We start from the raw sequence: 56,250 nt of genomic DNA on the forward strand, positions 1-56,250 counted from the left end.
CGCTTCGCTTCACCCTTGACGGGCTCCCCTCCAGCGCAGGTTTCGTTTTGCGGAGGACGGCCGAAAAATGGCCCCGGGGAAGGTCCGGGGAGTGGTCGCTCGCCGTTGCCGGGCGGCGGGTGTGTGGGTGGAGGCTCCGGGAAACGGCCGATGTTGTTCGTTGTCGTGTCTGCCGGTGGGTGGGGTGTCGGCTATGGGTGGCGGGAGCGTGCGTCTGATGGCTGCCGGTGGGGGTGCGCCGACCTCAATGGGGCTGCTGGCCTGGGCTTGGCGGGTGCGGGCCGCCGTTGGGCTGGTGCTCAAGCTGGTGGCTGGTCTTCGTCTGGGGTGGGGGCACGGCGGAGCGTGCCCCGCGCCTCGGGGTTCAGGGGGTGGGGTCGGAAAGTGGGACGTTTTCGCGGGAAAGTGTCCTACTTCTGGGATAGCTCTCGGCGTCGCTGGCGCCTCATCCGCCGCTTGTCGGTGCCGACTTCGATGAATGTCCCGACCCGGACGGACATCCGGCGCGACGGGCGGCGGGAAGTAGGAAGTGGGTTGCCAGGGAAGGGGGCGGTAGGGACATATACGTTGGGCGCACATGTCCGCGCGAGAGGTGAGGATATGTGCGCCCAACGTATATGTCCCTGCGCGGGTATCTCGCTCCGCACGGGTATCTCGGGAGAGGGCGTCTCGCATTGGCCATGAGCCCAGCACCCCTCCACCCACTCACGCCAGCCACCAGCTTGAACGTTGGCCAGGATGACGGCCCGCACCCGCGAGTCAACGCCAGCAGCCCCATTCAAGTCGGCGCACCCCCACCGGCCGTCACAGGCGGACGCTCCCGCCACCCATAGCCGACACCCCACCCACCGGCATGCACGACGACATTCCACCCGGGCCGCTTCCCGGCGCCCCCACCCACCAGCCCGCCACCCGGCAACGGCGCGCGGCCACTCCCCGGACCTTCCCCGGGGTCCGTTTTTCCGGGTCGCCCCCCTCAAAACCCAGCGCTGGAGGGGAGCCTGTCAAGGGTGGAGCGCATGCGACATCGGCGAAGCCGACGCGACGCAGGAGCGCCCTTGACGGGCTCCCCGGAAGCGCGACCATGAAAAGAGGGGCGGCCCGTGCCTGCACGTTGTGGTTGGGGTCCGCCCCGGTGGCGGCCCGTGCCTGCACGTTGTGGTTGGGGTCCGCCCCGGTGGCGGCCCGTGCCTGCACGTTGTGGTTGGGGCCCATCCCGGCACCGGCTCGTGCCGCTCGCGCCCCCGGTACGGGGCCCCGATACCGCCGAGCCCCGGGGCGAGCAGGCTGTATCCGTACAGGCACGTGGCCAGAGGACCCGCTCCCTGAGACGGTTCGCGCCCTCCGGCAGGAGCTCTAAAGCGCTCGCTGCGGAGTCCGGGGGAGGGCGAGGAAGGCGGCCCAGGCAGTGGGGGAGGTGGTGAGCGCGGGGCGGGTCACGTCCTTGGAGTCCCGGACGTGGATGGCGGTGGGGCAGGCCGCGACCTCGACGCACTCGCCCTGGCTGCCGCTGTAGCTGGACTTGATCCACTCGATGGCGACCTCGACGCACTCGCTTCCCTGATCGCCGCTATAGCTGCTCTTCCGCCAGTTCAGGGCCGTGATCATAGCTCCTGTGCCACCTTCGCGATCAGTTCTCTGGACTCGTCGGGAGTGAATGCTAGTGATTGGAGTACGCCGTACGTTCCGCTCAGGTTGCTCACATCAATTGCCGCCGTGATGAGGCGACTTGTTCGATGCCCTTCAACGTAGGCGATGTGCCGGTGGTCACCCGTCTCCAGAAGGGTCATGTACCCCAGAATCCCTGGGTGGGACTGCACGCTGTGAGGCAGCACCTGGACCCGGACATGGCGGAGCGTGCTGAGTTCGAGGATGTGTCCAAGCGCACCCTTGAGGGTTGAGCGACCTCCCAGCGGGCGCGTAAGGGAGCTCTCTTCAAGCACAAAGGTGAGATCGGGGGCGTGCTTGCGGTGGAACAGGGCTTGGCGCTTCATTCGCATCGCCACTCGCTGTTCGACCTGTTCGTCGTCGGCAGTTGGGTGGGACCCGGACCTGTTGACTGCTCGCGCATACTCCTCCGTCTGGAGCAAGCCAGGGAAGGCCATGCTCTGGTAGGAGCGGATGGAAGCAGCGGTCTCTTCCTCTTGGAGGTACTCATCGAAGTCCGCGTTGGTGTACGGGGTTTCCTCCTCCTCTTCGTCCCCGAACTCCGACTTCGCCACCCTGATGAGTGCCTCTTGCGCACCCAGCGCGGCGTCCGCTGCGAGCACGAAGGTCCACTTGGGGCGGCGCTGCCCTCTCTCCACCATGGCGATTTGCGACTTGGAGAACCTGAGGCGCTTGCCCAACCCCTCCTGGGAGAGTCCTGCCCGCTCGCGGAAGAAGGCGAGCAGGGAGCCGAACGTCCGAGAGCCTCGACCACTGGAGTGCACAACCCCCACCTTCCCGTGCACTTCTCGGCACACAGTCACTGTGTCCCTGGTCACGGTAACGTCGGCGCATCAGTCTTTGCCGTATGGAACGGAAAAGTTCACCGGCACTGATGCCGGACTGGGTCCCCGCCACCGGACACGCCCTGCGCCACGCAGGCATCCACTTCGATGCGATCCGCATCGGCGGCTTCCTCGGGGAGCATGTCGCCTACCTCCTCATGGAGTTCACCGATTTCCGGGCGGGCCCGATCGTGCGCGAATACACCGGCGACGAGTACCACTACTTCCTGTTGCCACCGCAAACGGCGGCCGGTCACGTATGGCCGGCGGGGGCCAGAGCGCTGACCCGGGAAGCGGGCGCGCTCGCCTTCGTCGGCGTACCGGCAATGGCGGGGGAGACGTACCCACTGGGCTGGCGATCGCTGCCGACGCGCGAAGTGCCGTTCGTTGAGGTGGAGTTGTTGCAAGAAATGGTCACGCGGGCGGCAAGTGCGCTACGGTGACCGCGTCATGACGTTCTGTCACTGCCCTGAGGGTGGTGATGGGGCGGTCCCCGGAGGTGTGCAACCACCGTCCGGGAACCTTCACCACGAGGATCGAGAAAGGATCCCCGGGATGCTTCGGCATGTTATCGCGCCCTCGCGCGCCTTCATCAAGGTCCCGCACACCTTCGTGCGCTCCGTCGCGCTCGGCAGCGACGCCAAGGTTCTGCTGATTCACGTGTGCGGCCTGCACGAGGACCAGCTCCGCAAGCCCCTCAGCGAGCACGCCGCCGATCTCGGCTTCAAGAGCAGTGCGTACAAGAGGGCGAAGAAGGAGCTTGTCCAGCACGGGTACGTACGGGACGTCCGGTACCAGGCGCAGGGCGGGCTGTGGGTGACCTCGCAGCAGGTGACGAACGTACCGTGGGAGTTTCCGGGTGATACGGATCGGGCGGTCGGTGGTCGAGGCGGCCCGGCGGTCGGCGCCTCCCAACCCCTAGATGACAACGATGAGACGCAACAGACCTACCCCCCTGCCCCCACCGAGCCGGAGGCCGAGGTCGACCCGGACGTCGAGTCGTTCGCCGAGGCGGCGGTGCAGCGGTGGGAGGAGCGGGACGACGGCAAGCCGCCGACCGGTGAACTCGCCCTCGCCGAAGAGGTGTTGCTGTCGCTGCGGCACGCCGACAAGACCCTCTATCTCGGGGTTCGGGAGGCCCGGAAGCTGGCCGTGGTCGCGGCGGAGTGGCTGCGGCGCGGGATCTCGCCGAAGGAGCTGCGGCGGGTGCTGGGGACGCAGTTGCCGCCCGGTGGGGCCCGGTCGGCGGTGGGGCTGCTGGGGCACCGGCTGCGGGCCAAGATGCCGCCGGTTCCGACGCCGGAGCAGGCGAAGCGGTTGATGCCGTTGCCGGAGGAACGGGCGGCGCGGCGGGCGCGGCCTGCGGCGATGGTGGAGTGCGCGGGGGGCGGGGACCGGGCGGCGCACATGTTCCGGCCCGTGGCGGACGAGGACACGTGCGGGCCGTGCCGGGTGGTGATCGCCCGGAAGGTACGGGAGGGGCTCGGGCTGCCCCCGGAGCCTGCGCCGCAGGCCCCTGAGCTGCCGGGATGGCGGGAACGGCTGGGCGCGGCGGGGGTTGCCCTGCCGGGGCTCAGGGGCGGCTAGCCGGGCCCGCCCGGCAAATGTCGCGTGCGGTCCATCGCCGCAATGGTGTTGGGTACGGGCCCATGACGATCGTTGTGAGCGAGCCCGGCGTCGACGGACTGACCGGGGCCGTGGACGCGCTCCGTGCGTGGCAGGACGACCGGACGCCGTTGCAGCTTCACCCGGGGGACCTCGGCTGGGCCTGGGCGCTGGGCGCGGAGAGGCTGGCCGCTGCTGTCCGTACGTGGAGTGCGGGCGGGCGGATCGTCGCCGTCGGCTACCTGGACGGCCCCGATGTGCTGCGGCTGACCACCGCGCCGGACCTGCGCCAGGACGAGGCCCTGGCGCGGCAGTTGCGGGCGGATCTCGACGATCCGGAGCGGGGGGTTCTGCCGTCGGGGCCGGTCGGCCTTGAGGTGCCCAGCGGTGCCCTGCTCCGTGAGGTTCTGCTGGAGGCGGGGTGGAAGGTGGACGAGCCGTGGACGCCGTTGCGCCGCGACCTCGCCGGGCCGGTGGAGGACTCCGGGCTCCGGATCGAGGTGGCCGGTCCGCGGACGGCGGGGGTGCGGACCGCCGTGCACCGCTCGGCGTTCGGCAGCCCGATGTTCACCGAGGCGGTCTGGCACGTGCTGGCGGCCGGGCCGGTGTACGCCGACGCCCGCTGCCTGATCGGTTACGACGACCGGGACAACGCGGTGGCCGCGGTGACCGTCTGGTCGGCCGGGCCCGGCAGGCCCGGTCTGCTGGAGCCGCTGGGCGTCCACGCCGACCATCGCGGGCGCGGACACGGCACGGCGATCAGCGTCGCCGCCGTGAACTCGAACGCCGGCGCCGTCGCCACGTACAAGGCGGCGGGATACGAGGCATCGCCCGAGCGGCTGGACGTCGTCCGGGCCGACTGAACGTCCGAAGATCCGGCGGCGGACCGTCCCCTACGAGGCGGGCGAGTTCCCCGCCGGAGGCCCCACCGCCGTGTACTCCACCGCGACGCTCAGCACCGCCAGCACCGCGAAGACCACCGCGAGCGTGCCGTGCCCGAAGCCGTGGAGGGCCAGCGCGCCCACCGCGAAGACCGCCAGCTTGAGGGCGATCTCCGCGCCGACCGGCAGCGGGAACCTCGGCCCGCCCGCCGCGAGGAACGCTCCCCACACCGCCGCCGCCAGTGCCGCGCTCCCGACGCCGAGCACGACCCCGGTGAAGGTGTTCGTACCGGTGGCCAGGCCCCAGAAGAACAGGGCCGCCAGGAGCCCGGCCTCCAGGGCGAGCGCCAGCGCCGCGTTGGTGACGGTGACCGGCGTCCAGGTGCGGGCCGACACGGGCCCGGGTTTCGCGACTCTCACGGGGTGACGATACGGCCGGAACAATCAAATCCGGCGGGAAAGGCGGGAGTTGCTGCCGCAGGGCGAGAGAGCAGGTTGTCCCGAAGTGCCTCCCGTACGGCTCTGCGGGATGATCACGGCATGGGACATGCACACGGGCACCTGCCGTCCACCGAGGCCGCCGTCGTCGCGATCCGTGAGGTCGCGAAGGAGTACGGGCGCGAGGTGACCGTCACCGACGACATCGGGACCGACCAGGTCACCCGGCGCACCGACGCCGGGGTCTTCGCGACGACGGACGGGGGCGGGGCGCTGCCGCACGACGCGTTCGTGGAGATCGGGGGCGGGGCGCCCACCGTCTCCGTACAGCTCTATGCGGACGGGGACGCGCGCTTCGTGGTGGACGGGGTCGACGTTCCGGACGTACCGCGTGATGCCGTGCCCGTGTTCCTGCGGTCGGTGTACGGCGGGCTGGCGTACGTGAAGGGGCGCTTCTTCCCGCCGGGGTACTTCCTGGTCGTACCGCTGCCCGGCGACGAGACGTTCAAGGAGCTGGTCCCCTCCTCCCTGCTGTCGCCGTGGCTGGCGGGGCGGGTGCGGTAGCTGCTCGCGCTCATGCGGCGGCGGAGGCGGGGTAGCGGGCTGCCATGAGAAGACAGACGGCACTCGATGTGACGCTCGCGGCGGCCAAGGACGGGCCGCCGACCGCCATGACCTGGGTGATCATGGCGTTTCTGCTGGTCATGGGCCTCGTGCAGGTGATCAGGCCGCAACTGCTCTGGCGGATGAACCGCGGCCTCCAGCGCGGGTACGTCAAGGACGTGGACGCCACCGAGCCGACTCGCAAGGGGTACGCGCTCCAGCGGGTCGTCGGGGTGATCTTCCTGGGCGTGCTCGGGTGGATGTTCGTCAGTGCCCTGACCTGAAGTCCTGCCCGCTCAGCGGCAGTTGGGGCCCGTCCAGTCCGGGTCGTCCTGGGCGGTGGGCAGGGCGCGGTAGCCCTCCGAGTAGTGGTTCGTCCAGCCGCAGACCCCGCACGCGTACCGGCCGTCCAGGCCCGCTATCTCCGTGCCGCAACGGCGGCAGTTGGTGTACGTGATCTCGGGCGGGGCGGGGGACGGCCGCTGGGGCTTACGCGAATTCATGATTCACGGAGTATGCGGCACCGACGCCCCACGCCTGGTGCATCGCGTCGGCGAAGGCCGCGGCGAGTTTGTGTTCGCCGGTGGGGCCCGGGTGCGTGCCGTCGTAGGTGTCCGTGTGGATGTCGTACGTCGGGTGGGGCGTGGCCAGCAGGAGGGGCGAGCCGGGGCGGTCCTGGTCGGCGACCGTCTTGGCGAGGAGTTCGTTGAAGCGCGCGCACTGGGCGGCGAAGGGTGCGTCGCGTTCGGCGCGGACGTTGGGGATGACGGGGTGGATCGCGATGCTGACGTGCGGGTCGGCGGCGCGGGCCTCGGCGAGGAAGAGGGCGAGGTTCGCGGCGGTCTGCTCGGCGTTCGTGTAGAAGCCGAGGTCGATCAGGCCGAGGGAGACCAGGAGGGTGTCGGCGCCGGTCGATTCGATTGTCGAGCGGATCGCGGGGGCCATGTGCAGCCAGCCCTCGCCCCAGCCGGCCAGGTGGCGGCGGGCGGTGAACTCCGGGTCGGCGTAGGCGTCGGAGGTCGGGGCCGCGGTGGCGGGGTCGTAGAGCGTGGTGCGGGGGCCCACGATGTCGTACTCCCCGGGCAGGGTCGCTTCCAGGTGCTGCCACATGCGGTAGCGCCAGGTGTAGTCGCCGGGACAGCCGATGGTCATGGAGTCACCGACGAAGAGGAAGCTGCGCATCCGGTCATCATCGGGGATGCGGGGCGGCGCTTGCATCGTGATGCTGAACACTTGGGCGTATGCGCATCTCTCGTGGTCGTCGTACGTGTGTGGTGGTGGCCGCCGTGGCCGGCCTGGTCGTCGGGTCCCCGGCGGTGGCCGTCGCGGACGACGGGGGGTTCACCATCAAGGACCCGCGGATCACCGAGTCCAGCGGGCTCGCGGCCAGCCGGGCGCACCCGGGCGTGTACTGGACGCACAACGACCAGGACGGGCCGTACGTGTACGCCGTGGACTCGACGTCCGGCGAGACCGTCGCGCGGATCACCATGAAGGGCGTCGGGAAGCCGCGCGACATGGAGGCGATCTCGGTCGGCCCGGACGGCGACGTGTACGTCGGCGACATCGGGGACAACCTGGGCGGGAGCTGGGACCACGTGTGGATCTACCGCTTCCCCGAGCCCAAGGAGCTGAAGGACCAGACCGTACGGACCACCCAGTACGACGTGAAGTACGCCGACGGGGCGCGCAACGCGGAGGCGCTGATGGTCCACCCGAAGACGGGGCGCGTCTACATCGGCTCCAAGGAGGAGGACGGGGCGGGGCTCTACGAGGGCCCGGAGAAGCTGACCACCGGGCGGACGAACGTCTTCCGCAAGGTGCACGACATCCCGTGGGTGACCGACGGGGCCTTCTCGCCCGACGGCAAGCGACTCGTGCTCCGCTCGTACCTGTCGGCGCAGAGCTACCGGTGGCCCGAGATGGGCGAGGGCGAGGCGCTCGGCATCGGGTACCGGGGGCAGTCGGAGTCGGTGACGTTCACCCCGGACGGGCGGACGATGCTGTTCGGGGCGGAGGGGGAGCAGAGCGAGGTCTATGCGTTGAAGGTGGAGGGTGACGCGGACGCGCCCTCGGGGGGCGCCTCCGAGGGGTCCGCCTCCGAGTCGCCCTCGGGTGAGCCCCCGCGGGCGGAGGACACGGGCCTGTCCGGCAAGGGCGTCCTGGTGCTGGGGCTGGCGGGGGTGGCGGTGCTGGCGTGGGTGAGGTTCCGGCGTAAGCGGTGAGGGGGGTACCGAGCCTCGGCCCGGTACCCCCGTGCCGGGGCTAGCGGCTCAGGCGGCGGAACCTTCGGACCGCCAGCGGCAGGAAGATCGCCGTGACGATCAGGGGCCAGACCACCGCCATCAGGATCGCGTTCTCCTCGACCCAACTGCCGCCGCTCGCCACCGGATTGCCGAAGAGCTCCCGGGCTGCCGTCACCGTTGAGGACACCGGGTTCCACGCGGCGATCGTGCCCAGCCAGTCCGCCATCAGGGACGGGGCCACGAAGACCGAGGAGATCATCGTCAGCGGGAACGCCACCGCGAACAGCCCGCCCGCCCCCTCCGGCGTCGGGATCAGCAGGCCCAGCCACACGCCCACCCAGATCAGGCTGAAGCGCAGCAGCAGGAGCAGGGCGAAGGCGGTCAGGGTCTCCGCCGGGCTTCCGTCGGCCCGCCAGCCGATCGCCAGTGCTGTCGCCACCAGGATCGTCAGCTCCGCCGCCGCGATGACCAGGTCGGCGAGGCCGCGGCCCGTCGCGACCGCGGAGGTCGACATCGGCATCGAGCGGAAGCGGTCGATGACCCCCTTCGAGGCGTCGTTGACCATCGCCACGGTCGTGTTCATGAACCCGAACGCCATCGTCGAGGCGAACATCCCCGGCATCAGGAAGTCCTTGTAGTCGCCCCCGCCCGGCACCATCATCGCCGCCCCGAAGACAAATCCGTAGAGCAGGACGGTGACGATGGGGAAGCCCAACTGCCAGACGATCAGGGTGGGTTGGCGCTGGTAGTGGGTGAGGCTGCGGCGGGCGAGGTTCCAGCCGTCGGTGATGGCCCAGGACAGGCGGTGGCCGGTCGGGGGTGCGTCGAGTGTGTTCGGCTGCGTGAGGGTCATGCCGCGACCTCCTCGGTGCGGGTGGTGCGGTCGGGCTGCTCGGTGAGGTCCGTGCGGTGGCCGGTCAGGGTCAGGAAGACGTCGTCCAGGCTCGGCCTGCGCAGACTGATGTCCTCCACCGCGATCCCCCGGTCCTGGAGGGTGCGCGCCACCTCGGTCAGGGCCGTCACCCGGTCCCGTACCTGCGCGTGCACCTTCCGTTCCACCTCCTCGTGCTCCGGGGCGACTTCGGCCACCGCGGCGACCACCCTCAGGACCTCCGGGAGGTCCGCCGCCTGCTCCGCGACGACCTCGATGCGGTCCCCGCCGACCGTGCGCTTCAGCCCGTCCGGGGTGTCGTCGGCGATGGCCCGGCCCTGGTCGATGACCGTGATGTGCGAGGCCAGCCTGTCGGCCTCCTCCAGGTACTGGGTGGTGAGCAGGACCGTCGTGCCGCGCGCCACCAAGTTCCTTACGGAGTCCCAGACTTCGATACGGGCCCGGGGGTCGAGCCCCGTCGTCGGCTCGTCCAGGAAGAGGACGTCCGGGGCCAGGATCATCGACGCGGCGAGGTCCAGACGGCGACGCATGCCGCCGCTGTAGGAGCCCGCGTTCTTCGCCGCGGCCTCGGTGAGGTCGAACTGCTCCAGGAGTTCCGCGGCCCGCGCCCGGGCCCGCCGCGCCCCGAGGTGGAAGAGGCGGCCGAACATCTCCAGGTTCTGACGGCCGCTCAGGATCTCGTCCACCGCCGCGTACTGGCCGGTGAGGCCGATCCGCGTCCGTACCGTACGGGCCTGGCGTACGACGTCCAGGCCCGCCACCTCGGCCTGCCCGCCGTCCAGTGACAGCAGGGTGGCCAGGGCCCGCACCGCCGTGGTCTTCCCCGCCCCGTTCGGGCCGAGCAGGCCGTGCACCGTGCCGCGCCGGACGTTCATGTCGAAGCCGTCGAGGGCCTTCTTCTCGCCGTAGGTCTTGCGCAGGCCCCGTGCCCGGACCGCGTGGTCGTGTGTGCCGGTGTGGTTCGTGCCGATGTCGTTCATGGAGGTCCCCTTCCCGTTGAACTGAGTACACCGTACCCTAAAGCGAGTACAGCGTACCCAGTTCTAGGGAAATAGGGTGGCGGCATGAGCGGAACCAAGGACACAGAGGGCACCGAAGAGGTGGCAGAGGTGGCAGAGGCCGAAGAGGTGACCGAGGCCCGGGTCGGCGCGCTGCGGCCCAGCCTCGAACTCCTCTGGGGAACCGGCGAGCGCCCCGCCCGCGGCCCCAAGCGCGGCCTCTCGCTGGCGGCGGTCGTCGAGGCGGGGGTCCGCATCGCCGACGCGGAGGGCATCGACGCCCTCTCCATGCGGCGGCTCGCGAACGAACTCGGCACCGGCACGATGTCGCTCTACCGGTACGTCCCGGGCAAGACGGAGCTGCTCGACCTGATGCTCGACACGGTCCAGGGCGAACAGGTCGCGATGCACGACCCGACCCGGGCCGAGGACTGGCGCGGGGCGGTCACGGCCATCGCGTACGGGACGCTCGAACTGCACCGCAGGCACCCGTGGCTGCTCAAGGTCAACGAGAGCCGGACCCTGCTGGGCCCCGGCTCCCTGCGCGGCCTGGAGGTGTCGCTGACGGGTCTGCGCGGCCTGACGGGCTTCTCGGACCCGGAGCTGATCTCGGTGCTGATGGCGGTGCAGAGCTTCGCCACGGGCACCGCGCGCAGGGAGACCGAGACGACGGAGGCGGCGGAGGAGACGGGCCTGAGCTACGAGTCGTTCTGGGAGGGGCAGCGGCCGTATCTGGAGCGGGCGATGACGAGCGGCGACTACCCCGTGATGGCCGCCCTCTCCGAGGACGCCTTCACCCCGTCCTTCGACCACTTCGCCTTCGGCCTGGAACGCCTGCTCGACGGCTTCGCGGTGCTGGTCGCGGAACGAGCGCGCCGCTAGGGGCGCGGGGAACTGCGCGAGCAACCCCCGGAAGAGCGACGAAGGGCCCGGCGCTCAACGCACCGGGCCCCTCGTCACGTACACCGGGCAAGCGTCAGAGCTGCTCGATCACGTAGTCGATGCACGCCGTCAGCGCCTGCACGTCCGCCGGGTCGATCGCCGGGAACATCGCCACCCGCAGCTGGTTGCGACCCAGCTTGCGGTACGGCTCCGTGTCGACGATGCCGTTGGCGCGCAGGGCCTTGGCGATGGCGGCGGCGTCGATGTCGTCGGAGAAGTCGATCGTGCCGATGACCTGCGAGCGCTGCGCCGGGTTCGAGACGAACGGCGACGCGTGCTTCGAGGTCTCCGCCCAGGAGTACAGGGCGTTCGAGGAGGCCGCCGTGCGCTTGACCGCCCAGTCCAGGCCGCCCTGCTTGTTCAGCCACGTCAGCTGCTCGTTGAGCAGGAAGAGCGTGGAGAGCGCCGGGGTGTTGTACGTCTGGTTCTTCAGCGAGTTGTCGATCGCCGTCGGCAGCGAGAAGAACTCCGGGACGTGACGGCCCGAGCCGTGGATGCGCGCCGCGCGCTCCAGGGCGGCGGGCGAGAAGGCCGCCAGCCACAGGCCGCCGTCCGCCGCGAAGGACTTCTGCGGGGCGAAGTAGTAGACGTCCGTCTCGGTGATGTCGACGGGCAGACCGCCGGCGCCGGACGTGGCGTCCACCAGGACGAGGGAGCCCTCGTCGGCGCCCGCGACCCGCTTCAGCGGGGCCGCGACACCGGTGGAGGTCTCGTTGTGCGTGTACGCGTACACGTCCACGCCCGCCTCGGCCTGCGGCTCCGGGTGCGTGCCCGGGTCCGAGGAGATGACCGTCGGGTCGGCCAGCCACGGGGCGAGCTTGGCCGCCTTCGCGAACTTCGAGGAGAACTCGCCGAAGGACAGGTGCTGGGACTTGTTCTCGATCAGGCCGTGCGTCGCGACGTCCCAGAAGGCGGTGGAACCGCCGTTGCCCAGGATCACCTCATAGCCCTCGGGGAGGGAGAAGAGGTCGCGTACGCCGTCCCGAACCGAGCCGACCAGGTTCTTTACCGGAGCCTGGCGGTGGGACGTGCCCATGAGGGAAGTGCCGGTGGCGGCAAGCGCGTCGAGCGCCTCCGTCCGTACCTTGGAGGGGCCCGCGCCGAAACGGCCGTCGGCGGGCTTGATGTCAGCGGGAATCTGGATCTCAGCCACGAGCCGGAGCGTAGCCGCTTGTGGGGGCCGGTCGTTACATCCGTCCGGCGGATGAGACGACTGCCACTCCGGCTCGTGTCGTACGTTCGTACATCGATGCGTACGGAGAACTGGCTGGTCAGGCCTGCCTGCCCAGGTGGAGCAGGCCTGCCCGCCCTGGTGGATCAGGCCTGCCCGCCCTGGTGGATCAGGCCTGCTTGCCCAGGCGCACCGGGACCTCGACGAGGTCGTTCTGCGTCACGACCGCCTTGTTGCGCAGCTCGGACGCGGGCACCGCGAGGGTGAGGTCGGGGAAGCGCGCGTACAGCGCCGGGAGGGCGACGGCCGCCTCCAGGCGGGCCAGCGCGGCACCGGGGCAGACGTGCGGACCGTACCCGAAGGAGATGTGCTTCGTACCGCTCTGACGGGTGACGTCGAAGTCCTCCGCCGTCTCGCCGTGCACGAGTTCGTCGCGGCCGAGCGCGCCGAAGGAGACGACCAGGCCCTCGCCCTTGGGCAGGACGGTGTCGCCGACCTGGATGTCCTCGGTGGCGTACCGGAGCAGGACGTGCGAGGTCGGGGTGGACCAGCGCAGGGTCTCCTCGATGACGGCCTCCCACGACACCTCGCCCGCGAGGACCTTCGTGCGCTGCTCGGGGTGGGTCTCCAGGCCGATGACGGCCTGCAGGATCAGGCTGATGGTCGTCTCGTGACCGGCGACGATCATCACCTTGATGGTGTTGAGGATCTCCTCCTCGGTGAGCTGGTCACCGGCCTCGGAGGCGTCGAGGAGGGCCGAGGTCAGGTCGTCGCCGGGGTGCGCGCGCTTCTCGGTGAGCACGGCGGAGAAGATGTCGTCGATCTCGGCCAGCACGCGCGGCATCTCGCCCGGCTCGGTCTCGCTGGAGAAGAACCGGTCGAAGACCTCCTTCAGGCGCGGGCGGTCGACCTGCTCGACGCCCATGAGGGCGGTCACGACCCGCATCGGGAGAGGCTGGGCGAACTCGGCCTTGAGGTCCACGACTTCGGTGGCCGTGCGGTCGCCCAGCGCTTCGAGGAGGGTGTTGGTGATCGCCTCGATGTTGCCGCGCAGCCGCTCCACCCGTCGTACGGTCAGGGCCTGGGCGACCAGGGTGCGCAGGCGGCGGTGCTCCGGGCCGTCGACGGTGAGCATCGAGCGGCCGGGGGCGACGAAGCCGATCAGCGGCCAGTCCATGGCGATCTCGCCGCGCTGCCAGGCGTTCCAGTGGCTGATGTCCTTCACCAGGCGCGGGTCGGTGAGGAGCTGGCGGGCCTCGGTGTGGCGGGTGACCGCGTAGCAGGGGACGTCGCCGGGGAGCGTGATGCGGGCCAGCGGACCGGCGGCGCGCAGGGCGGCGCCCTCGCCGACGAGGTCGCGGACGAGGGGGTCCAGGGCTATGGGGTCGGGGTTCTTCCCGGAGTACGGGCAGGTCTGCGCGGTGGTCATCGGTGGCCTCCGAGGGCGGGAGTGGGCGTGAACGTCACCGGCAGCGCGGTCATCCCGCGCAGCCAGGGGGACGGACGGCGGGTGAGGTCTGCGGCGGGGACGGCCAGGTCCAGGTCCGGCAGCCGGTCGAGCAGCACCTCGACGGCGGTGCGGGCGATGACCTCGGCGGTCTCCTGCGCGGTGAACGGGCAGCGGTGCTCGCCGTGCCCGAAGGAGAAGAAGGCGTTGTTGCCGCCGGTCAGGACGGATGCGTCGGTACGGACCTGGGGGTCGCCGTTCGCCGCCGCGAGCCCGAGCAGGACCAGGTCACCGGCGGCGATGGCGCGGCCGCCGAGCCGGGTGTCGCGGGCGGCCCAGCGGCCCGCGACGTTCTGGGTGGGGGTGTCCTCCCAGAGGACCTCGTTCATCGCCTCGGCGACGCTGTGCCGGCCGCCCGAGAGGGACGCGGTGAAGCGGTCGTCGGTGAGCATCAGGCGCAGGGTGTTGCCGATCCAGTCGGCGGTCGGCTGGTGGCCCGCCGCCGCCATCACCATCAGGTCGAACGCCACGTCGGCGGGCGTGAACCCGCTCTTCTCCGCGAGCGCCAGCATCCGGGAGGCGACGTCGGGGCCCGGGTGCTGCGCCTTCTCCGCGACCAGGGCCAGGATCGTCTGCTGGACGTGGCTCTGCCCCGCGAGGGCGCGCTCCCGGCCGTCGACCATGTCGACCAGGGCGGACACCAGGTCCGGGCCGTGCTCGTCCGGTACGCCGTACACCTTCGCCAGGACGCGGACCGGGAGCAGCATGGCGTACCGGCTGATGATGTCGGTCTCGCCGGTCGTGCAGAACTGGTCGATGAGCCCGTCCGCGAACTCCTCGGCGTACCGCCGCAGTTCGAAGGGGTCGATCGCCTCCAGCGCATCGCTGATGACGGCGGCGCGGGCCTGGTGGCGGGGGCCGACGGTGTAGAGGATCGACGGCTGCTCGCGGCTGATCATGGGGGCGAGCGGCCAGCCCTCGGGGAGCTTGTCCCACTGGTTCCACCGGGTGGAGTCGCGGGTGAAGAGGGCGGCGTCGGTGGTGACCTGGTGCAGTTCGCGGTAGCCGACGACGAGCCAGGCGGGGACGTCGCCGGGGAGGGTGACCGGGACGACGGGGCCGTGCTCGCGGCGCAGGTCGCGGTAGAGGGTGGTGGGGTCGGTCTGGAAGCGGGGCCCGGAGAGGGGGACCGCCGGCGCGTGCGCCGGGCAGCCGGGGGGTGGTGTGGTCACTTCTCGGTGCTCCCTCGGGCCGCGGTGGACAGGGCGTACAGGTGCTGTACGAGCGTGATCAGGACGTTCTTGGACGACTCCCGGTCGCGGGCGTCGCACGTGATCATCGGTACGTGTTCGGGGAGGTCCAGCGCCTCGCGCACCTGGGCGTCGGTGTGCCGGGAGGCGTCGCCGAAGTCGTTGCGGGCCACGACGAAGGGCGTGCCGTGGTGCTCCAGGCGGTCGATGGCGTACCAGGAGTCGGCGAGGCGGCGGGTGTCGACCAGGACGACCGCGCCGAGGGTGCCGGAGAACAGGCGGTCCCACAGGAACCAGAAGCGTTCCTGGCCGGGGGCGCCGAAGAGGTAGAGGACGGTGCGGGGGTCGATGGATATCCGGCCGAAGTCGAAGGCGACCGTGGTGGAGGTCTTGGTGCTCGCCTTGTCGAGGTCGTCCACGCCCTCGCCCGCGCGGGTCATCGTCTCCTCGGTGTTGAGGGGACGGATCTCGCTGACGGAGCGCACGAGGGTGGTCTTGCCCACGCCGAAGCCGCCGACGACGACGATTTTGAGGCCGTTGTCGGCGGTGCGGGGCAGGGTTCTTCTGTCCGCCCGGGGGGTGTGCAGCACGGGTTCAGAGGTTGCGGAGGCCAACGAGCACCTGCTCCAGGAGTTCGGGTTCGGGGAGTGCGGCGGATTCGGGGGCGGGGCGCGGGTGGCGGGCGCTGATCCGGCCGGTGTCGAGGAGGTCGGCGAGCAGGATGCGGGTGATGCTCACCGGCAGGCCGAGCTCGGCGGCGATCTCGACGACGGCGACCGGGTAGTCGCACATGCGCAGGATCGCCACGTGCTCGGACTGCATGCCGGGCGTCGGGGCGCTCTCCGCGACGACCAGGGTGACCAGGTCGAACGCGTCCGAATGGGTCCGGCTGCGGCCGCCGGTGACGGTGTAGAGCCGGTCGGGGGAGTCGTCACGGCCGGGGCGGGCCTTGGCGTGCGCCGGGACGGATGCGCTGTCCCCGGTGCTCATGCGGTGAGGGTGCTGTCGGCGTCCTTGGTGGTGCGGGGTTCGGCGCTGAGGTAGTCGCCGAGCTGCTCGATGAGTTCGCTCATGTTGTGGCCGATGAGGCCGACGTCGGAGTCCTCGCCCGCGACGACCGCGAGGTGGGCGCCCGCACCGGCCTCGACGATGAACAGGATGCCGCCGTAGAACTCGGCCATCGCCTGCCGCACGCCGCCGCTGCCGTCGCCGAACTCGATCGAGGCGCCGTGCGTCAGGCTCTGGATGCCGGCGGCGATGGCGGCCAGTTGGTCGGCCTGGTCGACGGAGAGCTCGGGAGTACGGCAGAGCTTGAGCCCGTCCCGGGACAGAACGAGGGCGTGACGGGCGCCGGGGGTGCGCTCCAGGAGGCTCTCCAGCAGCCAGTTGAGCTTTTCGTCGGTGGTGGCGGTCATGAGCTTTCTTGGCCTTCCGGGAGGGGGCGTTGCGTTCGGGTGGGGTATGGGGTGAGTTGGTGGGGACGGGGACGGGGACGGGGACGGGGACGGGCGCGGGGCGGGGACGGGATGGCTGCCCGGAGGGCATGCCATCAGGGGCGCGGGGCTGTGTCCATGTGCGGCTCCGCCGCGTGGGCGCGACCAGACGGGCTCGCTGCCGCTGGGGAGCGCACCCTAGGGGCGCGGGGAACTGCGCGACCAGCCACCCACCCACCCGCACGGAACCGTGCAACAGCCCCGCGGGTTTAGGTGAAGGGGCGGGGCTGGGGACCCCCTTGCCCAGGCAGGGCAGGGCCGCACCCTCTCAAGGCCCGGACACCTCGTCCACACCCCCCTCCCCCGACGCGGCAGCCCGCCCCTGCACAGCCTGCCGAAACGTGCTGAACCGATTCACCGCACTCCTCCGAGCCGCCGCCTCGGGAGCCGGCCTGGCCGGCGCCTCCGCCCCGTCCGGATGCGCGGCCGCCAACGTCCGCCCCCGCTTGCGCTTGGGCAGCCCGCTCTCCCCGAACTGGGGCAGCCCACCGGTGGTGTCGGACCCCTGCACGGGCGCCGCGGCGACCTCGGCGGGCAGGACGTGCTCGCCGGGCCGGACAGCCTCCACGGCCTCCGGGGCCTCCGGGGCCTCCGGGGCCTCCGGTGCCTCCACCCGGGCATGCTCCCGACGCCGTACGGGAAGCGTCGTGGGCTCCTCCCGTACGCCATGACCAGCAACCGGCGCTGCCACGGGAACCGGACCCGACGCACGCACCGCCCCCTGCGCAGCCGGCACCGGCACCGGCACCGGCGGCACCACCTGCGTCACCAACTCCTGCGGCAGCAGCATGAGCGCCCCCGTCCCACCCCGCGCCGACGGCCTGAACGACACCGTCAGGTTGTGCTTGCGCGCCAGACACCCCACCACCGCGAGCCCGAGCCGCGTCCCCGACAGCCCCGTCAGATCCAGCGGCGTCTGCGCGCACACCGCCCTCTCCGCACGCCGCAGCTGGACGTCGCTCATGACCAGCCCGCTGTCCTCGACGGTGATGATGACCCCGGCCGGGACCTCCTCCACGTACACGTGCACCTCGGCCGTGGGCGGCGAGAAGTTCGCCGCGTTGTCGAGGAGTTCGGCCAGCGCGTGCATGACGCCCTCGGCCGCGTGCCCGGCGACGGCGACCTCGCTCGTGGAGTGCAGCCGGACCCGCTGATAGCCGTTGATCCGGCCCATCGCGCCCCGCAGTACGGACTCCATCACGATCGGCTTCGCCCACCTGCGGCCGGACCGCGCACCCGTGAGGACGGCGATGCTGTCCGCGAGCCGGCCCGCCTGGGCGGTGCGGTGGTCCAGGTGCAGGAGGTCGCCCAGCACGTCCTCGTCGGTGTGCCGGTGCTCCATCTCGCGCAGGTCCGCGAGCATGCCCGTCGCCAGGGCCTGCATACGGCCCGCCGCGTTCGCGCACGCCGACATGGCCGCCGCGCGGGCGGCCTCGCCGCGGCCGACCTCGGTGGCGAGGAGGTCGAGCAGGGCCCGCGCGTTGGGGTTGTCCAGGTCGCCGAGTCCCCGCGTCGCGGTGTTCAGCGCGGTGGACGCGGAGTCGCCCGCGCGCAGCCGTGTGACGAGCTGCGGGAGGGTGTCCCCGATGAACCGGTCGGCGTCCTCCTGCCCGCGCGCGAGGACGCCCGCGAGGGTGCGTGCGCGCAGCGTGGCGTGCACGGCGGCGGTGACCGCGACGGCCAGCAGCAGGGCCGCGGCCCCGCCGCCCCAGGCCACCGGGGCCTTCACTTCGGCGGGAGCGAGCAGTACCGCTCCCAGGACCAGCAGGCCGCCGACGACCGCAGAGGTCGACAGGGCCAGTGCGGACGCGCGGCGCAACGACATGGGAAGGGGGCCTCTTGGGGTGGCGAGCCGGTGGGGTGCTCGGGGCGGCGATCCGGAAGCGGAATGTCCGCCTAAAGCGTGCTCACTATAGGAGAGTTGATGATCAGTTGGGAAAGTTCTTGTTCGTATTTCCCAAGGATGAGAAGGACAAGACAGTCGACTCCGCCCGATTCCGTGCACCCTGCATCCTGGAGGCATGGCTGAACGACAGGGTGAGACGACCGAGTTGGCAGCAGACCTGAGGGCGGCCGTGCGCGGAGAGGTGTCCTTCGACGCCGCCGCCCGCGCCCTCATGACCATGGACGCCTCGAACTACCGGCGGGTCCCGCTGGGCGTCGTCGCCCCGCGCGACGGCGACGACATCGCCGCCGCCCTCGCCGTCTGCCGGGCGCACGGCGTGCCGGTCGTCCCGCGCGGCGGCGGCACCTCCATCGCGGGCCAGGCCACCGGCACCGGTGTCGTCCTGGACACCACCCGGCACCTGAACGCCCTCCTGGACCTCGACCCCGCCTCCCGTACGGCACGCGTCCAGCCCGGACTCGTACTCGACGACCTGCGGTCGGCCGCGGCCCCGCACGGGCTGACCTTCGGGCCCGACCCGTCCACGCACAGCCGCTGCACCCTCGGCGGCATGATCGGCAACAACTCCTGCGGCTCGCACTCGGTGGCCTGGGGCACCACCGCCGACCAGGTCCGCGCGCTGGACGTCCTCACGTACGGCGGCGACGCACTGCGCCTGGCGCGCGGCGGCTGGGAGGCGGCACCGGAAGCACTCCTGCGCACAGGACTGCGCACCCTGGTGGACAAAAACCTCGCACTGTTGCGCACGGGTTTCCCCGAACTCCCGCGCCGGATCTCCGGTTACGCCCTGGACGCCCTGCTGCCCGAGCACGGCGTCGACCTCGCGCGCGCCTTCTGCGGCAGCGAGGGCACCCTCGGCGTGGTCACCGAGGCCGTCGTCTCCCTGGTCGAAGCGCCCCGCGCGCGGGCGCTCGCCGTCCTCGGGTACGCCGACGAGAGCGCGGCGGCCGAGGCCGCGCCCGGCATCCTTCCCTTCGGGCCGCTGACCGTGGAGGGCATGGCCGCCGACCTCGTACCGGAACGGGAGCGGGGGCTGCTGCCGCGCGGGGCGGCCTGGCTGTTCGTCGAGACCGGCGGCGAGAGCCCCGAGGAGGCCCGTGCGCGGGCGCAGGAGATCGTCCGGGGCGCGGACGCCGTCGACGGCACGGTGGTGGCCGACGCCGCCGGGCAGCGGGCCCTGTGGCGCATCCGCGAGGACGCCAGCGGCACCGCCACCCGGATGCCCGACGGCTCCGAGGCCTGGCCCGGCTGGGAGGACTGCGCGGTGCCGGTGGCCCGCCTGGGCGCCTACCTGCGCGACTTCCGGGCCCTGCTGACCGCGCACGGGCTGCGCGGGACCCCGTACGGGCACTTCGGCGACGGCTGCATCCACGTCCGCATCGACTTCGACCTCCTGCGGCGCGAGGGCGTCGCCCGCTTCCGCGCCTTCTCCGAGGAACTCGCCGACCTGGTCGCCGCCCACGGCGGTTCCCTCTCCGGCGAGCACGGCGACGGCCAGGCCCGGGCCGAACTCCTCCCGCGCATGTACGGCCACGAACTCGTGCACCTCTTTGAGGACTTCAAGGACGCCTGGGACCCGGCGGGCGGCATGAACCCCGGAATGCTCGCCCGCCCCGCCCGCCTGGACGAGAACCTGCGCTTCGCCGTCCTGCCGCCGCAGCCGGTGCCGGGCGTCGCCTTCGCCTACCCCCACGACGGCGGCGACTTCTCCGCCGCCGTGCGCCGCTGCGTGGGCGTCGCCAAATGCCGTACGACGACCACCACGACCGGCGTCATGTGCCCCTCCTTCCGCGCCACCGGCGAGGAACAGCACTCCACGCGCGGGCGTGCGCGCCTGCTGCACGAAATGCTCGCCGGTGAGGTGGTGGAGGACGGCTGGCGCTCGAAGGAGGTGCGCGACGCCCTCGACCTGTGCCTGTCCTGCAAGGGGTGCCGGAGCGACTGCCCGGTGGGCGTCGACATGGCCACGTACAAGGCGGAGTTCCTGCACCACCACTACGCGGGCCGCATCCGTCCCGCCGCGCACTACGCGCTGGGACGGCTGCCGCAGTGGCTGCGGATCGCGTCACCGGTGTCGGTGCTCGTCAACACCGCCGCATCGGTGCGCCCGTTGGCGTCGCTCGCCAAGTGGGCGGCCGGGATCGCCCCGGAGCGGCCGATCCCGCAGATCGCCTCGCGGACCTTCCGGCAGTGGGCGCGCACCCGGCCCCGTACACCCGCCCCCGCGTCCGCCCCCGTCGTCACCCTGTGGCCGGACACCTTCACCAACCACCTGTCGCCGGGCGTGGGCATCGCGGCCGTACGGGTGCTGGAGGCGGCGGGGCTGCGGGTGCGGCTGCCGCGCGCCGGGCTGTGCTGCGGGCTGACGTACGTCTCCACGGGACAGCTCGACCGGGCCAGGGAGGTCATGCGCCGAACCCTGGCGGCGGTGCCCGCGGACGCACCGCTGGTGGTGTTGGAGCCGAGCTGCGCGGCCGCCCTCAAGAGCGACCTGCCGGAACTGCTGGGCGACGACCCGCGCGCCGCCGAACTGGCGGCGAACGTCCGGACCTTCGCGCAGGCCCTGGAGGAGTACGCGCCGCACTGGACGCCGCCGCGCCTGGACCGCGCCGTGGCGGGCCAGACGCACTGCCACCAGCACGCCGTGCTCGGCGACGGCGCGGAACGCCGGCTGCGCGAGAAGGCGGGCCTGACGGGAGACCTGGCCCAGGGCTGCTGCGGGCTCGCCGGGAACTTCGGCTACGAGCGCGGGCACTACGGGGTCTCGGTGGCCTGCGCGGAGGAACACCTCCTGCCCGCGGTCCGGGGCGCCGACGGGGCGGTGGAACTGCTCGCCGACGGCTTCTCGTGCCGTACGCAGGCCGAACAGCTCTCCGGACGGCGACCCCGGCACCTGGCGGAAGTGCTCGCCGAGGGGCTGGAGGGGCCCGTGGACGCCGTGCCGGACGGCGCGGGGGCTCCCGGCGGTCCTGGTGTCGGCGAGGTTCCCGGGGGCGACGCGGCGGGCTGAGCGGTGGCGGAGGGTCCGGCCCCGGGGTGCGTCGCCGTCGCCGTCCCAGGGGCCGGAGCGGTGGGCCGCGCCGTCCCGGCCGGGTGCGGCGACGCGGTGGCGGAACTGCCGGACGAGCCCCACGGAGGCTTCGGCAGCGGCTTGAGGTGGATGCGGTAGTGCGGTGCGCGGGAGGCGGACGCCCCGGAGTGCGGGGGCTTCGACGCCTTGGGCGCGGTCGGGCTGAACGGCAGCGCACTGCGGCGGACGGGCACCGGCTCCGGTGTCAGGCCCGTCGACCATCCGGTGGCGGTGGCCACCACGCCGGTCAGCGCGACGGTGGCCAGGACCGCCCGCGACAGCGGCCGTTTCGCCGTCGCCACGGCTGCGGCCCGCAGCAGCCGTCGCAGGAAGCGCCCCAGCAGGCACACGATGCCGATCAACGGCAGCAGGAGCAGTACCAGACCGAGCACCGCCACCGCCCCGGCCGCCGCATCCCCCTGCGACAGGGTGTCGAAGGCCGCCGTCACCTGTGCGGACAGCGACCGCAGCGCCGTCGTGGCGATCCGGGGCAGGTTCCACAGGCTGTAGCCGAGGTCGGCCAGCATCAGGGGGATGACCGCGAGCACCCACACGGTGACCGTGACACGAGCCCGGCGGGTGAGCCGCACGGACTCCGCCGCGCCCTCCTTGGGCCTGAGGCGCAGGGCGCTGCGCAGGATCGGCACCACCTGTCCGTACAGGTCGGGCACTCCCGCCACGTCCGCCAGGATGTAGTAGCCGTCCAGGCGCACCACGGGCACCAGTTGCTCGAACACCTCGAAGTGCCCGAGGTAGACGGCCGCCAGCAGCACGTCCCAGTGGGTCCGGCCGTAGAGGGCGGTCAGCGCCACCATGAACAGGACGTTGAAGTACACCCCGCCGAGGTCGGTGCGCAGCCGCCCCGCCCGGCTGATCCGGTAGACGTCCGTGACGTCCGTGTACAGCGAGGGCCACAGCAGGTAGATCCCGCAGCCGATGCGTCCGGGCCTGGCGCCCCCGTAGTGACAGGCGGAGGCGTGCCCGAACTCGTGGAACACCAGGGAGGCGACGACGAGCCCGAACACGGCCAGTAGCAACAGGGGTTGGTCCAGCACCGTCAGCAGCGACGACACCGCCCCGTGCACCAGGAACAGCCAGCAGTCCATCGCCACGGCGGCGGCGAGTACAAAAACGACCGCCCAGGGCCGGTGCAGCCACGCGAGAGTGCGCGCGATCACCGCGACGGCGCCCGGCGGGAACAGCGTGCCGCGCCCCATCAGCCCCAGCAGCAGTGAGGAACGCGGAACATCGGGCGCCAGGGCGGCGTCCTCCTGCCCCGGCGGTGCGGTCACGCCCAGCGGCTCCAGCTTGCGCTCCACCAGGAAGGCGATGTTGTCCGCGCTCACCTCCCTGCCGTACGCGGCGGAGACCCGCTCGGCGACGGCGGCCACGTCGCGCACGCCGTCGATCGACGACGCGGTGAGATGCAGGAGGTACGAGAGGTGCACGGTCTGGCCGTCCGCGCGGCGCGCGATGTAGACGGGCTCGGCATAACCGGAGCCTTTGTACAGGCCGTGCAATTGGAGGCCTTCGGTCAGGCGCGGCGGGGGGACGGGGAACGGGATTTCGTTCTCTGTCGGGACGGCGGAAACAGGAATCATGAAAGGCCGGTCGCAGGATCGGAAAATGGCGGAATGCGGGCAGCGTGAAGGGTGCGGTGATCCGGTGCGGTGATTCGATGCGGTGATCCGGCGCGGTGATCCGGTGCGGCGTCGGTACCGGGGTCCGCCGCCGCACCGGTGTTCAGGAACCGCTCAGAGTGCTGTCCAGGCGCTGCTCAGCAGTGGTGCGTCGGCTCGCAGTGCGCGGGGCCGTGGTGGGCCGGGCCGTGATGTACGGGCGCGTGGTGGGCCGGGCTGTGGTGGTGCGTGGGCGTGTGGTGCGCCGGAGGCTGGTGGTGTGCGGGCGTGTGGTGCGCGGGCGCGTGGTGCGCCGGCTGGTGGTGGACCGGCGCGTGGTGCACCGGGGTGTGGTGGACCGGCGCGTGGTGGGCCGGGGGCGGGCACGGCGTCGGGTGGTGGCCGGGCGTCGTGCAGTTGAACTTCAGTACGCCCAGGGCCTCCCGGTTGGGCAGCAGGCCCGCGTCCTGCGCTTCGAGTTCTTCGATGCTGAGCATGTGGCTCTCTCTCGCTCAAGGGCTCGGCAGGCCGGGCGCGGGGAATTCCCGTGCCGTCGTGCCGACTTGACGAGAGAAACGCTAGGGGTGGCGCAAGTAATGCGACAAGCGCTAATGGGAATTGCCTGGCCTAAAAGAAGGCAAAGCGATTTCGAATTCGAGAACGATAAATGTTTTGTGAGGCCGGGGCGGGGCCGTCCACGGGGTGCGGGGCGGGGCCGTCCACGGGGTGCGGGGCGGGGCCGTCCACGGGGTGCCGGACGGTGCGCCCGCAGGGCGTCGGCCGGTCGCGGAAGCACGTCCCCGCCCCTCAACCCCCCGTGCCATCATGGGAGTACATCCCATTGAACGCGAGGTGCACCACAGTGAACGCCGCTGAGCCGCAAGGCACCCAGGGTGCCCCGGCCCCCCTCCTGGACGCGGAAGCCGCCGCCGCAGCAGCCACCACTCCCGCCACCCAGCGACGGCGTGCCACCGGCCTGGGCCCCGTGGCCCTCGTCGTGGCGGGCGGGCTGAGCGTCCAGTTCGGCTCGGCGCTCGCCGTGCTGATCATGCCCAGGACCGGCGCCCTCGGCGTCGTCACCCTGCGGCTGGCCGTCGCCGCCGTCGTGATGCTCCTCGTCTGTCGCCCCAGTGTGCGCGGCTACAAGCGCCGGGACTGGGGCACGATTCTTGTCTTCGGTGTCGCCATGGCCGGTATGAACGGCCTCTTCTACCAGGCCAGCGACCGCATCCCGCTCGGCGCCGCCGTCACCCTGGAGGTGCTCGGCCCGCTCGCGCTCTCCGTCTTCGGCTCCCGGCAGTGGTCGAGCGCCCTGTGGGCGGCGTTGGCGCTCGCGGGAGTCGCCCTGCTGGGCTCGTCCGGCTTCGGTGGCCTCGACCTCGTCGGTGCGGCCTTCGCGCTCTCGGCGGGCGCGTGCTGGGCCGCGTACATCGTCTTCAGCGCCAAGACCGGACGCCGCTTCCCGCAGGCCGACGGGCTCGCCCTCGCGATGGCCTTCGCGGCCCTCCTCACCCTCCCGCTCGGCGTTCTGGAGGCGGGCGGCAAGCTGCTGGACCCGGTGACGCTCGGCCTCGGTGCGGCCGTCGCGGTGATGTCCTCGGTCCTGCCGTACACCCTCGAACTGATCGCCCTGCGCCGGATGCCCGCCCCGACTTTCGCGGTCCTCATGAGCCTGGAGCCCGCGATCGCCGCCGGGGCCGGATTCCTCATCCTGCACCAGGCGTTGTCGCTGGTCGACGCGCTGGCGATCGCCCTGGTGATCGGTGCGAGCGTCGGTGCGGTGCGCAGTCAGACGGGGCGCAAGGTGCCCCAGAGCTAGGCAATTCGGCCCCACGGAACAGCCCCTGCGGGATTCAAGCACGCTTGCTTGTTTCTCCGGGGGCTGTCATGCTCCCGGGCACGCAGCCACGCCTGAACGGGAGTGCCACGTGTCCGAACTCGATGCCGTCATCCGCGACTTGCGGGACGAGAGCGCCGAACTCGATCAGTACGTACAGGGCTTGCCCGAGGAGCAGTGGCGTCGCGCGACCCCCGCCGCCGGATGGACCGTCGCCCACCAGATCGCCCACCTCGCCTGGACCGACAGCGTCGCGCTGCTCTCCGCGTCCGACCCCGATGCCTTCGCGGCGGAGGTGGCCAAGGCGGCCGCGGACCCCGAGGGCTTCGTCGACGTGGGCGCGGCACAGGGCGCGGCCCTGCCGCCCGCCGAGCTGCTCGCCCGCTGGCGCGCGGGCCGCGAGCGCCTGCACGACGTCCTGGTCAACGCCCCGGCGGGCACCCGTTTCCCCTGGTACGGGCCGCCGATGAGCGTCGCCTCGATGGCCACCGGGCGCCTCATGGAGACCTGGGCGCACGGGCAGGACGTCGCGGACGCACTGGGGATCACCCGCACGCCCACCGCCCGGCTGCGGCAGGTGGTCAGGATCGGGGTGCGGGCGCGCGACTACGCCTTTTTCGTACGGGGCCTGAAGCCGCCGCAGGAGGAGTTCCGGGTGGAACTGGTCGGCCCCGGCGGCGAGTTCTGGGCGTACGGGCCCGAGGACGCGGCCCAGCGGGTCACCGGCCCCGCGCTGGACTTCTGCCTGCTGGCCACGCAGCGCGCGCACCGGGCGGACCTGGCGCTGCGCGCGGAGGGCCCGGACGCGGACGCCTGGCTGGACATCGCGCAGGCCTTCGCCGGACCGGCGGGGGAGGGGAGGGCCCCCAAGGGGGCCACCGGATCCGGTGGTGCGGCAGGGGCCACCGGGCCCGGTGATGCGGCGGGCTCCGCCGGACCGGACGCCGGGCGGGGAGGCGCGGCAGGCCCCACCGGGCAGGGAGCGCCCGCGTGACCCGGCGGGAGACCTTGCGCATCGGCAACGCGTCCGGCTTCTACGGCGACCGCTTCGACGCCGTCCGCGAGATGCTCACCGGCGGCGAACTGGACGTCCTCACCGGCGACTACCTCGCCGAGCTGACCATGCTCATCCTCGGCCGCGACCGGCTGAAGGACCCCACCACCGGATACGCCAAGACCTTCCTGCGGCAACTGGAGACCGGCCTCGGACTCGCCCACGACAAGGGCGTCAGGATCGTCACCAACGCGGGAGGGCTCAACCCCGCCGGGCTCGCCACAGCGATACGGGAGCTGGCGCAACGGCTGGGCGTTCCGGTCAAGGTCGGTCACGTACAGGGGGACGACCTGATCGGAAGCGGTCAGTGGCCGGAGGGGACGCTCACCGCCAACGCCTACCTCGGCGGTGCCGGAATCACCGCCTGCCTCGACGCCGGGGCGGACGTCGTCGTCACCGGGCGCGTCACGGACGCCGCCCTGGTGACGGGCCCGGCCGCGCACTGGTTCGGGTGGGGCCCGGAAGCGTACGACCGGTTGGCGGGCGCGGTCGTGGCCGGTCACGTACTGGAATGCGGCACCCAGGCGACAGGCGGCAACTACTCCTTCTTCGGCGCGCACGACGTGCGCCGCCCCGGCTTCCCCCTCGCGGAGATCCACGAGGACGGCTCCTGCGTCATCACCAAGCACCCGGGCACGGGCGGCGTCGTCGACACCGGCACGGTGACCGCGCAGCTCCTCTATGAGACCGGCGACGCACGCTACGCCGGTCCCGACGTCACCGCCCGCCTGGACACCGTCACGCTGGCCCAGGAGGGCCCCGACCGGGTGCGCATCACCGGCGTACGGGGCGAGGAACCGCCGCCCACCCTCAAGACGGGCCTCACCCGCATCGGGGGCTGGCGCAACGAGGTCGTCTTCGTCCTCACCGGACTGGACGTCGAGGAGAAGGCGGAGCTGGTGCGCGGGCAGGTCGAGGACGCCCTCGACACCGCCAAGGCGCGCCCGGCACAGGTGCGTTGGGAGCTGGCGCGCACCGACCGGGAGGACGCCGACACCGAGGAGTGCGCGAGCGCCCTGCTGCGGCTCGTCGTACGGGACCCGGACGCGGACAAGGTCGGGCGGGCGGTCAGCGGGGCGGCGGTGGAGCTGGCGCTCGGCAGCTACCCGGGCTTCCACGTGACGGCGCCGCCCGGCAGGGGAGCGCCGTACGGGGTGTTCTCGGCGCGGTACGTGGAGGGGGCCCAGGTGCCGCACACGGCGGTGCTGCCGGACGGGCGCACCCAGGCCGTGCCCGCGCCCGTACGGACCCGTCCGCTCGCCCCCGTGCCGCCGCCGGAGCTGCCGCGCCCGCTGCCCGCCGGGGCGACGCGGCGGGCCCCGCTCGGCCTCGTCGCCGGGGCCCGCAGCGGCGACAAGGGCGGCGACGCGAACGTCGGGCTCTGGGTCCGCACGGACGCGGCGTGGCGCTGGCTGGCCCACCACCTCACGGAGGCCCGCCTGCGCGAACTCCTCCCGGAGACCGCCGACCTGCCGATCACCCGGACCGTCCTGCCCCGCCTGCGCGCCCTGAACTTCACCGTCACGGGCCTCCTGGGCGCGGGCGTGGCCTCCCAGTCCCGCTTCGACCCCCAGGCCAAGGCCCTCGCCGAATGGCTCCGCTCCCGCCACACGGACATCCCGGAGAGCCTGCTGTGACCCCGGGGCCGCTCGACCGGGTGGCCCGCACCAGCCCCCGCACCTCTGACCCCGGAGAGGCCCATGCCCACCCTCCCCACCGCCCTCGACCCCGCCGCCCCCGCCTACACCGACCACCGCACCGCCACCCTCACCAAGCTCGACGCCCTCGAAGAGGCACACCGGCAGGCCCTCGCGGGCGGCGGTGAGAAGTACCTCGCCCGCCACCACCAACGCGGCAAGCTCCTCGCCAGGGAGCGCATCGAGCTGCTCCTCGACCCCGACACCCCCTTCCTGGAGCTGTCCCCCCTGGCGGCCTGGGGCAGTGACTACCCGGTCGGCGCCTCGATGGTCACCGGCATCGGTGTCGTGGCGGGCGTGGAGTGCCTCATCACCGCCAACGACCCCACCGTCCGTGGTGGCGCCTCCAACCCCTGGACCCTCAAAAAGGCCCTCCGGGCCAACCAGATCGCGTACGAAAACCGCCTCCCCTGCATCAGCCTGGTCGAGTCCGGCGGCGCCGATCTCCCCTCCCAGAAGGAGATCTTCATCCCCGGCGGCGCCCTCTTCCGCGACATCACCCGCCTGTCCGCCGCCGGCATCCCCACCATCGCCGTCGTCTTCGGCAACTCCACCGCCGGCGGTGCGTACGTCCCCGGCATGTCCGACCACACGGTGATGATCAAAGACCGGTCCAAGGTGTTCCTCGGCGGCCCGCCCCTCGTCAAGATGGCCACCGGTGAGGAGAGCGACGACGAGTCCCTCGGCGGCGCCGACATGCACGCCCGCACCTCCGGCCTCGCCGACCACTACGCCGTCGACGAGCACGACGCCCTGCGCCAGGCCCGGCGCATCGTCGCGCGCCTCAACTGGCGCAAGGCGCACCCCGATCCGGACCCGGCGACCGTGGCCGAACCCCTTTACGACCCGGAGGAACTGGCAGGCATCGTCCCCGGCGACCTCAAGACCCCCTTCGACCCGCGCGAGGTGATCGCCCGCCTCGTCGACGCCTCCGACTTCGACGAGTTCAAGCCCCTGTACGGCACCAGCCTGGTGACCGGGTGGGCGACCCTGCACGGCTATCCGGTCGGCATCCTCGCCAACGCCCAAGGGGTGCTCTTCAGCGCCGAGTCGCAGAAGGCCGCCCAGTTCATCCAGCTCGCCAACCAGCGCGACATCCCCCTGCTCTTCCTCCACAACACCACCGGCTACATGGTCGGCAAGGAGTACGAGCAGGGCGGCATCATCAAACACGGCGCGATGATGATCAACGCGGTGGCCAACTCCAAGGTGCCGCACCTGTCCGTCCTGATGGGCGCCTCGTACGGAGCCGGGCACTACGGCATGTGCGGGCGCGCCTACGACCCTCGCTTCCTCTTCGCCTGGCCCACCGCCAAGTCCGCCGTGATGGGCCCGCAGCAGCTCGCCGGGGTGCTCTCGATCGTCGCCCGCGCCTCCGCCGCCGCCAAGGGGCAGCCGTACGACGACGAGGCCGACGCCGGACTGCGCGCCATGGTCGAGCAGCAGATCGAGTCCGAGTCCCTGCCGATGTTCCTGTCCGGGCGGCTGTACGACGACGGGGTCATCGACCCCCGCGACACCCGCACCGTCCTCGGCCTGTGCCTGTCCGCCATCCACACGGCCCCCGTCGAGGGCGTGCGCGGCGGCTTCGGCGTCTTCCGGATGTGAGGCACCCCATGACCGAACGCGAGTCCTCCGTGATCACCACCCTCCTCGTCGCCAACCGGGGCGAGATCGCCTGCCGCGTCTTCCGCACCTGCGCCGCACTGGGCATCGACACCGTCGCCGTGCACTCCGACCCGGACGCGGACGCCCTGCACACCCGCAGCGCCGACACGTCCGTACGGCTGCCGGGCGCGGCCCCCTCCGACACCTATCTGCGCGGCGAACTCGTCGTGAAGGCCGCCCTCGCCGCCGGTGCGGACGCCGTGCACCCCGGGTACGGGTTCCTGTCCGAGAACGCCGACTTCGCCCGCGCCGTCACCGACGCCGGACTCACCTGGATCGGCCCTTCCCCCGCCGCCATCGAGGCCATGGCGTCCAAGACGCGCGCCAAGGAACTCATGGCGAAGGCGGGCGTCCCCCTGCTCGCCCCCGTCGACCCGGCCACCGCGACGGACGCCGATCTGCCGCTGCTGCTCAAGGCGGCCGCCGGGGGCGGCGGGCGCGGCATGCGCATCGTCCGGGAACTCGCGCACCTGGCGGACGAGTTGACCGCCGCCTCCGCCGAAGCGCGCTCCGCCTTCGGCGACGGCGAGGTCTTCGCCGAGCCCTACGTCGAAAACGGTCGCCACATAGAGGTGCAGGTCCTCGCCGACGCGCACGGCACCGTATGGGCGCTCGGCACCCGCGACTGCTCGCTCCAGCGCCGGCACCAGAAGGTGATCGAGGAAGCACCGGCGCCGGGGCTCACCGACGCACAGCGCACCACCCTGCACGACGCCGCCACCGCCGCCGCACGCGCCGTCGGGTACGTCGGCGCAGGCACCGTCGAGTTCCTCGTCGACGCGAGCGGCAGGGCGTACTTCCTGGAGATGAACACCCGCCTCCAGGTCGAACACCCCGTCACCGAGGCCGTGTTCGGCATCGACCTCGTCGCCCTCCAGATCCGCGTCGCCGAGGGGCACGCGCTCCCGCCGACGCCCCCGGAGCCGTCCGGGCACGCCGTGGAGGCCCGCCTGTACGCCGAGGACCCCGCCCACGGCTGGCAGCCCCAGACCGGCGTCCTGCACACCCTGGACGTCCCCACCGGGCCCGGACTGCGCCTCGACACCGGCTTCGAGAGCGGCGACACCGTCGGCGTGCACTACGACCCCATGCTCGCCAAGGTCATCGCCCACGCGCCCACCCGCGCCGAAGCCGTCCGTGTTCTCGCGCACGCCCTCGCCCGCACCCGCGTGCACGGCCCCGTCACCAACCGGGACCTCCTCGTGCGCTCCCTGCGCCACCCCGACTTCCGGGACGCGCGCCTCGACACCGGTTTCTACGACCGCCACCTCGACGCCCTCACCACCCCGCCCCCGGGCGAAGAACTCGCCGCCGTCGCCGCGGCCCTCGCGGACGCCGCAGCACGGGGCGGCCGGTTCGGCGGGGCATGGCGGAACGTCCCTTCGCAGCCCCAGGTCAAGACGTACAACGACCACGAAGTCCGCTACCGGCGCGAGCGCGACGGCAACTACCGGGTGGAGGGCGTCGACCGTGTCGTCTCCGTCACCCCGCACGAGGTCGTCCTCGAAACCGACGGGGTGCAGCGCCGCCACCTCGTACAGACGTATGCGAGCACCAGCACCGGACACGGCGTCGCGAGCACCAGCACGGTGCGCGCGGGCACCGTGCACGCGAGCACCGTGTACGTCGACACCCCCGCCGGCTCCCACGCCCTCACCCCCGCCCCCCGCTTCCCCGACCCCACCGTGCGCACCGCCCCCGGCTCCCTGCTCGCCCCCATGCCGGGAACGGTCGTACGGGTCGCCGAAGGGCTCGCGGAAGGCGTCCGGGTGGAGGCGGGGCAGCCCCTGTTGTGGCTGGAGGCCATGAAGATGGAGCACCGCGTCACCGCTCCCGCCTCCGGCACGCTCACCGCGCTCCACGCCGCCCCCGGCCGCCAGGTCGAGGTCGGCGCCCTGCTCGCCGTCGTCACCGACACCCGTGCACAGGAGGACCAGGAAGCATGAGCAGCACCCCGAAAGACACGCACACCGCTGTGATCGAGACCGAGGAGCAGCAGGCGCTCCGCGCCGCCGTCGCCGCCCTCGGCAAGCGCTACGGCCGCGACTACTTCACCAGGATCGTCGCCGAGGGCGCGCACCCCGACGCCCTGTGGTCCGAGGCGGCCAAGCTGGGCTACCTCGGCGTCAGCATCCCCGAGGAGTACGGCGGCGGAGGCGGCGGCATCACGGAACTCTCCATCGTGCTGGAGGAGTTGGGGGCCGCTGGATCGCCCCTGCTCATGATGGTCGTCTCGCCCGCCATCTGCGCCACCGTGATAGCCCGCTTCGGCACCGACGCCCAGAAGCACCAGTGGCTGCCCGGCCTCGCCGACGGCAGCCTCACCATGGCCTTCGGCATCACCGAGCCCGACGCCGGATCCAACTCCCACCGCATCACCACCACCGCCCGCCGCGACGGCGACGACTGGGTGCTCACCGGCCGCAAGGTGTTCGTCTCCGGCGTCGACATCGCCGACGCCACCCTGATCGTCGGCCGCACCGAGGACGCCCGCACCGGCAGCCTCAAGCCCTGTCTGTTCATCGTCCCCCGCGAGGCCCCCGGCTTCGGGCGCTCGCAGATCGACATGGAACTCCAGGCCCCGGAGAAGCAGTTCGAGCTGGTACTGGACGATGTGCGGCTGCCCGCCGACGCCCTCGTGGGCGACGAGGACGCCGGACTCCTCCAGCTCTTCGCCGGGCTCAACCCCGAACGCATCATGACCGCCGCGTTCGCCGTCGGCATGGCCCGCTACGCCCTCGCACGGGCCGTCCAGTACGCCAAGGAGCGCACCGTCTGGAAGGCCCCCATCGGCACCCACCAGGCCCTCGCACACCCCCTCGCGCAGGCCCACATCGAGATCGAGCTGGCCCGCCTCATGATGCGCAAGGCCGCCACCCTGTACGACGCGGGCGACGACATGGGCGCGGGGGAGGCCGCCAACATGGCCAAGTACGCGGCCGCCGAAGCCTGTGTGAAGACCGTCGACCAGGCCGTGCACACCCTCGGCGGCAACGGCCTCACCCGCGAGTACGGACTCGCCCAGCTCATCGTCGCCTCCCGGGTGGCCCGGATCGCCCCCGTCAGCCGGGAGATGATCCTCAACTTCGTCTCCCACCAGTCCCTGGGCCTGCCCAAGTCGTACTGAGCCGCACCGGCCGCCCCGAGACCTCGGCCGACCGGTGCCGGGGTCTCCCCAAGCCGCACCCCGTGCGCGCATCCTGTCCGTCCACACGCTGTGCACCCGACGTGCACACCGCCGCACCACCGTGTCGAAGGGGACCGTCACCATGGTGTTCCACAGCGAGTACGCCGATGTGCCCGACGTCGAACTTCCCATCCACGAGGCGGTCCTCGGACACGCCGCCCACTACGGTGAGACCCCCGCGCTCGTCGACGGGACGAACGGCACCACCCTCACGTACGCCCAACTCGACGTCCACCACCGCCGGATCGCCGCCGCACTGGCTGCCTCCGGTCTGCGCAAGGGTGACGTTCTCGCCCTGCACAGCCCCAACATCATCGCCTACCCGACGGTGTTCTTCGCCGCCACCAGGGCCGGCGCCTCCGTGACGACAGTGCACCCGCTGGCCACCCCCGAGGAGTTCGCCAAACAGCTCCGCGACAGCGCGGCCCGCTGGATCGTCACCGTGTCGCCGCTGCTGGAGACCGCGAAACGCGCCGCCGAACTCACCGGCGGCATCACCGAGATCCTCGTCTGCGACAGCGCCCCCGGCCACCGCTCCGTACTCGACCTGCTGACCAGCACCGACCCCGAGCCGCAGATCGACATCGACCCCCGCCAGGACGTCGCCGCACTGCCCTACTCCTCGGGCACCACCGGCGTCCCCAAGGGCGTCATGCTCACCCACCACTCCATCGCCACCAACATCGCGCAGCTCAACCCGTTCATCCCGATGAAGCCCGGCGACCGGCTCCTCGCGGTGCTCCCGTTCTTCCACATCTACGGGATGATGGCGCTCATCAACCAGCCCCTGTCGCACGGGGCGACCGTCGTCACCCTGCCGCGCTTCGAGCTGGAGCAGTTCCTGCGGACCATCCAGGACCAGCGGATCAACGCCCTCTTCGTCGCCCCGCCGATCGTCCTGGCCCTCGCCAAGCACCCCGCCGTCGACCAGTACGACCTCTCCTCGCTGGAGTACGTCGTCAGCGCCGCCGCCCCGCTCGACGCGAACCTCGCGCAGGCCTGCGCGGCCCGCCTGGGGCTCCCGCCGGTCCTCCAGGCGTACGGGATGACCGAGCTGTCCCCGGGGACCCACGTGGTGCCCCTGGACGCCGCGAACCCCCCTCCCGGCACCGTCGGCAAGCTGCTGCCGCGCACCGAGATGCGCATCCTGTCGCTGGACACCCCCGGCAAGGACCTCGGTATCGGCGAGGACGGCGAGATCGCCATCCGCGGCCCCCAGCGCATGAAGGGCTACCTCGGCCGCCCCGACGCCACCGCCGAGATGATCGACGCCGACGGCTGGGTGCACACCGGAGACATCGGCCGCACCGACGCCGACGGCTGGCTCTTCGTCGTCGACCGCGTCAAGGAACTCATCAAGTACAAGGGCTTCCAGGTCGCCCCCGCCGAGCTCGAAGCACTCCTGCTCACCCACGAGGGCATCGCGGATGCCGCCGTGATCGGGGTATACGACGCGGACAACAACGAGATCCCCCAGGCATACGTCGTACGACAGGCGCACGCCCCGCACCTCACCGAGGAGGACGTGATCGTGTACGTCGCCGAACGCGTCGCCCCGTACAAGAAGGTGCGCCGCGTGGAATTCGTCGACGCGGTGCCCCGTGCCGCCTCCGGCAAGATCCTGCGCCGGGAGCTCCGAGAAAGGGAACAGCGACAGTGACACGGCAGGCCCTCGCCCCCACCACGCACGACCGCGGCATCACCACCCTCACCCTCGACTCGCCCGCGAACCGCAACGCCCTCTCGGCGTCCCTCGTCGGCGAGCTGAGCCGGGCCCTCGACCGCTACGGCAAGGACCCCTCGGTGCGGGCGGTGGTGCTCGCGCACACCGGCAACACCTTCAGCGCGGGCGCCGACCTGAAGTCGCCCGCCAGCCCCTACGCGTTCGTCGCCCTGCTGCGGCAGATCGCCGAACTCCCGAAGCCGGTGCTGGCGCGCGTCGACGGGCACGCGCGCGCGGGCGGTCTCGGACTGCTCGGCGTCTGCGACATGGCGTTCGCGACCATCGCCTCCGACTTCGCCTTCTCGGAGGTACGCATAGGGGTCGCCCCCGCCGTCATCTCCATCCCGCTGCTGACCCGCCTCGACCCCAGGGCGGCATCCCGGTACTTCCTCACCGGCGAGGTCTTCGCCGGACCGCGCGCACAGGAGATCGGGCTGCTCACCGAAACGGCACCGGACGTGGACGCCGTCCTCGCACCGGTGCTGGACGCACTGCGCAGGGCGTCCCCGCAGGGGCTCGCCGAAACCAAGCGGCTGCTGACGGCCGAGATGCGGAACGCCTTCGACCGGGACGCGGAAGACCTGGTACAACGCTCGGCAGCGCTGTTCGCGTCCGCCGAGGCACGCGAGGGCGTCACCGCACACCTCGAACGACGGGACCCCGCGTGGCTGTTGTAACCACTCCCAAGCAGGACCGCAGCCGCGTCACCCGGCAGCGGCTGCTGGAGGCCGCCGTGGCCTGCCTCGCCGAACGCGGCTGGGCGGGCTCCACGGTGTCCGTCGTCGCCGAGCGGGCGGGCGTGTCCCGGGGCGCCGCCCAGCACCACTTCCCGACCCGCGAGGACCTGTTCACCGCCGCCGTCGAGTACGTCGCCGAAGAACGCTCCTGTGCGCTGCGCGCCCTGCCCGGACACCACATAGCGGCCGTCGTCGGCGCGATAGTCGACCTCTACACCGGACCCCTCTTCCGGGCCGCCCTGCACCTGTGGGTGGCCGCCTCCAACGAGGAACAACTGCGCGCCCGGGTCACCGAACTGGAGGCCAGGGTCGGCCGCGAGAGCCACCGCATCGCCGTGGAACTCCTGCACGCCGACGAGTCGCGCCCCGGAGTGCGCGAGATCGTCCAGGGCTTCCTGGACATGGCCCGGGGTCTGGGCCTCGCCAACCTCCTCACCGACGACACCGTGCGCCGCGACCGGGTGGTCGCCCAGTGGGCACACCTGCTGGAGGACGCGCTCGGGGCGCACGCGTAGGCACGCCCGCGCCGAGGACCTCAGGACATGGGTAAGGGGCGCCCTCCCGGAGGACGCCCCTTACCCACTCACTCTGCTCGGTACGGACCTCAGCCCGCGATGTCCTCGAACCCGGTGATCTCCCGCGGGTTCCGGGCGGCCGGACCCACGTACCGCGCCGACGGACGCACCAGACGCCCGGTGCGCTTCTGCTCCAGGATGTGCGCCGACCAGCCCGCCGTGCGGGCACAGGTGAACATCGACGTGAACATGTGCGCCGGGACCTCGGCGAAGTCCAGCACGATCGCCGCCCAGAACTCCACGTTCGTCGCCAGCACCCGGTCCGGGCGCCGGGCGTGCAGCTCCTCCAGGGCGGCCTTCTCCAGCGCCTCCGCCACCTCGAAGCGCGGGGCCGCCAGCTCCTTGGCCGTACGCCGCAGGACGCGCGCACGCGGGTCCTCCGCGCGGTACACGCGGTGCCCGAAGCCCATCAGGCGCTCGCCCTTGTCGAGCGCCTGACGCACGTACGCACGGGCGTCACCGGTGCGCTCGATCTCCTCGATCATGCCGAGCACCCGGGACGGCGCACCGCCGTGCAGCGGCCCGGACATGGCACCCACCGCACCCGACAGGGCGGCAGCCACGTCCGCACCGGTCGAGGCGATCACCCGCGCGGTGAACGTCGAGGCGTTCATGCCGTGCTCCGCGGCCGACGTCCAGTACGCGTCGACCGCCTTGACGTGCTTGGGGTCCGGCTCGCCGCGCCAGCGGATCATGAACCGCTCGACCACCGATTCGGCCTTGTCGATCTCGCTCTGCGGCACCATCGGCAGCCCCTGGCCACGGGCCGACTGGGCGACGTACGACAGCGCCATCACGGCCGCCCGCGCCAGGTTGTCCCGGGCGGTGGCCTCGTCGATGTCCAGCAGCGGTTTCAGACCCCACACCGGGGCGAGCATCGCCAGCGCCGACTGCACGTCGACCCGGATGTCACCGGAGTGCACCGGGATCGGGAACGGCTCGGCGGGCGGCAGCCCCGGATTGAAGGCGCCGTCGACCAGCAGACCCCACACGTTCCCGAAGGACACGTGCCCGACGAGGTCTTCGATGTCGACACCCCGGTAACGGAGCGAGCCGCCCTCCTTGTCCGGTTCGGCGATCTCCGTTTCGAACGCGACGACTCCCTCAAGTCCGGGTACGAAGTCGGACATCAGGCGGCTCCTCTATGCGTGTAGGCCAAGCGGCGGGAGGCAGGAACGATACCCCTGCTGTGGGGAGGCGACAGTGGCTCCACCCCGGATTTTGGCGGGTTCCACTGATGCGGGGAAGCGTGAGAACAGGCACACTCCACGACCCACTTTCGAGAGGATTAAGGCCAGTTGCGGGTGGGAAGACTGCGCCCACACCTCGCGCCTGCTGTTCGCACCCTCTGTGCGAGGACGCCCCACCCCCTGCGGCAGGATGGCCCCGTGCCGAACACAGCTCCCGCCGCGTCCGACCCCTCCTCGTCCCCCCTGTCCGGGGGACCCGCCCCCGACCCCGCCGCCATGCGCGAGCAGTACCGCAGCGAGCCCCTCGCCGAGAAGGCGCTCGCCGCCACCCCCATGGAACAGTTCGCCCACTGGTTCCAGCAGGCGGTCGGTGCGGGCCTGGACGAGCCCAACGCCATGGTCGTCGCCACCGCCACCCCCGACGGCCGCCCCAGCACCCGCACGGTCCTCCTGAAGGCGTACGACGGCGACGGCTTCGTCTTCTTCACCAACTACGAGTCCCGCAAGGGCACCGAACTGGCCGCGAACCCGCACGTCTCGCTGCTCTTCCCCTGGCACCGCATCGCCCGCCAGGTCATCGTCACCGGCACCGCCGCCCGCGTCTCCCGCGCCGAGACGGCCGCCTACTTCCGCACCCGCCCGCACGGCTCCCAGCTCGGCGCCTGGGCGAGCGACCAGTCCCGCCCCATCGCCTCCCGCGAGGAACTCACCACCGCCTACGACGACTTGGCCGCCCGCTACCCCGAGGGCGAGAAGGTCCCCGTACCGCCCCACTGGGGCGGCTTCCGCATCACCCCGGAGACGGTCGAGTTCTGGCAGGGCCACCAGAACCGCCTCCACGACCGGCTGCGCTATACGAGCACCGGCCCCGGCGCCTGGTCGGTGGAACGCCTCAACCCGTAAAACGCAGAACCCCGCGGGCTCTGGTCCCCTCCGAGGAGGAGGCCGGCCGGACATACCGGCGAGCCCGCGGGGCGGTGACTGCTTGGGATTGGAACCGGCTGCGCCGGCTACCGCACTGAGTGCGACGACGGGCAACTAGCCCGCAGCCACCTCGCGAGTCCGGAAAGAAATCATTTCCCGAAACACCTCCTTTCAGCGTGGGCCACACATTAGGAGCCCTCCCGGGGCGTCTCAACCGAATTAACGGAGCACGTCGATTTCACCGAAGCCGGTGTGCTCTGCGACACAGTGGAGTTGAATGATCGGGACGTGCAGCACCAACGCACGGTGCACGGACGGACACCTGCGGGGGGTGCGGGGTGAGTGCTTCTCTGAGCAGCGGGACCGCCGAGCCGGAGCCGGAGGCGGGGTCCGGGGCGGAGGCGGGAGCCGGGGCGGAGCTGCTCGCGGCGCTGCTGGACGGGATGGACGCCGCCCTCTGTGCCTTCGACGCCGACGGGGTCGTCACCCATTGGAACCGCGAGGCCGAGCGCATCCTCGGGTGGAGTGCGCGGGACGCGGTGGGACGGCGCGGTTTCGCCGGGTGGGCGGTGCGCAGCGCGGACGCCGACGAGGTGCAGGGGCGGTTGATGGCCGCCATGCACGGGGGCGGGCGGCAGGTGCATGAGTTCGCGTTGCTGCGCAAGGACGGCGGAAGGGTGCTCGTACGGACCCAGTCGGCGGCCGTCACCGGGGCCGACGGGAAGCCCGCCGGCGTCTACAGCGCGTTCGGTGAGGCACACGCGCAGATCGACCTGGAACGGGCCATCGCGCTCAGCGAGGTCCTGTTCGAGGACGCGTCGTGGGGCGTGGTGCTGGTGGATGTGGATCTGCGGCCCACCGTGGTCAACGTGCACGCCGCCCGGGCGCTCGGGGGCGGGCGTACGACGCTGCTGGGGCGTCCGCTGGGGGAGACCGTCGTACAGGGCGTCGACGAGCTGGAAGGGGCGCTCCAGCACGTACTGGCGGAGGGCACTCCGCCCGCGCCGGTCGACCTGTGGGTGACGCTGCGCACGGCGGAGGGGGAGCGGCGGCGGTGCTGGCGCAGTGGTTTCCTGCGGCTGGCGTCGCCGCTCACGGAGGAACCCGTGCCGCTGGGCGTGGGGTGGATCTTCCAGGACGTGACGGACGCCAAGACCGCCGAGCAGGACGCCGCCCGGCTGCGGTTCCGCGGCAACCAGTTGCAGCGGGCGGCGCGCGCGGCGGCCGAGTGCGAGGACCCCATGGAGGCCGCTGCCGCCTATCTGGACTTCGGACTCGCCGGGTTCGCGGACCACGCGCTGATCGACGTGGTGCGCGAGGAGCGGCTGGTGCGGGTCGCGGCGACACCCGCGGGCGAGCCGGGCCCGTGCACGGCGGACAACGCCGAGGCGGGCATTCCGGTGCGGTACGGGGAGGGGCACCCGGCACTCCAGGCGCTGGAGCGCACCGGCGCGGTGCGCGCGAGCGCGGGCCCGCGCGCCGACCAGCAGGGGTGGGCGGTGGAGCGGCAGTGGCCGGGCGACGCCGTGCACGCCCTGTGCACCGTGCTGCGCAGCCGGGGCCGGACGGTGGGCGTGGTCACCTTCCTGCGCGGTGCGACCCGGCCCGCCTTCGAGCGCCCGGACGCGACGTACGCGGAGAGCATCGCCGTACGGGTGGCGTCGTCGGTGGACCTGGCACAGGTACTGAGGGCGCGCTGACACCACCGGCACCGGCGTGCGACACCACCGGCACCGGTGCACTGACTCCACCGGCACCGGCACCGGCGCACTGACACCACCGGCACCGGTGTCACCGCACTGCGTGCATCAGTGCCGGAAGAAGATCCGGTCCCCGTACTCGCTCATCACGCGCCCGTTCCACTCGTGCCCGCCGTCCACGTTCCCCGAGCGCAGCAGCGGCACCTCGATGCCGCGCTCCGCGAGTTCCCCGGCGGCGGCCGCCATCACCGCCTGCATCAGGGCCGTGGTGACCACCGTCGAGGCGGGGGCGAAGGGGGCGTCGATGCCCTCCGTCGTCAACTCCGCGTCGCCGACCGCGATCTTGCTGTCCAGCACGATGTCGCAGTGGTCCTTGAGGAAGCTGCCCGACTTGTGGCGCGACTTGGTGTCCTGGGCGTACGCCACGGACGTGACACCGATGACCTTCAGCCCCAGGGCGCGCGCGTTCATCGCCATCTCGACGGGCAGCGCGTTGCGCCCGGAGAGGGAGATCACCACGAGGACGTCGCCGGGCTTGGCGGGGCTGCTGTCGAGCACCGCGCCCGCGAGGCCGTCCACGCGCTCCAGGGCGGAGCCCAGGGTGGCGGGCATGACGTCGATGCCGACGACGCCGGGCACCGCGAGGAGGTTCATCAGGGCGAGCCCGCCCGCCCGGTAGACGACGTCCTGCGCGGCGAGCGAGGAGTGCCCGGCGCCGAACGCGAAGAGCCGCCCTCCGGCGGCGACGGTGTCGGCGATGGCGGTCCCGGCGGCGGTGATCGCGTCGCCCTCTTCGTCCCGTACGCGATGGAGCAGGCCGATCGCGGCGTCGAAGAACTGACCGGCCAGTTTGTTCTCGCTCATCGCGGAGGGCCTTTCCAGTGGCGGTTTCGTCATAGATGCCGGGAATGCGGGGCGGTTACCCAAGGTTACGAACAGGGGCGGCGTCCGTGCCGCGGATCACGTTGCGGTCTGGAGCCGGGAGCTGTCAATACGGCCGCGCCCCGGCCCGGCACGGTTGTCAGTGCGATGCGTCAGAATTGGGACACGGGCCGGCGCAGGACGACTGGGCACAACCGAGCACGAAGACCGAGCGCACGACGATTTCTGTCACAGCATCGAGGGGCACACATGTCCGGACTGATCGACACCACGGAGATGTATCTCCGCACCATCCTCGAACTCGAGGAGGAGGGCGTCGTCCCCATGCGCGCCCGCATCGCCGAGCGCCTTGACCAGAGCGGTCCGACGGTCAGTCAGACCGTGGCCCGCATGGAGCGCGACGGTCTGGTGACGGTCGCGGGCGACCGCCACCTGGAATTCACCGAGGAGGGCCGCCGGCTGGCCACGCGCGTGATGCGCAAGCACCGGCTCGCGGAGTGCCTCCTGGTCGACGTGATCGGCCTGGAGTGGGAGCAGGTGCACGCCGAGGCCTGCCGCTGGGAGCACGTGATGAGCGAGGCGGTCGAGCGCCGCGTCCTCGAACTGCTGCGCCACCCCACCGAATCTCCGTACGGCAACCCGATCCCGGGTCTGGAGGAGCTGGGCGAGAAGTCCGAGGCCGACCCGTTCCTGGACGACAGCATGGTCAGCCTGAGCGAGCTGGCGCCGGGGCCGGAGGGCAAGACCGTCGTCGTACGCCGCATCGGCGAGCCCATCCAGACCGACGCCCAGCTGATGTACACGCTGCGCCGCGCGGGCGTGCAGCCCGGGTCAGTGGTCAGCGTGACCGAGTCGCCCGGCGGTGTGCTGGTCGGCAGCAGCGGCGAGGCGGCCGAGCTGGACGCGGAGACGGCGTCGCACGTCTTCGTCGCCAAGCGCTGAGCCGCGGGTACGACGGCCCCGACCGGCCTCGAAGGTCAACTGCGGGCGGGGGAAGGGGACTTGAGGTCCCCTTCCCCCGCCCACTTTCTCCACCGGAATCCCAGCGGCCGGACGGATCGCGTGCCACGCTGTGTCTGCGGCACATGAACCGGGGCACCAGATGGGAACGAGGGCTGCCGGCCGGGCCCGTCACGCGGCCGGGGAGGAGGCGGGAGATGCGCCCGTCGTACGTACCGCACGAGCACGGCCCGCACGAGCACGGGCGCGGCCCCCGCAGGCCCGCCCCGTACGGGCGTGGCCCCCGCAGGCGCGGCCCGCACGAGCGCGGTCCGCACGCGGAGGGCCCCGGCGCCCTGAGGCGCCGGGGCCTGTCCTCCCCTGTGCCGGCCTGGAGCCCCGAGCTCTTCAGGCCGGCCCCCGCGGACCGTCTTCCCCGAGCGGTCCGCCTCCCGAAGAAGATCTCCCCTCGGCAGCGAACGCCAATCCTTGAGCGCTGTCACTCGAAAGAGGGTTCTTGGGCTCCGGACCCCGATGTTCGAATACGAGTTCGATAGCGTGGAGGGGAACGGGACGACAGCGGGCGAGGGACGAGTACGCACGATCCGTACGAGAAGGGGGTGCCAGGCCATATGGTGCGGCGCATCGACGTGACCGGAGCCGACGGCGCACGCCTCGCCGCCTGGGAGTTCGCGGACCCGCCCAAGGACGGCGGCAACCCCGACCGGCTCCCCGGCGTGTTATTGCTGCACGGCCTGATGGGCCGCTCCTCCCACTGGGCGGCCACCGCCCGGTGGCTCTCCGAGCGGCACCGGGCCGTCGCCCTCGACCAGCGCGGCCACGGCCGCAGCGAGAAGCCCACCGAGGGCCCCTTCACCCGGGACGCGTACGTCGCCGACGCGGAAGCGGTGGTGGAGCAGCTGGGCATGGCCCCGGTCACCCTCATCGGGCACTCCATGGGCGCCCTGACGGCCTGGCAGCTCGCCGCCAAGCGCCCGGACCTGGTGCGCGCCCTGGTCGTCTGCGACATGCGGGCCTCGGCGCTCGGGGCGGCCTCCCAGCGGGAGTGGGAGGACTGGTTCAAGGCCTGGCCGGTGCCGTTCGCGACGCTCGCGGACGTCCGCAAGTGGTTCGGCGAGGACGACCCCTGGGTGGAGCGCCCCTCCCCGGCGCGCGGCGAGTTCTTCGCCGAGGTGATGGCCGAGCGGGCGGACGGCTGGCGGCCGGTCTTCTCCCGCCGCCAGATGCTGCTCTCCCGGGCGACCTGGGTCTACGACGCGCACTGGGACGAGCTCTCCCAGGTCCAGTGCCCCACGCTCGTCGTGCGCGGCCTGGACGGCGAGCTGGGCCGCGCGGAGGCGCAGGAAATGGTGCGGGTGCTGCCGCGGGGGCAGTACGCCGAGGTGGTGGACGCCGGCCACCTGGTCCACTACGACCAGCCCGACGGCTGGCGCGCCGCCATCGAACCCTTCCTGGAGGAGACCGCCGTCGACTCCCTGCCGGGCCCGTCGTAGCGGGGCGGCACCGAAGGCACGCGCGCGCCCCGTACCGCCCCTCCACGACCGGCGCGCCTACCCCTTGCTCACCGCCGCCAGGATCTCCGGCAGCCGGGCGGCGGTCCTGGGCGCGGCCACCTTCAGCCCGATCCAGGTCACCAGCACCCCGTACGCCAGCCCCACCGGCAGCAGGAACCACGTGGCGAGCCCGGCGACGTGCAGCCAGACCGTGAGCGCGATCAGCGGTGCGCACACCACCGTCGACACCACGAGCCCCAGCAGCAGCGACATCCAGGCCAGCGACCCCTGCCCCGGGGCCACGTTCTTGTACGAGCTGTCCTGCGGGACCGAGTACGGGTACCGGGCCGACGCCACGAGCCCGGCCGCGAGCAACGCCCCCAGCAGGGCGAAGGCCAGCCCCAGGACCTCCGGGAGCACCGCCCAGTCGCCCGCCAGCGCCGTCGTCACGGTCCCCACCAGCAGCGTGTACGGCACGGTGATCACCAGCAGTGCCAGCAGCCGCGCCCGCAGCTCCTCGAAGGCGTCCCGCACGGTGGAGATCGTCGTCGCGACCATCCAGAACGCGGAGGTGTCGGTGCCGAACTGGTTGAAGGTCTGCATCCCGAGCATCCCCGCCGCGAAGCACGCCCAGTACGCCGAACCGGTGCCCTGGAACGCGTTGAACACCGGGACGATCAGCCCGATCGCCAGCGAGGTGATCCAGGCGCCCTTGGTCTTCGGGTCGCGCCAGATGTAGCGCAGCACCCGCTGCGCGGTGGCCGCCGTGCGCCCGTCCGGCAGCAGCCGCGTCAGCAGCCCCGCCTTGGACTCCTTGCGGGAGGGCCCCGAAGCCGCCTGGATCGTCGAGCCGTCCGGCGCGGTCATCAGCTTGACCAGCCCGCGTTCCCACGACCACAGCAGCGCCGCCAGCACGACCAGCGTGATCAGCAGCTGGAGTACGCCGCGCCCGTACGCGCCCTCGCTCACCGAGTGCACCGCGCCGACCGCGGAGGCGGGCGGCAGCCACTGCACGACGTTCGCGACCGGCTCCAGCACCGACATGCCGCCGGTCGACGCCAGCCGCTGCCAGCCGAAGTTCACGAACTGGATGCCGACCGCGACGATCAGGCCGCTGAGCACGGCCAGGTCGCGCCCGCGCCGGCTGGTCAGCAGCCGTACGTTCGCCGTCGCCACGGCACGCGCCAGCGCCAGACAGGTCAGCACCAGCAGCACGGCCGCCACGACGGCGGTCACGGCCGCCGCGAAGCCGTGCGCGACGGCGATCACCGAGCCGACGGCCAGGCACACCGTGAACAGCGGCCCTATGCCCACCAGCGACGCCGCCAGCAGCGCCCGCACCAGCGGCCGGGGCCGCAGCGGCAGCATCACCAGCCGCGAGGGGTCCAGCGTCTCGTCGCCACTGGGGAAGAACAACGGCATGAACGCCCACGCCACGGCGGAGACGAGCGCCAGCAGCACCGTCACCGTCGGCGCGTACTGCGTCCCCCGCAGGGCGAGCAGCCCCAGCACCAGGAGCGCCGAGAAAAGCAGCACCAGCACGGCGCTCACGATGAACGCCGCCCGCCGCCCGGAGGACTGCCGCAGCCCGTTCTTCAACAGCGCCAGCTTCAACCGTACGAACAAGCGCGTCAGCCCCGTCGAGACGGCGTCGGCGGACGTGTCACCGGGTGCGGGGCCCGCGGCTTCGGGGGTGTGACCCGCGACGACGCTCATCGCGGTGCCCCGCCGCCGAGCCAGTCCAGGCTGTCCCCGGCGTCGCGCCCGTTCGCCCCGACCAGCTCCAGGAACGCGTTCTGCAGGGTCGGCGCGTCACCGCGCACCTGCGCGAGGGTGCCCTGCGCGCGGATCTGTCCGGCGGCCATCACCGCCACCCAGTCGCACAGCGACTCCACCAGTTCCATCACATGGCTGGAGAAGACGACGGTGGCACCGGAGCCGGTGTACCGCTCCAGCACCCCGCGGATGGTCTGCGCCGACACCGGGTCGACGCCCTCGAACGGTTCGTCGAGGAAGAGCACTTCCGGGTTGTGCAGCAGCGCGGCCGCGAGCCCGATCTTCTTGCGCATGCCGGTCGAGTAGTCGACGACCAGTTTGTGCTGCGAGCCCGCCAGATCGAGCACGTCCAGGAGCTGGGTGGCGCGCTTGTCGACCTCGTCGCCGGGCAGCCCCCGCAACCGCCCGCTGTACGCCAGGAGTTCGCGCCCCGAGAGTCTCTCGAAGAGCCGAAGTCCCTCCGGCAGCACGCCGATCCGCGACTTGACCCGTACCGGGTCCGCCCACACGTCGTGGCCGCCGATGTGCACCGTGCCCTGGTCGGGGCGCAGGAGCCCCGTCACCATCGACAGGGTGGTGGTCTTGCCCGCCCCGTTCGGACCGACCAGGCCGATGAACTTGCCCGCCGGGAGTTCCAGATCGATTCCGGCCACGGCGACCTGCTCGCCGAACCGTTTCCACAAGCCCTGTACACGTACGGCGGCGGGCGGCGCCGTATGCGCTCCGCCCGCCGTCTCGAATGCCTGGTCAGGCATGTCGTCAGCCTTTCGTGGGTCCCCGTGATACGGGGCCCACTTTATGTTCGAGCGCGCCCCCGCGCAGCCGCTGCCTCACGCCCGCAGGCGTACGCGAGGGGGCTGATCAGCTCCTCCGCGTCCGGCAGCCACCGGTTCGCGGGGGTGGGCCTGCGCGCCCACTGCACGGCGCCCATCGCGCCCATGCGGGTCGGCGGGGCCGCCACGTAGTCGCCCTCGCCGCGGGCGATCAGGTCCAGGGCGCTCGGCGCCCAGCCCAACTTCCGTACCAGATCGGGAATCTTGGCGCCCGCGCCCGGCAGCACGAAGAACAGCAGCCGGCGGTCGGGGGTGTTGGTGACCGGGCCGAGCGTCAACTCCATGCGCTCCATGCGGGCGAGCGCCAGGAAACCGGCCGTCTCGGGCACGTCGATGGCGTCGAAGGTGCGGCCCGTCGGCAGCAGGATCGAGGCCTTCGGGTTCTTCTGCCACATCCGGCGCGCGGCGACGGCGCTGCCGGTCGCCTGCGTCGCCCAGTCGTTCTTCGCCGCGTGCGCACCGGGGGCGGCGCACGCCACGTCCCCGCACGTGCAGCGTTCCACCCCCTCGTCGGCCTCCAGCCAGGTGCCGGGGACGACGTCCCAGTGCCGTTCTTCCGCGTACCGCACGGCGCTGTCGAGCAGTTGATCGCCGCGCTGCTGGGGGATCTGGGCTGCGTCCGTGACGTCCGTGACTCCGATGGTCTCTTCCACGAACAACTCAACTGCACGCACCAACTCCGGTTACGGGCGCGCGCGAGCGGGAGATGGAGCATCGATCCTGCATGCGGGGCGCATGGGTGCACGGGCGGGGGCGCGCAGGTGGGTGGGGTGCGGTGAGCGGGCAACCACAGGAGGGGAAGCGAGGAGGTACCGGAAATGCCGCTGCCTTCCGTCATGGGAGGCATCACCGTCATCACCGGCATCGCCGTTATCTCCGCCTATCACCTGCATTCTTTGGATATCCACCGGGCAGTGATCTCCGCACGGATTCAAGGGAATTCACGAGGACTTCATCAGCGCCCGCACCAGGGGGTACACATGGCAGCCAGGCCGCTCGTCGCCCGACAGCCGAACGAACGACTCCAGGCGCTCATCCAGGAAGCCGGCTGCTCCAACGCCGGGCTGGCCCGACGGGTCAACATGTGCGGCGCGGAGCACGGACTCGATCTCCGTTACGACAAGACGTCGGTGGCCCGGTGGCTGCGCGGTCAGCAGCCCCGGGGGAGGGCCCCCGGAATCATCGCCGAGGCGCTCGGCCGCAAGCTGGGGCGCACCGTCACCATCGACGAGATCGGCATGGCCAACGGCAAGAACCTGGCCTCCGGCATCGGACTGCAGTTTTCGCCCACCGTGCTGGGGGCCATCGAGCAGGTCTGCGAGCTGTGGCGCAGCGACGTGGGCCGCCGGGACTTCCTGTCGGGGTCCTCGGTGGCGTCCTCCGCGCTGGTGGAGCCGAGCCGGGACTGGCTGATCACCGGCGCCGACCACCAGGTGGCGCGCACGGCGGGGTCCCGGGTGGGGCCCAGCGACGTGGAGGCGGTGCGGGCGACCACGCAGGCGCTCCAGACCCTCGACCACCGGTTCGGCGCCGGACATGTGCGCCCGATCGTCGTGCACTACCTCAACAGCGTGGTCTCCGGGCTGCTCTCGGGCTCCTACCGGGAGTCGGTGGGGCGTGAACTCTTCGGCGCGGTCGCACGGTTGACGGAGCTGGCCGGATACATGGCGGTCGACACCGGGCAGCCGGGGCTGGCACAGCGCTACTACATCCAGGCGCTGCGGCTCGCGCAGGCGGCGGGGGACCGCGGATACGGGGGGTACGTCCTGGCGGCGTCCATGAGCCACCTGGCGGCGCAGCTCGGGAACCCGCGCGAGATCGCCCAGTTGGCACGGGCGGCGCAGGAGGGCGCACGCGGGCGGGTCACGCCGCGTGCGGAGGCGATGTTCTACGCGGCGGAGGCGCGCGGGCACGCCCTCCTCGGCGACGAGCGCACCTGCGGCGCGGTGGCCGCCAAGGCGCAGTCCGCGATGGAGAAGGCGCACGACGAGGGCGAATCGGGCGACGACCCGACCTGGATCGCCCACTTCGACCAGGCGTACCTGGCCGACGAGTTGGCGCACTGCCACCGGGACCTGGGACAGGCGGACGCGGCGGCCCGCCGGGCGCAGGAGAGCCTGGCGGGGCACCCCGACAGCCGGGTGCGCAGGCGGGCCATCGGGCTGGTGCTCCTGGCGTCGGCGCAGGTGCAGCAGCGCGAGGTGGAGCAGGCCTGCCACACCGGCACCCGTGCGGTGGAACTGCTGGGCACCCTGCGCTCGAACCGGGGCGCGGAGTACCTGGAGGACTTCCAGCAGCGGCTCGCGCCGTACCGCGACGAGCCCTCGGTGCGGGAGTTCGGGGCGCGGATGGAGATCCAGGCGGCGTGACCGGGGAGGCGCCCCGCGGGGCGCCTCCCGTCAACCTCGCTCCTGTATCAGCGTCAACTCCCGTCCGTTCGTTACGGGGAGGAGGTGGGGGTACGGTCCTGGCCTGCACGGATCGTGGGCGCGTGGCCCGGGGGCGGCATCACCCGGTAGCGTGAACCGGTGATTCCGTCCCTCGCCCGTGCGGCGAGGCCGCCCAGAACCGATGGCAGGAGCCCCCGTTGACGCAGAGCGAGCAGGGTGATGAGCCGCAGCATCCCGCTGTGCGCCCCGCACACGAGGGCGTAGTGCTGCCCCCGGCACAGCAGCAGTGGCAGCCGCCGCAGTCGCCGGGCCCGATGCCGGGCCACGCACCGGCACAGACGGCACCGCAGCAGGGCCAGAGCTGGGGCCAGCCGTGGGGGCCGGGAGCACCGCAGGGCGCGCAGCAGCCGGGACCGGTGACAGGGCAGCAGGCGCCGGTGCCGGTGCAGCAGGGGGAGGGGCAGCCGCAGCCGGGGCAGCAGCCGCAGTGGCAGCAGGCGCACGGGGCGCAGGCACACGAGGTGCAGGCCGGGCAGGTGCACGGGGCGCAGGCCGGGTTGGTGCAGCAGCCCGTGTGGGGGGCGCCGGTCGCGTCCGACGCGGATGCCGGGCCCACCCAGTACATGCCGCCGGTACCGGCGGCGCCCGTCGCGCCCGGCAGTGACGCCGAGCCGACGCAGTTCATGCCGCCCGTGCCGTCCGGGCCCGGTGCGCTGCCCCCGGAGGCTCCCTCGGGGCAGCCCGGGGCGCAGCAGGGCGGGCAGCAGCTCGACGGCACCCACTTCTTCGGGCAGCAGGCGCTCCAGCCGCCCGCGGGCTCGGACGCGGACGCCACCCAGTACCTCCCGCCGGTCCCGGCGGACGCCCCGTACGCGGCCCGCCCCGACGGCGTACAGCAACAGCAACAGCAACAACAGCAGCACGGCACGCACGGGGCGCCCGTGCTGCCCGGTGTTCCCGGGGAGCGGCAGCCGCTCGCCGAGTTCGACAGCCTCTTCCGCACCCAGGCCCCGACGCCGGGCGCGGGCGCGCAGCCCGAGCCGGCCGGTTCGACGCAGCAGATGCCGCGCTTCCTGCCGCCCCGGCAGCAGGAGGCCGAGCAGGAGGAGGCGCGCTACCAGCAGTTCCAGCAGCCGGGACCGATCGGCGGCGGCCCCGGCGGACCCGCGCAGCGGCGGCGCAAGATCTCGCCGGTGCCGTTGATCGCGGCCGTGGTGGTCGGCTGCTCGGTGATCGGCCTGGGCATCGCCGCGCTGATGAACTTCGGCGGCGACGACGACAAGGGCACCGGCGCCACGAACACCGCCGCCGGTTCCAAGCTGCCCAACCAGGAGCCCGCCGAGAAGGCCGCCGACGGTGCGAAGGGCCAGGCGCAGGCGCTGGACAAGCTGCTCGCCGACAGCAACGACAGCCGTGCCTCGGTGATCAACGCGGTCGCCGCCATCGGTCAGTGCGGCGACCTGGCCAAGGCCGCCACCGACCTGCGCGCCGCCGCCACTCAGCGGCGCGGTCTGGTGACCCGCCTCCAGTCCCTGAAGGTCGACAAGCTGGAGGGCCACGAGGCGCTGACCGCAGCGCTCAACGGTGCGTGGGAGGCCTCGGCGGCGGCCGACGACCACTACGCGGCGTGGGCGGACAAGGTGGCGGGCGACAAGGACCGCTTCTGCCGCGACGGCAAGGCGAAGGCGACCTCGGAGCGGCGCGCGGGCGACCGCGAGAGCGGCAAGGCCTCGCAGCAGAAGCAGCAGGCCGTGAACCCCTGGAACACGATCGCCGGAAAGTACGGCCTGACCGCGCACCAGGCGAGCGAGCTGTAGCCACCGCGGCACCGGACAGCAGCCGCGGCACCGGACAGGCACCGCGGCACCGGACGCGACGAGCACCGGCCCCGGTGCTCGCGTGACGCTCCGGCCCCGGTGCTCGCGCCACGCTCCGGTGCTGGTGCTCGCGTCGCGTCCCGGTACCGGAGGCCCGGCGGTGTCCCCCGTGGGGGCTTTGTCCGGTGTCCATTCGCATGCCCGTACGATCGACGACCGTGCAAAGTTCAGCGAACTCTTCCCGTCGCGGCCGTCGCTCCACCACCATGGGCGGCATGCCGCTGAATGACATGCCGTGGTGGCGCTGGCGCACTCAGGTGCGTTCCGCGCTGCACATGCTCTCCGACCCCGTCTTCCACCAGGAGTGCTGGCTCGCCGGCGTGGAGGGCTACGGGGACATCACCGACGCCGTCTACCGGCTCGTTGAGGACACCTGGCTCGACAACTGGTCCGCCGAGAAGTACGTCGGGTCCATATTCCGGGACCCGGACGAGGCGGCCCTCGTGGACGTGGCCGTGCTCCGGGTCCTGCGCATCATGCACCAGGTCGGCGCGGACGCCCCCGTGTCGGCGTACATGGCCCACCAGGGCTGGCCCGAGGCCGTACGGGCGGCCCGGGACGCGCACGTACGGATGGCGCAGAGCGACGGCGACGACCCGGACGTCGCGCCCCGCTCGCTGGAGGTCATCCGCATTCTGACCAGGTCTGCCTGAGTCCGCACGGTGTGCGATCCTCTGGGGTCATGAGCGACCCCAAGCCTGCCGAACGGCCCGAAACCGACCACTACGTCCTCACCCTGTCCTGCCCGGACAAGCAGGGCATCGTGCACGCCGTGTCCAGCTACCTGTTCATGACCGGCTGCAACATCGAGGACAGCAGGCAGTTCGGCGACCACGACACGGGTCTGTTCTTCATGCGGGTCGCCTTCTCGGCGGAGGAGCCGGTCTCCGTGGAGAAGCTGCGGGCCAGCTTCGCCGCCATCGGGGACTCCTTCCGGATGGACTGGCAGATCCACCGGGCCGAGGACCGGATGCGGATCGTGCTGATGGTCAGCAAGTTCGGTCACTGTCTGAACGACCTGCTGTTCCGCTCGAGGATCGGCGCGCTGCCCGTCGAGATCGCCGCCGTCGTCTCCAACCACCCCGACTTCCGCGAACTGGTCGCCACGTACGACATCCCCTTCCACCACATCCCCGTGACGAAGGACACCAAGGCCGAGGCCGAGCAGCAGGTGCTCGACCTGGTCGCGGCCGAGAACGTCGAGCTGGTCGTCCTCGCGCGCTACATGCAGGTGCTCTCCGACAACCTGTGCAAGCAGCTCAGCGGCCGGATCATCAACATCCACCACTCCTTCCTGCCGAGCTTCAAGGGCGCCAAGCCCTACCACCAGGCGCACGCGCGCGGGGTGAAGCTGATCGGCGCGACCGCCCACTACGTGACGGCCGACCTCGACGAGGGCCCGATCATCGAGCAGGAGGTCGAGCGGGTCGGCCACGAGGTCACCCCCGAGCAGTTGGTGGCGATCGGCCGCGACGTGGAGTGCCAGGCACTGGCCCGCGCGGTGAAGTGGCACAGCGAGCACCGGGTGCTGCTCAACGGGCACCGTACGGTCGTCTTCGCCTAGCACCTCATGAGGGAGTGCGCGTGCCCCGTGGGGTGGTGCGCGCACTCCCCGCCCTTCACAACCGCGACAGCGACGCCGCCGCGAACAGCACGTCCCGTACCGCCCCCTTGTCGCCGCCCTGCCCGGCCGCCGCCTCCTGCGGCGACACATGACCGGCCGCGAGCTGGCAGAACTCCACGCCGTCCAGCGCGATGTGCGCCACCTCGTGCTCCGGGGACGGAGCCGCGGCGGGGGAGTCCAGCGGGATGTACCAGTGGCCGCCGCCCGCGCCCTCCACCTCCAGGTGCAGCGTGCGCCCCGGGGAGCCCGCCGCGACCAGCCCCCGTGCGGGAGGCGCGAGCCCGGCCCGGCGGCGGGCGGCCAGCGTGCCGGGAAGCAGCCGGGCCGCCAGGTCGATCAGGTCGTGCAGATGCGCCCCCGAGGGCGGTTCGTACGGGTAGTCCACGGCCCGTGCGATGTCGTCGGCGTGCACCCAGCACTCGAAGGCCCGCTCCAGGAGCGCGTCCCTGAGGGGCAGCGAGAAGGCCCCGTACGACACCGTCAGCTCGGCGGAGCCGCGCCCGGCGAAGGACACCGTGCGCACCAGGGTGTGGCTCTGCTCGCGCCACGGGGTGCGCACCGCGCGGGTGGGCGGCTGCCGGGCGCCCAGCCAGTACGCCTCCGTGCGGCTGGTGGGGTCGCCGCCGCCGTCGAAGGCGACCGGGTCGGCCAGGCCCAGCGCGTCGGCGACCAGGCCGTCGACGGTCATCAGGTGCCCGATGACCGCGGCCACCGTCGCCTTGCGCCGCACCGGATGCTCGGCCTCGAACCAGCGCAGCTGCACCGGGGCGTGCCACTCGCCGGGGTCTATGTCCGCCAGCAGGGCGTCCAGGCGGGCCGTCTCCGTGTCGTACGGCTGGGCCCAGGCCGGCACCGGGATGCGTGCCGGACGGCGGCCCAGGCAGGTGTCCAGCACCCGGGAGCGCAGCATCGGGTCCAGGTCGAGGCCGCGCTCGGACTGGAGCAGGCCGACCGCGTCCCGCAGCCGCAGCGCCTCGTCCGCGCACGGGGCGCACACGGTGAGGTGCTCCTCCACGGCGAGCGTCTCCTCGGCGGAACAGGCCGCCAGCGCCCACGCGCCCAGCAGCGACTTGAGCACCCGGTGCGACAGGGCGCCGGTCGCCCCCTCCCCGTACGCGCCCGCCGCCCCCTCCTCGTACCCCTCGCTCACAGTCCGCCCCCGAAGTCCCGAGCACCGGTGCCGGTGTCCAGGCCGGAGCCGGGACCGGTGCCGGGGACGGTGTTCGCCGTCGACAGCAGTTGCAGGCCCAGCCGGAGCCTGCGGCGGGCCTCGTCCTCGGTGATGCTCAGGCGGGACGCGGTCTGCCGGTAGTCGTGCCGCTGGAAGTACGCCAGCTCCAGGGCCTCGCGCAGGGGTGCGGGCATCGATGTCACGATGTAGTCCGCGCGGGCCACCGCCGCCGCCCGGTGCACCTTCAGCTCCAGCTCCTCGGCGGTGCCCTCGCCGTCCGCGAGGGCGGCCGACTCCTCCTGCCGGAGCCGGTGCACGGCCCGCCGGTGCGTGAGGCGTGCCATCCAGGCCCGCATGGAGCCGTCCTTGGGGTCGTACGACTGCGGGTTCTCCCAGACGTGCCCGAAGACGTCACGGGTGACCTGGTCGGCGGCGTCCTCGTCGTCCAGCACCCGGTGCGCCAGGCTGTGCACCAGCGAGGCGAACCTGTCGTACAGCTCGCCGAGTGCCGCCGCCTCGCCCCGGGCCAGCCGCTGCTGCATCCTGCGGTCCCAGCGCGGCGGTGCGTCCTTCGGCATCCGATCCCCCCAAACCCCGTACCGCTGCGCCCCGAAGCACCTGCTCTTTCGAATGTAGTGCGAGAGCGGGCGGCGCACGCCCCTTTGCCCCAAGTGCGCCCTGGACAGGGTCCGGGATGGTAGTGATCCGGTCATCGCGCACATCCTGCGTACGGGGCTCACAGACACGCGGTGTTTCATGGGAGTGCGGCTAGGGAAGCCGCGATGAGGAAGGGCTACTTCCGGTTAGCTGAGAGGTCCGACGCGTGACGCTGAAGGTGACAGAGGCAGAGCACGGCAGCTGGGCCGTGCTGCACATCTCCGGCGAACTGGACCTGGTGACCTCACCGGCGGTGCGCCAGCACGTGCACGGGGCCGTCGCCGACGGGCGGCACCGGGTGGTGCTGGACCTGTCGGACGTACTGTTCTGCGACTCCAGCGGGGTGGGGGTGCTGATCGCCGCGCGACGGCTGATGCGCTCGTGCCAGGGGAGCCTGCGGCTGATCCTGCCCGCGCGCGGGGCGGTCGACGGGAGCCATGTGAACCGGGTGCTGGCGGCGCTCGGGGTGCGGCGGCTGTTCGAGGTCTTCCCGGACGTGGACACCGCGGTGGACGACACGGCGCAGGCACTGTCCGCCTGACTGTCTGCCTGACGGGGCCGACGGGGCCGACCGAGTTGACGGAGCGGACGGAGTCGACGGGGCCGACCGAGTTGACGGCGCCGACGGGCCTCATCCGTCGCCCTGGTGTCCAACTGCCCCACCGGTGGATGATTTCCCTGCGGAATCGGCTTCCTCCGCACGTCAAGGACGTACCCTCCCCTGCATGGACAGCGCAGAGTACGAGCGCAAGACAGCGGCCCGTTTCGCCTCCTTCGACCAGGACGGCAACGGTTACATCGACCGCGAGGACTTCAGTGCCGCGGCGGCCGCCATCCTTGCCGAGTTCAACACGACCGCCCGCTGCGACAAGGGCCAGGCCCTCTACAGCGGGGCCGAGGCCTTCTGGCAGGGCATGGCCGGAATCGCCGACGTGGACGGGGACCAGCGGGTCAGCCGCGACGAGTTCGTGACGGGGGCGGTGAAGCGGCTGCGGGACAACCCGCTGCGGTTCGCGGAGATCGCCCGGCCCTTCCTGCACGCGGCGATCGAGATCGCCGCGTCCGCCGACGGGGACGGCGGCGGGGTCACGGTCGCGGCCGCCACCCGGCTGCTCCGGGTCCTCGGCGCGGAGGAGAAGCTCGCCGGGCAGGTGGCGGCGGCGCTCGACGCGGACGGGGACGGCCGGATCACCGAGGAGGAGACCCTGACGGCCTTCGCGACGTACTACACGGTCGACGGGCCCGACCCCCAGTAACCCTCAGGACAGCAACCCCCGGGACAGCAACCCCGGCAGGAGCCCTCACCGCCCGCCGAACATCTCGCGCAGGCGGTACTTCAGGACCTTGCGGAGGGTCTCGTTGCGGGGCAGGGATTCCACCACCTCCACCTGTTCCGGCAGTTTGTGCGTGGCCAGGCCCGCCCCGCGGAGGTACGCGACCACCTCCGCGGGGGTCGGGGCCGGGCCCGGCACTTCGCCTGCCGGGGCCCGCAGTTCGAGCACCGCGCACACCCGCTCGCCGCGTTCCGGGTCGGGCAGGCCGATCACCGCCGCGTCCGCCACCGCCGGGTGTTCGTGCAGCAGGTCCTCGATCTCCTTGGCCGAGATGTTCTCGCCCTTGCGGATGATCACGTCCTTGAGCCGCCCGGTCAGGACCAGGTGGCCGGATGTCGTCAGGTGGCCCAGGTCGCCGGTGATCAGGTAGCCGTCCGCGTCAAAGGCACTGAGGGATGCTCCGGCCCCCACGTACCCCTGGCACACCGCCTCCCCCCGCAGCCGCACCTCCCCGTCGATTCCCGCCGGGACCGGCTTGCCCTCCGGGTCGGTGATGCGGATCGACATGCCCTCCGGGGGGCGGCCCTCGGTCGTCGCGAGGTTCTCGGCCGTGTCGTCCGGCGAGCCCATCGTGATCATGGGCACCTCGGTCATCCCGTACCCGTGGGTGAGCTGGCACCCCAACTCCCGTACCACCGCGTGGTACAGCTCCGGCGGCTTCGGCGCGCCGCCGCCCGCGAGCAGGCGCAGGGTCGGCACGACGGGCGTGGCGGGGTCTTTGCGCTGCTCGGCCAGGAACATCGCGTAGAAGGCTGTGGAGCCGCCCGCCACCGTCACCCCGTGACGGCGATATTCGGCCAAAGCGTCCGGCATGGCGAACTGCTCGAAGAGGACGGCCGGGAAGCCGTACAGGAGCAGCATCACCAGATAGTCCGGGCCGCCGATGTGCGCGTACGGGAAGGCGATCGACCCCACGTCGTCGGGGCGCAGGTGCAGGGCGTGCGCCAGGCAGGAGCCGCCCGCGATCAGGGAGCGGTCGGTGTGCAGGACGCCACGCGGGTCGGCGGTGGTGCCGGAGGTCCAGTAGATCCAGCGGACCGAGGTGCCGTCGGCGGGCGGCGGGGGCAGGATCGCCGGGTCACCGTCCGGCAGGTCGTCGTACACCTGGAGTACGAGAAGGGGCCGGGGGAGTTCCAGCGAGAGGCGGTGGGCCATGGCGGCGTGGTCGAAGCCCCGCCACTCGCCCGGCACCGCGAGGTAGTCCGCCCTCGACTCCCGCAGCGCGAAGCCGACTTCGCGGTCCCGGTAGAAGGGGATGACGGGCGACTGGACCGCTCCCAGACGGGCCAGCGCGAGGGAGAACAGAACCGTCTCGATACGGGTCGGCAGCTGCCAGGCCACCACGCTCCCGGCCCGCACCCCCAGCTCGTACAGCCCGGCGGCGACCCGTTCGGCGCGGTCCCTCAGCTCGCCGAAGGTGAGGGTGCGGTCCTCCTGGAGCAGGACCGGGCGGTGCGGGGTGAGGTCGGCGCGGCGCTCCACGAGTTCCCAGAGCGTGCCGGACGAGTCGAGCGATCGGGCGGTCTGCATGGGTGAAGTCACTGCACGCTCCCCGTAACTGACGGACAGTCAGGAATAGCCGTGAGCGTAGGGCGCGATCCCTTGTCGGTCCAGAGGTCCGGAAGCTAGCCTGGTTTCTGACGGGTCATCAGAAACGCGAACTGCCGTAAGGGGAAAGCCGGATGGAACCGCCTCGGATCATCAGCGTCGACGACCACGTGATCGAGCCCCCGCACCTCTTCTCCACCTGGCTCCCCGCGAAGTACCGCGAGCGCGGACCCCAGCCGCTCACCGCCGGGATCGGGGAGCTCGCCCGCCTCGCGGACATGGACCTCAACCACGTCGAGGGCTCCCTCTGCTTCCCCACCTTCCCGCGCTTCTGCGGGCAGCCCTTCGCGGAGGCCCACG

Annotated in this window: 50 protein-coding genes and 1 pseudogene (1 of these 51 only partly in view); 28 read left to right on the top strand and 23 right to left on the bottom strand. The window is 72.1% G+C overall.

Annotation, left to right across the window (positions count from 1 at the left end):
* Positions 1 to 1,356: 1,356 nt before the first annotated feature.
* Together ACIO3O_RS31615 and ACIO3O_RS31620 are read right to left on the bottom strand one after the other, a co-directional pair.
* Positions 1,357 to 1,608 carry a DUF397 domain-containing protein gene (locus ACIO3O_RS31615; protein WP_401751847.1) on the bottom strand — a complete coding sequence of 84 codons (252 nt, stop codon included), beginning with the start codon at positions 1,606 to 1,608 and terminating at the stop codon, positions 1,357 to 1,359.
* Positions 1,605 to 2,432 (bottom strand): helix-turn-helix domain-containing protein, encoded by an 828-nt coding sequence (locus ACIO3O_RS31620; RefSeq protein ID WP_401751849.1) that lies wholly within the window; start codon positions 2,430 to 2,432, stop codon positions 1,605 to 1,607. The genes ACIO3O_RS31615 and ACIO3O_RS31620 overlap by 4 nt, the downstream gene beginning before the upstream one ends.
* An 83-nt stretch (positions 2,433 to 2,515) precedes the next feature.
* On the opposite strand from ACIO3O_RS31620, the gene ACIO3O_RS31625 reads away from it, so the two are divergent.
* The 3 genes from ACIO3O_RS31625 (at position 2,516) to ACIO3O_RS31635 (ending at position 4,960) form a co-directional block, all read left to right on the top strand.
* Positions 2,516 to 2,935 (top strand): hypothetical protein, encoded by a 420-nt coding sequence (locus tag ACIO3O_RS31625; RefSeq protein WP_401751851.1) that lies wholly within the window; start codon positions 2,516 to 2,518, stop codon positions 2,933 to 2,935.
* 112 nt (positions 2,936 to 3,047) lie between these two features.
* A complete protein-coding gene (locus ACIO3O_RS31630) occupies positions 3,048 to 4,079 on the top strand; it encodes a hypothetical protein (RefSeq protein ID WP_401751853.1) in 1,032 nt (343 codons plus the stop codon).
* A 62-nt stretch (positions 4,080 to 4,141) separates the two neighbouring features.
* Positions 4,142 to 4,960: a GNAT family N-acetyltransferase gene (locus ACIO3O_RS31635; protein ID WP_401751854.1), complete on the top strand. Its 819-nt coding sequence runs from the start codon at positions 4,142 to 4,144 to the stop codon at positions 4,958 to 4,960.
* A gap of 30 nt (positions 4,961 to 4,990) precedes the next feature.
* Here the strand turns inward: ACIO3O_RS31635 and ACIO3O_RS31640 are convergent, their stop codons facing one another.
* Positions 4,991 to 5,398 carry a YrdB family protein gene (locus tag ACIO3O_RS31640; protein ID WP_401751856.1) on the bottom strand — a complete coding sequence of 136 codons (408 nt, stop codon included), beginning with the start codon at positions 5,396 to 5,398 and terminating at the stop codon, positions 4,991 to 4,993.
* Positions 5,399 to 5,518: 120 nt separating this feature from the next.
* Here ACIO3O_RS31640 and ACIO3O_RS31645 point away from each other — a divergent pair, with 120 nt between their 5' ends.
* Together ACIO3O_RS31645 and ACIO3O_RS31650 are read left to right on the top strand one after the other, a co-directional pair.
* The gene (locus ACIO3O_RS31645) at positions 5,519 to 5,980 is read left to right on the top strand and encodes a hypothetical protein (RefSeq protein ID WP_401751858.1); all 462 of its coding nucleotides are present in this window, start codon (positions 5,519 to 5,521) and stop codon (positions 5,978 to 5,980) included.
* Positions 5,981 to 6,024: 44 nt separating this feature from the next.
* Entirely contained in the window at positions 6,025 to 6,303 is a 279-nt protein-coding gene (locus ACIO3O_RS31650; protein ID WP_401751860.1) for a DUF6199 family natural product biosynthesis protein, read from the top strand.
* Positions 6,304 to 6,315: 12 nt separating this feature from the next.
* Here the strand turns inward: ACIO3O_RS31650 and ACIO3O_RS31655 are convergent, their stop codons facing one another.
* Together ACIO3O_RS31655 and ACIO3O_RS31660 are read right to left on the bottom strand one after the other, a co-directional pair.
* Positions 6,316 to 6,522 (bottom strand): hypothetical protein, encoded by a 207-nt coding sequence (locus ACIO3O_RS31655; protein WP_401751862.1) that lies wholly within the window; start codon positions 6,520 to 6,522, stop codon positions 6,316 to 6,318.
* Positions 6,509 to 7,237, bottom strand: a complete 729-nt coding sequence (locus ACIO3O_RS31660) for a GDSL-type esterase/lipase family protein (protein ID WP_401751864.1) — start codon at positions 7,235 to 7,237, stop codon at positions 6,509 to 6,511. Before ACIO3O_RS31660 ends, ACIO3O_RS31655 begins: the two co-directional genes overlap by 14 nt.
* 23 nt (positions 7,238 to 7,260) lie before the next feature.
* On the opposite strand from ACIO3O_RS31660, the gene ACIO3O_RS31665 reads away from it, so the two are divergent.
* Positions 7,261 to 8,244 carry a WD40 repeat domain-containing protein gene (locus ACIO3O_RS31665; protein ID WP_401751866.1) on the top strand — a complete coding sequence of 328 codons (984 nt, stop codon included), beginning with the start codon at positions 7,261 to 7,263 and terminating at the stop codon, positions 8,242 to 8,244.
* A gap of 40 nt (positions 8,245 to 8,284) precedes the next feature.
* On the opposite strand, the gene ACIO3O_RS31670 is transcribed toward ACIO3O_RS31665, so the two are convergent.
* Positions 8,285 to 9,118 (bottom strand): ABC transporter permease, encoded by an 834-nt coding sequence (locus ACIO3O_RS31670; protein WP_401751867.1) that lies wholly within the window; start codon positions 9,116 to 9,118, stop codon positions 8,285 to 8,287.
* A complete protein-coding gene (locus ACIO3O_RS31675; protein WP_401751869.1) occupies positions 9,115 to 10,137 on the bottom strand; it encodes an ATP-binding cassette domain-containing protein in 1,023 nt (340 codons plus the stop codon). Before ACIO3O_RS31675 ends, ACIO3O_RS31670 begins: the two co-directional genes overlap by 4 nt.
* A gap of 84 nt (positions 10,138 to 10,221) precedes the next feature.
* Between ACIO3O_RS31675 and ACIO3O_RS31680 the strand changes: the two genes are divergently transcribed.
* Positions 10,222 to 11,037, top strand: a complete 816-nt coding sequence (locus tag ACIO3O_RS31680) for a TetR/AcrR family transcriptional regulator (RefSeq protein ID WP_401751870.1) — start codon at positions 10,222 to 10,224, stop codon at positions 11,035 to 11,037.
* A gap of 94 nt (positions 11,038 to 11,131) precedes the next feature.
* On the opposite strand, the gene serC is transcribed toward ACIO3O_RS31680, so the two are convergent.
* From serC to ACIO3O_RS31715, 7 genes are all read right to left on the bottom strand, one after another.
* A complete protein-coding gene (serC, locus tag ACIO3O_RS31685; protein ID WP_401751871.1) occupies positions 11,132 to 12,250 on the bottom strand; it encodes a phosphoserine transaminase in 1,119 nt (372 codons plus the stop codon).
* 187 nt (positions 12,251 to 12,437) lie between these two features.
* Positions 12,438 to 13,697 carry a cytochrome P450 gene (locus ACIO3O_RS31690; protein ID WP_401751873.1) on the bottom strand — a complete coding sequence of 420 codons (1,260 nt, stop codon included), beginning with the start codon at positions 13,695 to 13,697 and terminating at the stop codon, positions 12,438 to 12,440.
* Positions 13,694 to 14,947, bottom strand: a complete 1,254-nt coding sequence (locus ACIO3O_RS31695) for a cytochrome P450 (protein ID WP_401751875.1) — start codon at positions 14,945 to 14,947, stop codon at positions 13,694 to 13,696. The genes ACIO3O_RS31690 and ACIO3O_RS31695 overlap by 4 nt, the downstream gene beginning before the upstream one ends.
* Entirely contained in the window at positions 14,944 to 15,552 is a 609-nt protein-coding gene (locus tag ACIO3O_RS31700; RefSeq protein ID WP_401752105.1) for a GTP-binding protein, read from the bottom strand. Before ACIO3O_RS31700 ends, ACIO3O_RS31695 begins: the two co-directional genes overlap by 4 nt.
* A gap of 7 nt (positions 15,553 to 15,559) precedes the next feature.
* Positions 15,560 to 15,955, bottom strand: a complete 396-nt coding sequence (locus ACIO3O_RS31705; RefSeq protein ID WP_401751876.1) for a DUF742 domain-containing protein — start codon at positions 15,953 to 15,955, stop codon at positions 15,560 to 15,562.
* Positions 15,952 to 16,380 (bottom strand): roadblock/LC7 domain-containing protein, encoded by a 429-nt coding sequence (locus ACIO3O_RS31710; RefSeq protein ID WP_401751878.1) that lies wholly within the window; start codon positions 16,378 to 16,380, stop codon positions 15,952 to 15,954. The genes ACIO3O_RS31705 and ACIO3O_RS31710 overlap by 4 nt, the downstream gene beginning before the upstream one ends.
* Positions 16,381 to 16,726: 346 nt before the next feature.
* Positions 16,727 to 18,283, bottom strand: a complete 1,557-nt coding sequence (locus ACIO3O_RS31715) for a sensor histidine kinase (RefSeq protein ID WP_401751880.1) — start codon at positions 18,281 to 18,283, stop codon at positions 16,727 to 16,729.
* Positions 18,284 to 18,479: 196 nt separating this feature from the next.
* Between ACIO3O_RS31715 and ACIO3O_RS31720 the strand changes: the two genes are divergently transcribed.
* Positions 18,480 to 21,374: an FAD-binding and (Fe-S)-binding domain-containing protein gene (locus ACIO3O_RS31720; protein ID WP_401751882.1), complete on the top strand. Its 2,895-nt coding sequence runs from the start codon at positions 18,480 to 18,482 to the stop codon at positions 21,372 to 21,374.
* 1,837 nt (positions 21,375 to 23,211) lie between these two features.
* On the opposite strand, the gene ACIO3O_RS31725 is transcribed toward ACIO3O_RS31720, so the two are convergent.
* A complete protein-coding gene (locus ACIO3O_RS31725) occupies positions 23,212 to 23,550 on the bottom strand; it encodes a hypothetical protein (RefSeq protein WP_401751884.1) in 339 nt (112 codons plus the stop codon).
* 365 nt (positions 23,551 to 23,915) lie between these two features.
* Between ACIO3O_RS31725 and ACIO3O_RS31730 the strand changes: the two genes are divergently transcribed.
* The 9 genes from ACIO3O_RS31730 (at position 23,916) to ACIO3O_RS31770 (ending at position 35,471) form a co-directional block, all read left to right on the top strand.
* Entirely contained in the window at positions 23,916 to 24,872 is a 957-nt protein-coding gene (locus ACIO3O_RS31730) for an EamA family transporter (protein ID WP_401751886.1), read from the top strand.
* A 109-nt stretch (positions 24,873 to 24,981) separates the two neighbouring features.
* Complete coding sequence (locus ACIO3O_RS31735) at positions 24,982 to 25,884, top strand: TIGR03084 family metal-binding protein (protein WP_401751888.1); 903 nt, start codon at positions 24,982 to 24,984, stop codon at positions 25,882 to 25,884.
* Positions 25,881 to 27,581: an acyclic terpene utilization AtuA family protein gene (locus ACIO3O_RS31740; RefSeq protein WP_401751890.1), complete on the top strand. Its 1,701-nt coding sequence runs from the start codon at positions 25,881 to 25,883 to the stop codon at positions 27,579 to 27,581. Before ACIO3O_RS31735 ends, ACIO3O_RS31740 begins: the two co-directional genes overlap by 4 nt.
* A gap of 63 nt (positions 27,582 to 27,644) precedes the next feature.
* Positions 27,645 to 29,249, top strand: coding sequence for an acyl-CoA carboxylase subunit beta (locus ACIO3O_RS31745; protein WP_401751892.1), 1,605 nt, complete (start codon positions 27,645 to 27,647; stop codon positions 29,247 to 29,249).
* Positions 29,250 to 29,257: 8 nt separating this feature from the next.
* Positions 29,258 to 31,255, top strand: a complete 1,998-nt coding sequence (locus ACIO3O_RS31750; RefSeq protein WP_401751893.1) for a biotin carboxylase N-terminal domain-containing protein — start codon at positions 29,258 to 29,260, stop codon at positions 31,253 to 31,255.
* A complete protein-coding gene (locus tag ACIO3O_RS31755) occupies positions 31,252 to 32,436 on the top strand; it encodes an acyl-CoA dehydrogenase family protein (protein WP_401751895.1) in 1,185 nt (394 codons plus the stop codon). Before ACIO3O_RS31750 ends, ACIO3O_RS31755 begins: the two co-directional genes overlap by 4 nt.
* A 142-nt stretch (positions 32,437 to 32,578) precedes the next feature.
* Positions 32,579 to 34,156 (top strand): 4-coumarate--CoA ligase family protein, encoded by a 1,578-nt coding sequence (locus tag ACIO3O_RS31760; RefSeq protein WP_401751897.1) that lies wholly within the window; start codon positions 32,579 to 32,581, stop codon positions 34,154 to 34,156.
* Positions 34,153 to 34,896: an enoyl-CoA hydratase family protein gene (locus tag ACIO3O_RS31765; protein WP_401751898.1), complete on the top strand. Its 744-nt coding sequence runs from the start codon at positions 34,153 to 34,155 to the stop codon at positions 34,894 to 34,896. The genes ACIO3O_RS31760 and ACIO3O_RS31765 overlap by 4 nt, the downstream gene beginning before the upstream one ends.
* Positions 34,884 to 35,471, top strand: coding sequence for a TetR/AcrR family transcriptional regulator (locus tag ACIO3O_RS31770; protein ID WP_401751900.1), 588 nt, complete (start codon positions 34,884 to 34,886; stop codon positions 35,469 to 35,471). The genes ACIO3O_RS31765 and ACIO3O_RS31770 overlap by 13 nt, the downstream gene beginning before the upstream one ends.
* An 89-nt stretch (positions 35,472 to 35,560) precedes the next feature.
* Here the strand turns inward: ACIO3O_RS31770 and ACIO3O_RS31775 are convergent, their stop codons facing one another.
* Positions 35,561 to 36,661, bottom strand: a complete 1,101-nt coding sequence (locus ACIO3O_RS31775; RefSeq protein ID WP_401751901.1) for a citrate synthase 2 — start codon at positions 36,659 to 36,661, stop codon at positions 35,561 to 35,563.
* Positions 36,662 to 36,997: 336 nt separating this feature from the next.
* On the opposite strand from ACIO3O_RS31775, the gene pdxH reads away from it, so the two are divergent.
* Positions 36,998 to 37,624 (top strand): pyridoxamine 5'-phosphate oxidase, encoded by a 627-nt coding sequence (gene pdxH / locus ACIO3O_RS31780; RefSeq protein ID WP_401752106.1) that lies wholly within the window; start codon positions 36,998 to 37,000, stop codon positions 37,622 to 37,624.
* Between the two features lie 359 nt (positions 37,625 to 37,983).
* Positions 37,984 to 39,345: a PAS domain-containing protein gene (locus ACIO3O_RS31785; protein ID WP_401751903.1), complete on the top strand. Its 1,362-nt coding sequence runs from the start codon at positions 37,984 to 37,986 to the stop codon at positions 39,343 to 39,345.
* Positions 39,346 to 39,453: 108 nt separating this feature from the next.
* Here the strand turns inward: ACIO3O_RS31785 and ACIO3O_RS31790 are convergent, their stop codons facing one another.
* On the bottom strand, positions 39,454 to 40,209 hold the full coding sequence (locus tag ACIO3O_RS31790; protein WP_401751905.1) for an SIS domain-containing protein: 756 nt from the start codon (positions 40,207 to 40,209) through the stop codon (positions 39,454 to 39,456).
* 267 nt (positions 40,210 to 40,476) lie between these two features.
* On the opposite strand from ACIO3O_RS31790, the gene ACIO3O_RS31795 reads away from it, so the two are divergent.
* Complete coding sequence (locus ACIO3O_RS31795) at positions 40,477 to 41,169, top strand: metal-dependent transcriptional regulator (protein ID WP_401751907.1); 693 nt, start codon at positions 40,477 to 40,479, stop codon at positions 41,167 to 41,169.
* Between the two features lie 629 nt (positions 41,170 to 41,798).
* Positions 41,799 to 42,680 (top strand): alpha/beta fold hydrolase, encoded by an 882-nt coding sequence (locus ACIO3O_RS31800; protein WP_401751909.1) that lies wholly within the window; start codon positions 41,799 to 41,801, stop codon positions 42,678 to 42,680.
* A gap of 57 nt (positions 42,681 to 42,737) precedes the next feature.
* Here the strand turns inward: ACIO3O_RS31800 and ACIO3O_RS31805 are convergent, their stop codons facing one another.
* From ACIO3O_RS31805 to ACIO3O_RS31815, 3 genes are read right to left on the bottom strand one after another with little or no spacing between them, the layout of a single operon-like run.
* Entirely contained in the window at positions 42,738 to 44,396 is a 1,659-nt protein-coding gene (locus ACIO3O_RS31805) for a transporter (RefSeq protein ID WP_401751911.1), read from the bottom strand.
* Positions 44,393 to 45,211, bottom strand: a complete 819-nt coding sequence (locus ACIO3O_RS31810; RefSeq protein WP_401751913.1) for an ABC transporter ATP-binding protein — start codon at positions 45,209 to 45,211, stop codon at positions 44,393 to 44,395. Before ACIO3O_RS31810 ends, ACIO3O_RS31805 begins: the two co-directional genes overlap by 4 nt.
* 41 nt (positions 45,212 to 45,252) lie before the next feature.
* Positions 45,253 to 45,942, bottom strand: a complete 690-nt coding sequence (locus ACIO3O_RS31815) for a bifunctional DNA primase/polymerase (protein WP_401751915.1) — start codon at positions 45,940 to 45,942, stop codon at positions 45,253 to 45,255.
* A 327-nt stretch (positions 45,943 to 46,269) separates the two neighbouring features.
* Here ACIO3O_RS31815 and ACIO3O_RS31820 point away from each other — a divergent pair, with 327 nt between their 5' ends.
* From ACIO3O_RS31820 to purU, 4 genes are all read left to right on the top strand, one after another.
* Positions 46,270 to 47,658 carry a transcriptional regulator gene (locus ACIO3O_RS31820; protein WP_401751917.1) on the top strand — a complete coding sequence of 463 codons (1,389 nt, stop codon included), beginning with the start codon at positions 46,270 to 46,272 and terminating at the stop codon, positions 47,656 to 47,658.
* Between the two features lie 260 nt (positions 47,659 to 47,918).
* Positions 47,919 to 49,496, top strand: coding sequence for a hypothetical protein (locus tag ACIO3O_RS31825; RefSeq protein ID WP_401751919.1), 1,578 nt, complete (start codon positions 47,919 to 47,921; stop codon positions 49,494 to 49,496).
* Positions 49,497 to 49,693: 197 nt separating this feature from the next.
* Positions 49,694 to 50,209 carry a hypothetical protein gene (locus ACIO3O_RS31830; protein WP_401751921.1) on the top strand — a complete coding sequence of 172 codons (516 nt, stop codon included), beginning with the start codon at positions 49,694 to 49,696 and terminating at the stop codon, positions 50,207 to 50,209.
* A gap of 29 nt (positions 50,210 to 50,238) precedes the next feature.
* Positions 50,239 to 51,120, top strand: a complete 882-nt coding sequence (purU, locus tag ACIO3O_RS31835) for a formyltetrahydrofolate deformylase (protein ID WP_401751923.1) — start codon at positions 50,239 to 50,241, stop codon at positions 51,118 to 51,120.
* Positions 51,121 to 51,175: 55 nt separating this feature from the next.
* Here the strand turns inward: purU and ACIO3O_RS31840 are convergent, their stop codons facing one another.
* On the bottom strand, positions 51,176 to 52,330 hold the full coding sequence (locus ACIO3O_RS31840; RefSeq protein ID WP_401751924.1) for a maleylpyruvate isomerase N-terminal domain-containing protein: 1,155 nt from the start codon (positions 52,328 to 52,330) through the stop codon (positions 51,176 to 51,178).
* Entirely contained in the window at positions 52,327 to 52,929 is a 603-nt protein-coding gene (locus tag ACIO3O_RS31845; protein WP_401751926.1) for a sigma-70 family RNA polymerase sigma factor, read from the bottom strand. Before ACIO3O_RS31845 ends, ACIO3O_RS31840 begins: the two co-directional genes overlap by 4 nt.
* A gap of 245 nt (positions 52,930 to 53,174) precedes the next feature.
* Here ACIO3O_RS31845 and ACIO3O_RS31850 point away from each other — a divergent pair, with 245 nt between their 5' ends.
* Both ACIO3O_RS31850 and ACIO3O_RS31855 read left to right on the top strand, forming a co-directional pair.
* Positions 53,175 to 53,549 (top strand): STAS domain-containing protein, encoded by a 375-nt coding sequence (locus ACIO3O_RS31850; protein WP_401751928.1) that lies wholly within the window; start codon positions 53,175 to 53,177, stop codon positions 53,547 to 53,549.
* A 184-nt stretch (positions 53,550 to 53,733) separates the two neighbouring features.
* Complete coding sequence (locus ACIO3O_RS31855) at positions 53,734 to 54,264, top strand: EF-hand domain-containing protein (protein ID WP_401751930.1); 531 nt, start codon at positions 53,734 to 53,736, stop codon at positions 54,262 to 54,264.
* A 45-nt stretch (positions 54,265 to 54,309) separates the two neighbouring features.
* On the opposite strand, the gene ACIO3O_RS31860 is transcribed toward ACIO3O_RS31855, so the two are convergent.
* Complete coding sequence (locus tag ACIO3O_RS31860) at positions 54,310 to 55,872, bottom strand: class I adenylate-forming enzyme family protein (protein WP_401751931.1); 1,563 nt, start codon at positions 55,870 to 55,872, stop codon at positions 54,310 to 54,312.
* 152 nt (positions 55,873 to 56,024) lie between these two features.
* Between ACIO3O_RS31860 and ACIO3O_RS31865 the strand changes: the two are divergent.
* Positions 56,025 to 56,250: pseudogene (locus tag ACIO3O_RS31865) on the top strand (hypothetical protein) (its annotated part continues 2 nt past the right edge of the window); the annotation flags it as partial.

The sequence above is a fragment of the Streptomyces sp. NPDC087440 genome (genome assembly GCF_044744005.1).
In the GTDB taxonomy this organism is placed as follows: domain Bacteria; phylum Actinomycetota; class Actinomycetes; order Streptomycetales; family Streptomycetaceae; genus Streptomyces.

Excerpts from the sequence above, each read along its gene's own strand:
- ACIO3O_RS31660 (WP_401751864.1), bottom strand. The coding sequence starts at position 7,237 with ATGCAAGCGCCGCCCCGCATCCCCGATGATGACCGGATGCGCAGCTTC.
- ACIO3O_RS31675 (WP_401751869.1), bottom strand. The coding sequence starts at position 10,137 with ATGAACGACATCGGCACGAACCACACCGGCACACACGACCACGCGGTC.
- ACIO3O_RS31720 (WP_401751882.1), top strand. The coding sequence starts at position 18,480 with ATGGCTGAACGACAGGGTGAGACGACCGAGTTGGCAGCAGACCTGAGG.
- ACIO3O_RS31860 (WP_401751931.1), bottom strand. The coding sequence starts at position 55,872 with ATGCAGACCGCCCGATCGCTCGACTCGTCCGGCACGCTCTGGGAACTC.
- ACIO3O_RS31650 (WP_401751860.1), top strand. The coding sequence starts at position 6,025 with ATGAGAAGACAGACGGCACTCGATGTGACGCTCGCGGCGGCCAAGGAC.
- purU (WP_401751923.1), top strand. The coding sequence starts at position 50,239 with ATGAGCGACCCCAAGCCTGCCGAACGGCCCGAAACCGACCACTACGTC.
- ACIO3O_RS31710 (WP_401751878.1), bottom strand. The coding sequence starts at position 16,380 with ATGACCGCCACCACCGACGAAAAGCTCAACTGGCTGCTGGAGAGCCTC.
- ACIO3O_RS31830 (WP_401751921.1), top strand. The coding sequence starts at position 49,694 with ATGCCCGTACGATCGACGACCGTGCAAAGTTCAGCGAACTCTTCCCGT.
- ACIO3O_RS31810 (WP_401751913.1), bottom strand. The coding sequence starts at position 45,211 with ATGCCTGACCAGGCATTCGAGACGGCGGGCGGAGCGCATACGGCGCCG.
- ACIO3O_RS31645 (WP_401751858.1), top strand. The coding sequence starts at position 5,519 with ATGGGACATGCACACGGGCACCTGCCGTCCACCGAGGCCGCCGTCGTC.
- ACIO3O_RS31820 (WP_401751917.1), top strand. The coding sequence starts at position 46,270 with ATGGCAGCCAGGCCGCTCGTCGCCCGACAGCCGAACGAACGACTCCAG.
- ACIO3O_RS31680 (WP_401751870.1), top strand. The coding sequence starts at position 10,222 with ATGAGCGGAACCAAGGACACAGAGGGCACCGAAGAGGTGGCAGAGGTG.
- ACIO3O_RS31790 (WP_401751905.1), bottom strand. The coding sequence starts at position 40,209 with ATGAGCGAGAACAAACTGGCCGGTCAGTTCTTCGACGCCGCGATCGGC.
- ACIO3O_RS31690 (WP_401751873.1), bottom strand. The coding sequence starts at position 13,697 with ATGACCACCGCGCAGACCTGCCCGTACTCCGGGAAGAACCCCGACCCC.
- ACIO3O_RS31795 (WP_401751907.1), top strand. The coding sequence starts at position 40,477 with ATGTCCGGACTGATCGACACCACGGAGATGTATCTCCGCACCATCCTC.
- ACIO3O_RS31705 (WP_401751876.1), bottom strand. The coding sequence starts at position 15,955 with ATGAGCACCGGGGACAGCGCATCCGTCCCGGCGCACGCCAAGGCCCGC.
- pdxH (WP_401752106.1), top strand. The coding sequence starts at position 36,998 with ATGCGCGAGCAGTACCGCAGCGAGCCCCTCGCCGAGAAGGCGCTCGCC.
- ACIO3O_RS31725 (WP_401751884.1), bottom strand. The coding sequence starts at position 23,550 with ATGCTCAGCATCGAAGAACTCGAAGCGCAGGACGCGGGCCTGCTGCCC.
- ACIO3O_RS31845 (WP_401751926.1), bottom strand. The coding sequence starts at position 52,929 with ATGCCGAAGGACGCACCGCCGCGCTGGGACCGCAGGATGCAGCAGCGG.
- ACIO3O_RS31750 (WP_401751893.1), top strand. The coding sequence starts at position 29,258 with ATGACCGAACGCGAGTCCTCCGTGATCACCACCCTCCTCGTCGCCAAC.
- ACIO3O_RS31755 (WP_401751895.1), top strand. The coding sequence starts at position 31,252 with ATGAGCAGCACCCCGAAAGACACGCACACCGCTGTGATCGAGACCGAG.
- ACIO3O_RS31655 (WP_401751862.1), bottom strand. The coding sequence starts at position 6,522 with ATGAATTCGCGTAAGCCCCAGCGGCCGTCCCCCGCCCCGCCCGAGATC.
- ACIO3O_RS31855 (WP_401751930.1), top strand. The coding sequence starts at position 53,734 with ATGGACAGCGCAGAGTACGAGCGCAAGACAGCGGCCCGTTTCGCCTCC.
- ACIO3O_RS31745 (WP_401751892.1), top strand. The coding sequence starts at position 27,645 with ATGCCCACCCTCCCCACCGCCCTCGACCCCGCCGCCCCCGCCTACACC.
- ACIO3O_RS31670 (WP_401751867.1), bottom strand. The coding sequence starts at position 9,118 with ATGACCCTCACGCAGCCGAACACACTCGACGCACCCCCGACCGGCCAC.
- ACIO3O_RS31665 (WP_401751866.1), top strand. The coding sequence starts at position 7,261 with ATGCGCATCTCTCGTGGTCGTCGTACGTGTGTGGTGGTGGCCGCCGTG.
- ACIO3O_RS31630 (WP_401751853.1), top strand. The coding sequence starts at position 3,048 with ATGCTTCGGCATGTTATCGCGCCCTCGCGCGCCTTCATCAAGGTCCCG.
- ACIO3O_RS31635 (WP_401751854.1), top strand. The coding sequence starts at position 4,142 with ATGACGATCGTTGTGAGCGAGCCCGGCGTCGACGGACTGACCGGGGCC.
- ACIO3O_RS31625 (WP_401751851.1), top strand. The coding sequence starts at position 2,516 with ATGGAACGGAAAAGTTCACCGGCACTGATGCCGGACTGGGTCCCCGCC.
- ACIO3O_RS31775 (WP_401751901.1), bottom strand. The coding sequence starts at position 36,661 with ATGTCCGACTTCGTACCCGGACTTGAGGGAGTCGTCGCGTTCGAAACG.
- ACIO3O_RS31615 (WP_401751847.1), bottom strand. The coding sequence starts at position 1,608 with ATGATCACGGCCCTGAACTGGCGGAAGAGCAGCTATAGCGGCGATCAG.
- ACIO3O_RS31760 (WP_401751897.1), top strand. The coding sequence starts at position 32,579 with ATGGTGTTCCACAGCGAGTACGCCGATGTGCCCGACGTCGAACTTCCC.
- ACIO3O_RS31715 (WP_401751880.1), bottom strand. The coding sequence starts at position 18,283 with ATGTCGTTGCGCCGCGCGTCCGCACTGGCCCTGTCGACCTCTGCGGTC.
- ACIO3O_RS31805 (WP_401751911.1), bottom strand. The coding sequence starts at position 44,396 with ATGAGCGTCGTCGCGGGTCACACCCCCGAAGCCGCGGGCCCCGCACCC.
- ACIO3O_RS31800 (WP_401751909.1), top strand. The coding sequence starts at position 41,799 with ATGGTGCGGCGCATCGACGTGACCGGAGCCGACGGCGCACGCCTCGCC.